Source organism: Vibrio glycogenivorans (assembly GCF_051660965.1).
GTDB lineage: Bacteria > Pseudomonadota > Gammaproteobacteria > Enterobacterales > Vibrionaceae > Vibrio.
The window spans coordinates 57,672-115,342 of sequence record NZ_JBPVIS010000007.1 but is presented as its reverse complement, the minus strand read 5'-3'; the positions used below and the strand labels follow the sequence as shown (position 1 = coordinate 115,342).

At 50.5% G+C, this 57,671-nt stretch carries 50 protein-coding genes and 5 tRNA genes (2 of these 55 cut by a window edge); 22 read left to right on the top strand and 33 right to left on the bottom strand.

Going from position 1 to position 57,671, the window contains the following annotated elements; translation table 11 throughout:
• On the bottom strand, positions 1-806 hold the 5' portion of the coding sequence (locus ACSTTG_RS14965) for a sigma-54-dependent transcriptional regulator (RefSeq protein WP_438459918.1). Its footprint begins 550 nt before the window's first position; 806 of the gene's 1,356 nt are visible here — the first part of the coding sequence; the start codon lies at positions 804-806; its stop codon lies beyond the left edge, outside the window.
• A gap of 20 nt (positions 807-826) precedes the next feature.
• Complete coding sequence (locus ACSTTG_RS14960; protein WP_438475382.1) at positions 827-1,690, bottom strand: MotY family protein; 864 nt, start codon at positions 1,688-1,690, stop codon at positions 827-829.
• 625 nt (positions 1,691-2,315) lie between these two features.
• On the opposite strand from ACSTTG_RS14960, the gene ACSTTG_RS14955 reads away from it, so the two are divergent.
• The 7 genes from ACSTTG_RS14955 to flhA are packed head-to-tail and all read left to right on the top strand — an operon-like array spanning position 2,316 to position 8,652.
• Positions 2,316-3,188, top strand: a complete 873-nt coding sequence (locus ACSTTG_RS14955) for a FliM/FliN family flagellar motor switch protein (protein WP_438459735.1) — start codon at positions 2,316-2,318, stop codon at positions 3,186-3,188.
• Positions 3,189-3,190: 2 nt separating this feature from the next.
• Positions 3,191-3,562: a flagellar motor switch protein FliN gene (gene fliN, locus ACSTTG_RS14950; protein ID WP_438459734.1), complete on the top strand. Its 372-nt coding sequence runs from the start codon at positions 3,191-3,193 to the stop codon at positions 3,560-3,562.
• On the top strand, positions 3,546-4,319 hold the full coding sequence (fliP, locus tag ACSTTG_RS14945) for a flagellar type III secretion system pore protein FliP (RefSeq protein ID WP_438459733.1): 774 nt from the start codon (positions 3,546-3,548) through the stop codon (positions 4,317-4,319). The genes fliN and fliP overlap by 17 nt, the downstream gene beginning before the upstream one ends.
• Before the next feature lie 2 nt (positions 4,320-4,321).
• Positions 4,322-4,588 carry a flagellar biosynthetic protein FliQ gene (locus tag ACSTTG_RS14940; protein ID WP_438459732.1) on the top strand — a complete coding sequence of 89 codons (267 nt, stop codon included), beginning with the start codon at positions 4,322-4,324 and terminating at the stop codon, positions 4,586-4,588.
• Between the two features lie 5 nt (positions 4,589-4,593).
• Positions 4,594-5,367: a flagellar biosynthetic protein FliR gene (gene fliR / locus ACSTTG_RS14935; protein ID WP_438459731.1), complete on the top strand. Its 774-nt coding sequence runs from the start codon at positions 4,594-4,596 to the stop codon at positions 5,365-5,367.
• Positions 5,368-5,369: 2 nt separating this feature from the next.
• Positions 5,370-6,503 carry a flagellar biosynthesis protein FlhB gene (gene flhB / locus ACSTTG_RS14930; protein WP_438475381.1) on the top strand — a complete coding sequence of 378 codons (1,134 nt, stop codon included), beginning with the start codon at positions 5,370-5,372 and terminating at the stop codon, positions 6,501-6,503.
• Positions 6,504-6,558: 55 nt separating this feature from the next.
• Entirely contained in the window at positions 6,559-8,652 is a 2,094-nt protein-coding gene (gene flhA / locus ACSTTG_RS14925; RefSeq protein WP_438475380.1) for a flagellar biosynthesis protein FlhA, read from the top strand.
• A gap of 215 nt (positions 8,653-8,867) precedes the next feature.
• Here the strand turns inward: flhA and epmA are convergent, their stop codons facing one another.
• A complete protein-coding gene (gene epmA, locus ACSTTG_RS14920) occupies positions 8,868-9,845 on the bottom strand; it encodes an elongation factor P--(R)-beta-lysine ligase (RefSeq protein WP_438475379.1) in 978 nt (325 codons plus the stop codon).
• Positions 9,846-10,171: 326 nt separating this feature from the next.
• Between epmA and frdA the strand changes: the two genes are divergently transcribed.
• The 4 genes from frdA to frdD are packed head-to-tail and all read left to right on the top strand — an operon-like array spanning position 10,172 to position 13,530.
• The gene (frdA, locus tag ACSTTG_RS14915) at positions 10,172-11,995 is read left to right on the top strand and encodes a fumarate reductase (quinol) flavoprotein subunit (protein WP_438475378.1); all 1,824 of its coding nucleotides are present in this window, start codon (positions 10,172-10,174) and stop codon (positions 11,993-11,995) included.
• Positions 11,995-12,753: a succinate dehydrogenase/fumarate reductase iron-sulfur subunit gene (locus tag ACSTTG_RS14910; protein ID WP_438475377.1), complete on the top strand. Its 759-nt coding sequence runs from the start codon at positions 11,995-11,997 to the stop codon at positions 12,751-12,753. Before frdA ends, ACSTTG_RS14910 begins: the two co-directional genes overlap by 1 nt.
• A gap of 2 nt (positions 12,754-12,755) precedes the next feature.
• On the top strand, positions 12,756-13,139 hold the full coding sequence (frdC, locus tag ACSTTG_RS14905) for a fumarate reductase subunit FrdC (protein ID WP_438459725.1): 384 nt from the start codon (positions 12,756-12,758) through the stop codon (positions 13,137-13,139).
• 10 nt (positions 13,140-13,149) lie between these two features.
• Positions 13,150-13,530, top strand: a complete 381-nt coding sequence (frdD, locus tag ACSTTG_RS14900) for a fumarate reductase subunit FrdD (protein WP_438459724.1) — start codon at positions 13,150-13,152, stop codon at positions 13,528-13,530.
• Between the two features lie 250 nt (positions 13,531-13,780).
• Here the strand turns inward: frdD and hslU are convergent, their stop codons facing one another.
• The 5 genes from hslU to priA form a co-directional block, all read right to left on the bottom strand.
• Positions 13,781-15,112 carry an ATP-dependent protease ATPase subunit HslU gene (gene hslU / locus ACSTTG_RS14895; RefSeq protein ID WP_438459723.1) on the bottom strand — a complete coding sequence of 444 codons (1,332 nt, stop codon included), beginning with the start codon at positions 15,110-15,112 and terminating at the stop codon, positions 13,781-13,783.
• A gap of 60 nt (positions 15,113-15,172) precedes the next feature.
• The gene (gene hslV / locus ACSTTG_RS14890; RefSeq protein ID WP_438459722.1) at positions 15,173-15,727 is read right to left on the bottom strand and encodes an ATP-dependent protease subunit HslV; all 555 of its coding nucleotides are present in this window, start codon (positions 15,725-15,727) and stop codon (positions 15,173-15,175) included.
• Positions 15,728-16,110: 383 nt separating this feature from the next.
• Complete coding sequence (locus ACSTTG_RS14885; protein WP_438475376.1) at positions 16,111-16,671, bottom strand: SPOR domain-containing protein; 561 nt, start codon at positions 16,669-16,671, stop codon at positions 16,111-16,113.
• 140 nt (positions 16,672-16,811) lie between these two features.
• Positions 16,812-17,879: a DNA-binding transcriptional regulator CytR gene (gene cytR / locus ACSTTG_RS14880; protein WP_438459917.1), complete on the bottom strand. Its 1,068-nt coding sequence runs from the start codon at positions 17,877-17,879 to the stop codon at positions 16,812-16,814.
• A 93-nt stretch (positions 17,880-17,972) separates the two neighbouring features.
• The gene (gene priA, locus ACSTTG_RS14875) at positions 17,973-20,168 is read right to left on the bottom strand and encodes a primosomal protein N' (protein WP_438475375.1); all 2,196 of its coding nucleotides are present in this window, start codon (positions 20,166-20,168) and stop codon (positions 17,973-17,975) included.
• 277 nt (positions 20,169-20,445) lie between these two features.
• On the opposite strand from priA, the gene rpmE reads away from it, so the two are divergent.
• The 3 genes from rpmE to ACSTTG_RS14860 all read left to right on the top strand — a co-directional run bounded on the left by rpmE (position 20,446) and on the right by ACSTTG_RS14860 (position 23,621).
• On the top strand, positions 20,446-20,664 hold the full coding sequence (gene rpmE / locus ACSTTG_RS14870) for a 50S ribosomal protein L31 (protein ID WP_375751702.1): 219 nt from the start codon (positions 20,446-20,448) through the stop codon (positions 20,662-20,664).
• Positions 20,665-21,009: 345 nt separating this feature from the next.
• Positions 21,010-22,293 carry a malic enzyme-like NAD(P)-binding protein gene (locus ACSTTG_RS14865; RefSeq protein ID WP_438459719.1) on the top strand — a complete coding sequence of 428 codons (1,284 nt, stop codon included), beginning with the start codon at positions 21,010-21,012 and terminating at the stop codon, positions 22,291-22,293.
• A 170-nt stretch (positions 22,294-22,463) separates the two neighbouring features.
• The gene (locus tag ACSTTG_RS14860; RefSeq protein WP_438475374.1) at positions 22,464-23,621 is read left to right on the top strand and encodes a conjugal transfer protein TraF; all 1,158 of its coding nucleotides are present in this window, start codon (positions 22,464-22,466) and stop codon (positions 23,619-23,621) included.
• A gap of 55 nt (positions 23,622-23,676) precedes the next feature.
• On the opposite strand, the gene ACSTTG_RS14855 is transcribed toward ACSTTG_RS14860, so the two are convergent.
• The 10 genes from ACSTTG_RS14855 to ACSTTG_RS14810 all read right to left on the bottom strand — a co-directional run bounded on the left by ACSTTG_RS14855 (position 23,677) and on the right by ACSTTG_RS14810 (position 31,950).
• Positions 23,677-24,543, bottom strand: a complete 867-nt coding sequence (locus ACSTTG_RS14855; RefSeq protein ID WP_438459717.1) for an SPOR domain-containing protein — start codon at positions 24,541-24,543, stop codon at positions 23,677-23,679.
• A 140-nt stretch (positions 24,544-24,683) separates the two neighbouring features.
• Positions 24,684-25,622: an ABC transporter permease gene (locus ACSTTG_RS14850; RefSeq protein WP_438459716.1), complete on the bottom strand. Its 939-nt coding sequence runs from the start codon at positions 25,620-25,622 to the stop codon at positions 24,684-24,686.
• A gap of 2 nt (positions 25,623-25,624) precedes the next feature.
• Complete coding sequence (locus tag ACSTTG_RS14845; RefSeq protein WP_438459715.1) at positions 25,625-26,602, bottom strand: ABC transporter permease; 978 nt, start codon at positions 26,600-26,602, stop codon at positions 25,625-25,627.
• A 266-nt stretch (positions 26,603-26,868) separates the two neighbouring features.
• Positions 26,869-28,422: an ABC transporter substrate-binding protein gene (locus ACSTTG_RS14840; protein ID WP_438459714.1), complete on the bottom strand. Its 1,554-nt coding sequence runs from the start codon at positions 28,420-28,422 to the stop codon at positions 26,869-26,871.
• Positions 28,423-28,561: 139 nt separating this feature from the next.
• Positions 28,562-30,277 (bottom strand): dipeptide ABC transporter ATP-binding protein, encoded by a 1,716-nt coding sequence (locus ACSTTG_RS14835; protein WP_438475373.1) that lies wholly within the window; start codon positions 30,275-30,277, stop codon positions 28,562-28,564.
• Positions 30,278-31,357: 1,080 nt separating this feature from the next.
• Positions 31,358-31,434: transfer RNA gene (locus ACSTTG_RS14830), tRNA-Pro, on the bottom strand.
• 56 nt (positions 31,435-31,490) lie between these two features.
• A tRNA-His gene (locus ACSTTG_RS14825) sits at positions 31,491-31,566 on the bottom strand.
• 52 nt (positions 31,567-31,618) lie between these two features.
• Positions 31,619-31,695, bottom strand: a tRNA-Pro gene (locus tag ACSTTG_RS14820).
• 66 nt (positions 31,696-31,761) lie between these two features.
• Positions 31,762-31,837, bottom strand: a tRNA-His gene (locus ACSTTG_RS14815).
• Between the two features lie 36 nt (positions 31,838-31,873).
• Positions 31,874-31,950 (bottom strand) — tRNA-Arg (locus tag ACSTTG_RS14810).
• A 343-nt stretch (positions 31,951-32,293) separates the two neighbouring features.
• Here ACSTTG_RS14810 and ACSTTG_RS14805 point away from each other — a divergent pair.
• On the top strand, positions 32,294-32,689 hold the full coding sequence (locus ACSTTG_RS14805) for a c-type cytochrome (RefSeq protein WP_438459712.1): 396 nt from the start codon (positions 32,294-32,296) through the stop codon (positions 32,687-32,689).
• Positions 32,690-32,753: 64 nt separating this feature from the next.
• Here the strand turns inward: ACSTTG_RS14805 and rep are convergent, their stop codons facing one another.
• The gene (gene rep, locus ACSTTG_RS14800) at positions 32,754-34,772 is read right to left on the bottom strand and encodes a DNA helicase Rep (protein ID WP_438475372.1); all 2,019 of its coding nucleotides are present in this window, start codon (positions 34,770-34,772) and stop codon (positions 32,754-32,756) included.
• A 286-nt stretch (positions 34,773-35,058) separates the two neighbouring features.
• Here rep and ACSTTG_RS14795 point away from each other — a divergent pair, with 286 nt between their 5' ends.
• From ACSTTG_RS14795 to ubiK, 4 genes are all read left to right on the top strand, one after another.
• Complete coding sequence (locus ACSTTG_RS14795) at positions 35,059-35,640, top strand: TetR/AcrR family transcriptional regulator (protein ID WP_438459916.1); 582 nt, start codon at positions 35,059-35,061, stop codon at positions 35,638-35,640.
• An 18-nt stretch (positions 35,641-35,658) separates the two neighbouring features.
• Positions 35,659-36,765 (top strand): efflux RND transporter periplasmic adaptor subunit, encoded by a 1,107-nt coding sequence (locus ACSTTG_RS14790; RefSeq protein WP_438459710.1) that lies wholly within the window; start codon positions 35,659-35,661, stop codon positions 36,763-36,765.
• 11 nt (positions 36,766-36,776) lie between these two features.
• Positions 36,777-39,899: a multidrug efflux RND transporter permease subunit gene (locus ACSTTG_RS14785; RefSeq protein WP_438459709.1), complete on the top strand. Its 3,123-nt coding sequence runs from the start codon at positions 36,777-36,779 to the stop codon at positions 39,897-39,899.
• A gap of 114 nt (positions 39,900-40,013) precedes the next feature.
• The gene (ubiK, locus tag ACSTTG_RS14780; RefSeq protein WP_438459708.1) at positions 40,014-40,265 is read left to right on the top strand and encodes a ubiquinone biosynthesis accessory factor UbiK; all 252 of its coding nucleotides are present in this window, start codon (positions 40,014-40,016) and stop codon (positions 40,263-40,265) included.
• Between the two features lie 219 nt (positions 40,266-40,484).
• Here the strand turns inward: ubiK and ilvC are convergent, their stop codons facing one another.
• A complete protein-coding gene (gene ilvC, locus ACSTTG_RS14775; protein ID WP_438475371.1) occupies positions 40,485-41,969 on the bottom strand; it encodes a ketol-acid reductoisomerase in 1,485 nt (494 codons plus the stop codon).
• Positions 41,970-42,139: 170 nt separating this feature from the next.
• Here ilvC and ilvY point away from each other — a divergent pair, with 170 nt between their 5' ends.
• On the top strand, positions 42,140-43,030 hold the full coding sequence (ilvY, locus tag ACSTTG_RS14770; protein WP_438475370.1) for an HTH-type transcriptional activator IlvY: 891 nt from the start codon (positions 42,140-42,142) through the stop codon (positions 43,028-43,030).
• Positions 43,031-43,109: 79 nt separating this feature from the next.
• On the opposite strand, the gene hemN is transcribed toward ilvY, so the two are convergent.
• The 5 genes from hemN to ACSTTG_RS14745 all read right to left on the bottom strand — a co-directional run bounded on the left by hemN (position 43,110) and on the right by ACSTTG_RS14745 (position 47,695).
• Entirely contained in the window at positions 43,110-44,513 is a 1,404-nt protein-coding gene (gene hemN, locus ACSTTG_RS14765; protein ID WP_438475369.1) for an oxygen-independent coproporphyrinogen III oxidase, read from the bottom strand.
• Between the two features lie 45 nt (positions 44,514-44,558).
• The gene (locus tag ACSTTG_RS14760; protein ID WP_438459704.1) at positions 44,559-45,050 is read right to left on the bottom strand and encodes a DUF2489 domain-containing protein; all 492 of its coding nucleotides are present in this window, start codon (positions 45,048-45,050) and stop codon (positions 44,559-44,561) included.
• 10 nt (positions 45,051-45,060) lie between these two features.
• Entirely contained in the window at positions 45,061-45,639 is a 579-nt protein-coding gene (gene yihI / locus ACSTTG_RS14755; protein WP_438475368.1) for a Der GTPase-activating protein YihI, read from the bottom strand.
• Positions 45,639-46,277, bottom strand: coding sequence for a class I SAM-dependent methyltransferase (locus ACSTTG_RS14750; protein ID WP_438475367.1), 639 nt, complete (start codon positions 46,275-46,277; stop codon positions 45,639-45,641). Before ACSTTG_RS14750 ends, yihI begins: the two co-directional genes overlap by 1 nt.
• A gap of 800 nt (positions 46,278-47,077) precedes the next feature.
• Positions 47,078-47,695, bottom strand: a complete 618-nt coding sequence (locus ACSTTG_RS14745; protein WP_438459701.1) for a c-type cytochrome — start codon at positions 47,693-47,695, stop codon at positions 47,078-47,080.
• A 149-nt stretch (positions 47,696-47,844) separates the two neighbouring features.
• Between ACSTTG_RS14745 and yihA the strand changes: the two genes are divergently transcribed.
• Positions 47,845-48,501, top strand: a complete 657-nt coding sequence (yihA, locus tag ACSTTG_RS14740; RefSeq protein WP_438459700.1) for a ribosome biogenesis GTP-binding protein YihA/YsxC — start codon at positions 47,845-47,847, stop codon at positions 48,499-48,501.
• A gap of 793 nt (positions 48,502-49,294) precedes the next feature.
• Here the strand turns inward: yihA and spfP are convergent.
• The 4 genes from spfP to hemB form a co-directional block, all read right to left on the bottom strand.
• Positions 49,295-49,342: a small protein SpfP gene (spfP, locus tag ACSTTG_RS14735; RefSeq protein ID WP_438356636.1), complete on the bottom strand. Its 48-nt coding sequence runs from the start codon at positions 49,340-49,342 to the stop codon at positions 49,295-49,297.
• A gap of 193 nt (positions 49,343-49,535) precedes the next feature.
• Positions 49,536-52,331: a DNA polymerase I gene (gene polA / locus ACSTTG_RS14730; protein ID WP_438475366.1), complete on the bottom strand. Its 2,796-nt coding sequence runs from the start codon at positions 52,329-52,331 to the stop codon at positions 49,536-49,538.
• A gap of 803 nt (positions 52,332-53,134) precedes the next feature.
• The gene (locus ACSTTG_RS14725) at positions 53,135-53,590 is read right to left on the bottom strand and encodes a GNAT family N-acetyltransferase (protein WP_438475365.1); all 456 of its coding nucleotides are present in this window, start codon (positions 53,588-53,590) and stop codon (positions 53,135-53,137) included.
• Between the two features lie 79 nt (positions 53,591-53,669).
• Positions 53,670-54,668, bottom strand: coding sequence for a porphobilinogen synthase (gene hemB, locus ACSTTG_RS14720; protein WP_497583961.1), 999 nt, complete (start codon positions 54,666-54,668; stop codon positions 53,670-53,672).
• 191 nt (positions 54,669-54,859) lie between these two features.
• On the opposite strand from hemB, the gene ACSTTG_RS14715 reads away from it, so the two are divergent.
• A complete protein-coding gene (locus ACSTTG_RS14715; protein ID WP_438459696.1) occupies positions 54,860-55,621 on the top strand; it encodes a TatD family hydrolase in 762 nt (253 codons plus the stop codon).
• Positions 55,622-55,759: 138 nt separating this feature from the next.
• Here the strand turns inward: ACSTTG_RS14715 and tatC are convergent, their stop codons facing one another.
• The 4 genes from tatC to ubiB form a co-directional block, all read right to left on the bottom strand.
• On the bottom strand, positions 55,760-56,515 hold the full coding sequence (gene tatC / locus ACSTTG_RS14710; protein ID WP_438475364.1) for a twin-arginine translocase subunit TatC: 756 nt from the start codon (positions 56,513-56,515) through the stop codon (positions 55,760-55,762).
• A 63-nt stretch (positions 56,516-56,578) separates the two neighbouring features.
• A complete protein-coding gene (tatB, locus tag ACSTTG_RS14705) occupies positions 56,579-56,992 on the bottom strand; it encodes a Sec-independent protein translocase protein TatB (RefSeq protein WP_438459694.1) in 414 nt (137 codons plus the stop codon).
• Positions 56,993-56,995: 3 nt separating this feature from the next.
• The gene (gene tatA / locus ACSTTG_RS14700; protein ID WP_438459693.1) at positions 56,996-57,235 is read right to left on the bottom strand and encodes a Sec-independent protein translocase subunit TatA; all 240 of its coding nucleotides are present in this window, start codon (positions 57,233-57,235) and stop codon (positions 56,996-56,998) included.
• 32 nt (positions 57,236-57,267) lie between these two features.
• Positions 57,268-57,671 carry the 3' end of a ubiquinone biosynthesis regulatory protein kinase UbiB gene (ubiB, locus tag ACSTTG_RS14695; protein WP_438475363.1) on the bottom strand. It continues 1,264 nt past the right edge of the window, so only the last 404 of its 1,668 coding nucleotides appear in the window; its start codon lies beyond the right edge, outside the window; the stop codon is at positions 57,268-57,270.

Below are 57,671 nucleotides of genomic sequence, written 5' to 3'. Positions count from 1 at the left end.
CGCTGCAAGTCGACGTTGGTTGCGGCAATAATACGAATATCCAGATCGATCGCCTTGTGGCTGCCCAAGCGCTCTACTTGACGCTCTTGCAACACACGCAACAGCTTTGCTTGCACGGCGAGGGGCATTTCGCCTATCTCATCGAGCAGCAAGGTGCCGCCATTGGCCTCTTCAAACTTACCGGCCTGCGCCGAGGTGGCGCCAGTAAAGGCGCCTTTGACATGACCAAATAGCACGGCTTCAAGCATGGATTCCGGGATCGCCGCGCAGTTGATCGCCACAAAAGGCCCCTCGCGACGGAAAGAATGACGATGAACGTACTGAGCCAAAACCTCTTTTCCGGTCCCCGATTCACCCGTGATCAACACGGTGGCATCGGTCTGCGCCGCGCGATGGGCAAGCTGCAAGACTTGTTGACTACGCCAGCTGCTCGCCACCAACTGAGATGAGGATTGGCGCACGGTCGAGACACGCTGGATCAAATCGGTGAGCTGCTGTGGCTGATAGGGCTGCAGTAGATAGTCAGAGGCACCAAGGCGCATCGCCTCACTGGCCAATTGATTATTCACGTAATCAACAATCGCAATCGTGGTCGAGAGAGGGGCAAGATTTTTCGAGCGCTCTATGACCTCAAGCAGTGACATATCACTCAGCTCTGACGAGACGATCAAGATTGAGTCTGGTGCGGCGCTGAGTTTGATCAGCGCATCAAATCCAGACTCAACCCAGTGGAACCCATAGCCCGCTTGCGCTAGTTCTCTGCCTGCTGCCGCCGATTGCTGGGCGCAGGCATGAGCAAAAATCACCTCGGGTCGAGAAGAGAAGCTCACGAGTTGCCTCCCTGTACCAGGCGCACTTGCACGCGGCGATTTTGATGGCGATTCGACTCGTTGACGTTCGGTACCATCGGGTAACGCTGGCCATGTGCTCGCAGCTGGATCTTGTTGCCATCCACACCATGGTGGATCAGCTGATTTCTCACTTGAACTGCTCGCTGGCGTGATAAGTCAAGATTACCCAGAGCATGACCCTGGTTATCGGTATGGCCATCAATCAAGATGTGCGATAGAGAGCTATCGTAATTAATGTAGGTCGCCAAATCTTTTAGCGTTTGAATATCTTGCTCAGCCAGCTCTACCTGATTGGTGGCAAAATGGAATTGGTTGTCTTGCGCCCCGGCAAAGTCCATTGGCAGCAGCTCAGCCATGCAGCGTTTCATGTTTTGCAGGCCAGCCGAGAAATTCACCGCCGGAATATCCCAATGTACAGCATCGCCCGTATGCTCATCGCGCGCTGATACTTGAACCCATGCCCCCTGCTCCATCTGATTAAGCAGTGACTTGATTGCTGTCTCGTCATAGAAACTCAATCCATAGTCACCAGTGACATCACCATCAAGCCATCGATCAACCGACTTCTCGATACGCCAAACCTGCTTGTTGATGCTCAACCATGCCGATTCCACCGCAACGGGTCTTTGGAAGGTCTCAAGCGTAAAAACCGGTGATTGACCTGAGCGAACCAAGATACGCGCCTGACCATCGAATTTAAGCGGTGTTTCCATCTGACAGTGGAAGCTGTCGCCACTGTAGCGCCATTCAATCAGATCAAGGGGCTTTTGCATCGTTTGGGCAAGCAGTTGGCCAGGTATCAACATAACACCAATGACAAATAATTTAGTGAGAGCCATCTCTACTCCTTTAGCCACACAATAAAATCTGAATCCCTTGCAACTGATGCAGCCTAGATGTTCACCGGCTCAAGCGACGCTCTCACGCCGCGAGCAACGACTAAATGCAATGCGGAATCAGGAAAGAAATTTAAATAACAATTCGAACTAGAATAATAAAATCTTGAATATGCTATTTTCTGTAAATAATAAATACCACCACAAATGAGTGACTTATTTTTAGCGATTGGGTAAAGATCACATTCGCCTACTTATTAATCAGAATTATTAATGCACGGTTACAGTTGCGTGTATTTTTCACTCTACTGACAATGTTAACTTTAGGTAAATAACACTTTTCCAAGACGTAAAATGTGCCACCCCTATAAATTAAGACGCTGTATTTTATGAGTTTATTACAAAAATCAACCTGCATGACGCAATTCACGCATTACATAAAAATTAAATATTTACGCCTAAAAAGTCAAAACTGAGATCTTGGTTCACTATGTTTAAAAAACACATATTATTTTTAAGCCATATAAGGCTTAATGTCTGCAAAGTAACGCGCTTATATAATGCTCAATAAGTTCCTAGGTATATAGCGCCTGTAAATTGTCATTATTCCAACTATTTCAGATGCCATATGAAGAGCAATACTACTAACCAGCACACCAGTCCGGTCACCAGTGATAACGATGCCTTTAATATCGATCCAATCACTTTGGGTCGACCATTAAATATTGCTAAAAATAATCTTGCACCAAAGATTAGCCGTGCCGAAAAAGCGCTGACTGTGACGCTCAACGCCATGACCAAACGTAACGATTGTCGAGTACGCCTGTGTCATCTTGGCCTAGAAATGCGTGCGACAGAGGTGTCTTACCAAGCGCCGGTTCATTTTACTCATGAAACGCATGGCGGAGACTGCATGCTTGAGGTGAGCCCTACCTTGCTCACTCGTCTAGCAGATGCGTTCTATGGTGGTACGCCGTGCTTTAATACACCAGCACAAGAGTCTGATGCGCCACTGCTGCTCAATGCCAGTGAACAACGAGTCCAAGCACGCTTGGCAAAAGTTATCTTACAACAGCTCGATACTTCATGGCACGAGAGCACACAGACCGCACCACTGAGCAGCTGCTGTCTCAATGCTCACTTTGAGCTCACCGTCGGTGAAATTGTCGGTGAGCTTAGCCTACAGATGGACGACGAACTCCTTATCGCACTTGGTCAAGCCAGTAACACGGTCAAGTTAGACCCGCAGGAGCTTGCGGAAAGGCGCCATCAACAGCTGTGCCAGATCCCAGTGCAGTTGAATGCCGTGCTGGCTCAGCAGACCATGTCGCTTGAGCAAGTGACGCAGCTGAAAGTTGGCGACATCATCACCTCCGATATCCAAGAAATTGTTGAAGTAAGTGCTGGAGCGCAAAAGCTGTATCGTGCACGCGTTTCCGAGCAAAACAACCATTTGGTCTTGCAGATCACGGACCACCTTAATCCAGCAGAGAATTTTTGATTATGACTGAGCTAAACCTATCACTTGAAGATGATTTGAACTTCGACTCCAACGTCGGTGACCTATTTTCTGAGCCAAGCCCTGTTGCAGCGGCAGCAGAAGCGCCGACAACGGCACCACGCGAGCTGAGCTTCTTCCGCCAGATCCCGGTGTCCGTTACCCTGGAAGTCGCCAGCACCTCTATCTCTCTTGGTGAACTGATGCAAGTCGGGCCTAACTCAGTGATCGAGCTCGACAAGCTAAACGGTGAGCCACTGGATGTGAAGGTCAATGGTCACCTGCTTGGCCACGCCGAAGTGGTTGTGGTCAACGATAAGTATGGCCTGCGCCTAACCAATATCGCAGAAGATGCTCTGAATGAAGTTTCGCTCTAAGCAATTATCCAAGCAGCTCATTATTGGGCTGCTATTGATCACTGGGCTGGGGCTGTTTTCAACCCTGGCCTTTGCTGATCAAGGCATTCCATTTATCACCGTGAACGACGGTGACAGCAGTGAAGAGTACTCGGTCAAGGTTCAGATCTTGATCTTGATGACCGCCCTCTCCTTCCTGCCCGCCATGCTGATGATGATGACCAGCTTCACGCGCATCATTATTGTCTTGGCGATCCTGCGTCAAGCGCTTGGCCTGCAGCAAAGTCCACCGAACCGTATCTTGATTGGTATTGCGTTAACCATGACCATGTTGGTGATGAAGCCAGTTTGGACTCCGATTTACGAGGACGCATACCAGCCCTACGAGGCCGGTGAGATCACCCTGCAACAGGCATTTTCTGTCGCGGAGCAACCACTTCGCCAGTTTATGCTCAGCCAAACCTATGAAACCGCCCTTGAGCAGATGCTGCGTATCGCTAACGAGCCACTCGATATGGCACCGGAGGAGATCAGCTTCGCCGTACTGATGCCAGCCTTTGTGATCAGTGAACTCAAGACCGCGTTTCAGATTGGCTTTATGCTGTTTATTCCGTTCTTAATCATCGACATCGTGGTTGCCAGTGTACTGATGGCCATGGGTATGATGATGCTTTCCCCTTTGATCATCTCCTTGCCATTCAAGCTGATGGTGTTTGTGATGGTTGATGGCTGGGCGATGACGGTTGGCAGCCTGAGTGCCAGCTTTGGAGGGCTCTGACCATGAACCCAGCGATCGCGAACCTTTATGCCGATGCCATTTTTATGATCATTACTATGGTGGTGGTATTGATTGGGCCGAGCCTATTGGTGGGTTTGGTGGTGGCGATTTTCCAGGCCACCACTCAAATCAATGAGCAGACGATGAGCTTCCTACCTCGTCTGCTCACCACACTGTTGATGCTGATCTTCGCCGGGGGCTGGCTGCTGCGTAATATCAGCACCTTTTTTACCGATCTGTTTTACACCATCCCAACCATCGTAAGTTAGGTCGAATGTACGCGGTTAGTTTTGCTGAAATCACGGCGCTGCTCGGTCAGGTATGGTGGCCCTTTTTTCGCTTGTCCGCGGCATTCATCACCATGCCCTTCTATGGTGATGGCTATATCAGCCCAAGAATACGCGTTTTTCTCGCCCTGGTGATCGCCGCCGTTGCCGGGCCTCTATTGCCCGCGATGCCCGAGGTTGACCCGATTTCTATTCAGGCCGTTGCCATCGCTCTGGAGCAGGTGGCTATCGGCGCACTGCTCGGCCTGACTCTCCATTTCTTATTTGCTGCCATGGCGATGGTGGGTCAGATCATGTCGATGCAGATGGGTCTTGGTATGGCGATGATGAATGACCCTGCCAATGGCATCTCCGTTGCCTTGCTGGGTAACTACTTTTTGATGTTCACCACCTTGATGTTCCTGTCTCTTGATGGCCATTTGGTCGCGCTGGATGTGGTGATCCAGAGCTTTGAGCGCTTCCCGGTCGGCGCTGGCATCAGTGAATTGTCACTCACTTACTTTATTGGCCTGTTTGGCTGGATGATGGTCGCCGCCGTGTCGATCGCCTTGCCAACCATCGCCGCTATGCTGACGGTCAACCTGACCTTTGGTGTGATGAACCGTGCCGCGCCGTCGTTGAACGTGTTTGCCCTTGGCTTTCCGATGTCGATGATGCTCGGCCTGTGTGCTGTGTTGCTCTCTCTGTCGGGGCTGCCAAGCATCTATGCCGAATTGGCGCATGACATTCTTGAACAAATGCGCCAGATGGGAGGTAGCTAGCCATGGCTGAGAATCAAAGCAGTCAGGACAAAAGCGAGAAACCCAGTCCCCAGAAACTGCGCAAAGCCAAACAGGAAGGTCAGGCGGCGCGATCGAAAGAATTTGTCGTTGGGGTCTTGTTTATCGCTATCGCCCTATTTCTTTGGGCATATGGCCACTATCTCGGCCAGCAGGCACAAAAGCTGTTTACGATTAACTACCAGCTCTCGTTTCAGGAGCTGCGCCAGCCAGACATCATGACGCGTAAACTCGCCGAGAGTGTCTTGCTGCTGGGTGGTTTGTTTATCCCTATGGCAGCGGTGCTCATACTGGTGACGATTCTAAGCTCCATGATCCCTAGTGGCTGGGTGATGTCACTCAAGCTTATCAAGCCGAAGCTGAGCAAAATCAGTCCAATTGAGGGATTTAAACGCCTGTTTTCGATCAAATCTTTGGTCGAGCTCGCTAAATCAATACTCAAGGTTGTCTTCATTGGTGGCGTGCTGTATTGGCTCCTGAGCAGCAATCTGGCCAACCTGATCGCTGCGCAGCGTGCCCCGCTTGAGCAGGGGATCAGTACCACCTTGGCCCACCTTATTAAGGCTCTGATCTATTTTGGTTTTGTTGTGCTACTCATCGGCCTTATCGATATGCCTTATCAGCTATGGAATCACACCAAGCAGCTGAAGATGACCAAGCAAGAGGTCAAAGAGGAGCACAAGAACAGCGAAGGTAGCCCCGAGATTAAGCAGAAGATCAAGCAGTTGCAGCAGCAGATGTCGCGTCGTCGCATCGACAACTCGGTGCCGACCGCGGATGTGGTGATCACCAACCCGACCCACTACGCCGTGGCAATTAAATACGACCTATCACGTGCAGGGGCACCGTTTGTCGTCGCCAAGGGTGAGGATGAAATGGCGCTGCGCATTCAAGCAGTGGCACGACAACATGATGTCGAGATCCTCAACCTGCCACCATTGACCCGTGCGGTGTACTTTAATACCCGCGTCGACCAAGAGGTACCAGGTCCACTGTTTGTCGCTATCGCGCACGTGCTGACCTATGTGATGCAATTGAAAGAGTACCGACAAGATCGCTCACGAAAACCAACGCCGTTGCCGCCATTAGTGATCCCTAAGGCGCTGCGCCACGATTAACCCATTTGATTAACCCTGACCACTTACACAATCGCCATATCGAGTAGATATCCCTATGAAAGAAAGACTAAATTTAATATTTCCAGCGATTAAAAATAGTTACTTTGGCATCCCGATCCTACTGCTAACCGTGTTGGCAATGGTGATCCTTCCGTTGCCACCAGTACTGCTTGATGCGCTATTTATCTTCAATATCGTACTGTCGGTGATCGTACTGTTGGTCGCGGTTTCCAGTCAGCGACCGCTTGAGTTCAGTGTCTTCCCGACCATCTTGCTTATCGCCACCCTGATGCGCCTGACACTCAACGTCGCCTCGACGCGTGTGGTATTGCTCGAAGGTCACAACGGGGGTGATGCCGCCGGTAAGGTGATTCAAGCGTTTGGTAATGTGGTGATTGGCGGTAACTACTTTGTTGGTATCGTGGTGTTTATCATCCTGATGATCATCAACTTTGTGGTGATTACCAAAGGTGGTGAGCGTATCTCCGAGGTCTCGGCGCGTTTTACCCTTGACTCGCTACCCGGCAAACAGATGGCGATCGATGCCGACCTAAATGCCGGTATCATTGACCAGAACCAGGCCAAAGAGCGCCGTCGTGAAATTGCGCGCGAAGCAGATTTCTATGGCTCGATGGATGGTGCCTCCAAGTTTGTTCGTGGCGATGCGATTGCCGGGATGCTGATCCTAATCATCAACATCCTCGGTGGTGTGACCATAGGTATGGTTCAGCATGACCTAGCCGCAAGCGAAGCCTTCCAGCGCTTTGCCCTGCTTACCATTGGTGACGGCCTGGTTGCGCAGATTCCGTCACTCTTGCTAGCAGTTGCCGCGGCCATCATTGTGACCCGAGTCAGTGACTCCGGTGAGCTCTCAGATGACGTGCAAAAGCAGATGCTGGCTTCTCCGCTGACGCTCGCGACAGCCAGTGGCATCATGCTTATCATCGGTATCGTACCGGGCATGCCACATTTGGCCTTCTTCAGCTTTGCCGCTCTGCTCGCCTTTGCGGCGTGGAAACAGGGGCGCAAACACCTCGACCCAGAGCCCCTTGAGCAGGCTGAGGCCGTGGCTGAGGCCGTGGCTCAAGACGAAGCACCTACGCTTGACTGGCAAGATGTCCCGCATGTTCATCCGCTCTCGCTTGAGCTTGGCTATCGCCTAGTCAACCTCGTTGATAAGAACCAAGGTGAGCCGCTGGCGCTGCGTGTGCGCGGCGTGCGCAAGACGATTACCGAACAAGCAGGTTTCTTGATCCCAGAGATCGCGATTCGCGATAACCTAAAACTAAAGCCAACCCAATACACCATCTCGCTGTATGGTGAGACCCTCGCCAAGGGTGAGATTGACCCCGAGCGCTTGATGGCGTTGGCAACCGGTGAAGTCTATGGTCAGTTAGATGGTGTACTGGCCAAAGACCCAGCGTATCAGCTTGATGCGGTATGGATTGAGCCCAACAATAAGCCGCAGGCACTAAACCTGGGTTACTCGGTTGTCGATGGCGCGACGGTGATTGCTACTCACCTGAGCAAAATCATCAAAGAGCACACCGCGGAGCTGTTTAATCACGATGATGTCGAGCGCGTAATGGAGCGCCTTGCCCAGCACTCGCCAAAACTGGCAGAGAGCCTAGCAACGCAGTTGACCCACCAGCAACAGATGCGCATCTATCGCCAACTGCTGGCGGATCAAGTTCCGGTTAAGGACACGCTCAACATCTCTTCAATCATGCTAGAGAGCAGTGAAGTGACTAAGGACGCGATCCTTATCGCCTCAGATATCCGCTGCGGCCTCAAGCGCACGCTAACCAATCATCTGATTGGCACAGGCAATGATTTTAATATCTTTACCCTCAGCGATAATCTAGAAAAGATGCTGATGACCGCCCTAAACAAGGCCCAACAAGCCGGCAGTGTTGCCCTAGACAGCTTCCCAGTAGAGCCCAACCTACTGGCACAGCTACAACAAAACATGCCCAACATCCGCGAGCAACTAAAACAAAACGGCTTCAAACCAGTTCTATTGGTCGCCCCACAGTTACGCCCTCTCCTATCCCGCTACGCACGCACCTTCGCTAAGGGATTGATTGTTCTGTCTTATAATGAAATCCCTGAAGACAAAAACATCAATGTGCTTGGGCATCTCGGATAAACACAGGGTACGGGGACGTTTCACTACGGGTTTCACTTCGTTCCGAGGTACGAGGAGTCCACAACGCGCAAGGAACTCCTCACTCCCCGTAGGACGATAACCCGTTCTTAAACTCCGCACCCTTTTATTAGGGTGCGAGAAGTCCCCACGCGCGAAGAACTCCTCGCTCCCCGTAGGGCAAAGCCCGTACTCGAACCTCGCCCCTTTATTTATATTTAAGCAATAGGAAACGCAAACGCAGTAACCTCGTCAATATGACTACACCCAAGCGCCAACATAATAAGCCTGTCGATTCCGAGGGCGACGCCGGCGCAGTTGGGTAAGCCGGCCTCTAGGGCGGCGATCAGGTGGTGGTCTATGGGTTGGGGTTTGAGGCCCATTTCGAGTCGTTTTTGGTTGTCTTGTTCAAAGCGGACTAGTTGCTCTTGCGGGTTGTCGAGTTCGTGGAAGCCGTTGGCGAGCTCGATGCCTTTGAAGTACACCTCGAACCGGTCGGCAACGCGCGGATCGGCTGGGTTGATTTTTGCCAGTGCGGCTTGGCTAGCTGGGAAATCGTAAACAAACGCGGGTGCGTTTTGGCCAATCTTGGCCTCAACACCGACACTAAACAGCAGCTGGAGCAAGGTGTCACGGTCTTGCTCTGGCAGTGCGATATCACCAAGACCTAGGGTGACGGCGACCTGTTTCAGCTCATCCATTGAGGCTTCGAGTGGGCATACGCCGAGAACCGAGAGAAAGGCTTGCTGATAAGTCATGCGCTCGGCGGGCGCACTGCGTAACACTTGCTGCAGCAGTTCGTCCATCTCATTCATTAAGGCATGGTGGTCAAAGCCGACCCGGTACCACTCGAGCATGGTGAACTCAGGGTTGTGGTGGCGACCGTTTTCTTCGTTACGAAACGCTTTATTGATCTGATAGATGCATCCACTGCCTGCGGCGAGCAGACGTTTCATGTGAAACTCTGGGCTGGTCATCAGGTACAGGGTTTGTCCATTGGCGTAATCGGGACCGATAAACTCAGTATTAAACGTATGCAGATGGATGTCGGTGACGGTGGCATGGCTCATCGCCGGTGTATCGACCTCCATCACCTCACGCTGGGCGAAAAAATCACGGATCTGGGTAATGATGCGCGCACGCTGTTTGAGCTGGGTAATAGAAGCAGAAGGCTGCCATGCTTGGGGGTTCGACATACGTAATTCTCATGATATTTGACCGCCGTAGTGTACTTGCTCAACGCCCTCGACCCAAGCGTTTCGCCTACTGTTCAACCAATTATCAGCCGGTGAGCCTAGTCACAGTTTCCTGCAAATCTCACTTATCTGGCTGAAATTCCGCCGCAAAAACCTAAGTAAATCAATTTTTCCTTCATCTGGGTCTTTTACACTGGGCTACCACTTTGGGATAGGTGGCATTATTGAGCCTTTCATTGATGATTTTATGCATGGGCTCAGACTAGAAAAAAGAAGATTAGAGCGGTATAAACCGCTGATTTCACTTACACACCTGGAGGATAACTGTGAAAACAATTACCACAGATATCGCAGTAATTGGCGCTGGTGGCGCTGGCCTGAGAACCGCAATCGCTGCGGCTGAAGCAAACCCAGAACTAGAGATTGCTCTGATTTCTAAAGTCTACCCAATGCGCTCTCACACCGTTGCGGCGGAAGGTGGCTCAGCTGCCGTCATCAAAGATGAAGACAGCCTAGATAACCACTTTAACGACACCGTTGGCGGTGGCGATTGGCTGTGTGAACAAGACGTTGTTGAATACTTCGTTGAGAACGCAACCCGCGAAATGATTCAGATGGAACAATGGGGTTGCCCATGGAGCCGTAAAGAAAACGGCGAAGTGAACGTGCGCCGCTTTGGTGGCATGAAGGTTGAGCGTACTTGGTTTGCCGCAGATAAAACCGGCTTCCATATGCTGCACACCCTTTTCCAAACCTCTATTAAGTACAGCAATATTAACCGCTTTGACGAATACTTCGTGGTCGACCTGATTGTTGATGAGGGCGAAGTGCAAGGTTTGGTCGCCATCCACATGTCTGAGGGTGAACTGGTCACCATCAAGGCAAAATCCGTCGTCCTAGCGACTGGCGGCGCGGGCCGCGTTTATCACTGTAACACCAACGGCGGCATCGTGACCGGTGACGGCATGGCAATGGCTTATCGTCACGGCGTGCCACTGCGTGATATGGAATTTGTTCAATACCACCCGACTGGCCTTCCTGGCACCGGCATCCTGATGACTGAGGGTTGTCGTGGTGAAGGCGGCATCATCGTCAATAAAGATGGCTACCGTTACCTACAAGATTACGGCATGGGACCGGAAACTCCGGTTGGCGAGCCAAAAAACAAATACATGGAACTGGGTCCTCGCGACAAGGTTTCACAAGCTTTCTGGCATGAGCAGCAAAAAGGCAACACCATTAAGCACCCTCTTGGTGACGTGGTCCACCTCGACCTGACTCACCTCGGTGAAGAGTACCTGCAAGAGCGTCTGCCGTTTATCTGTGAGCTATCGAAAGCCTACGTTAACGTCGACCCAGCCAAAGAGCCAATCCCAATCCGTCCAACGGTGCACTACACCATGGGTGGTATTGAGACTGATAAGCAGTGTGAGACACGCATTAAGGGCCTATTTGCGGTTGGTGAGTGTGCGTCGGTTGGTCTGCATGGTGCGAACCGTTTGGGCTCAAACTCACTGGCTGAGTTTGTGGTGTTTGGCCGCGTTGCGGGTGAAAATGCGGTTAAGCGTGTGGAAGAGTTTAAGGGTTGGAACCAAGACGCTATCGACAGCCAAGTTAAGGCGGTTGAAGAGCGTATCACTGCACTGCTAAACCAAGAAGGCGACGAGAACTGGGCCGATATCCGTACTGAAATGGGTCACACCATGGAAGCGGGCTGTGGTATCTACCGTCAAGAAGATCTGATGCAGGCAACCATCGAGAAGCTGCAGACGCTGAAACAGCGCTACAAAAACGTCAGCATCAAAGACAAAGGCAAGGTATTCAACACTGACCTACTTTATGCGATTGAGGTTGGCTATGGACTAGAGGTGGCCGAGGCCATGGTTCATTCAGCAATCTTGCGTAAAGAGTCTCGTGGTGCCCACCAGCGCCTAGATGAGGGTTGCACTGAGCGTGATGACGAGCTGTTCCTGAAGCACTCGCTGGCCTTCTACGAGGCCGATGCCGACCCGCGTATCGACTACAGCGATGTCACCATCACTAAGTCTCAACCCAAAGCGCGCCTCTACGGTGAAGCGGCAGAAAAAGCGGCGGCGGAAGAGAAGCAGGCTGCAGAGCAAGCCGAGAATAAGGAAGAGGAGCAAGCCTAATGTCATCTACTCGTATTCAGAAAGTTGAGATCCTGCGCTACGACCCAGAGCGTGACGCAGAACCTTTCTTCCAGACTTTTGAGGTGCCATTTGATGAAACCATGTCTATCTTGGACGCACTGGGCTACATCAAAGACAACCTAGATAAAAACCTGTCGTACCGTTGGTCTTGCCGTATGGCGATCTGTGGCTCATGTGGCCTGATGGTCGATGGCGTGCCTAAGCTGGCGTGTAAGAGCTTCTTACGTGACTACCCGAACGGGGTGAAGATTGAGCCACTGGCCAACTTCCCGATTGAAAAAGACCTGATTGTTGATATGACGCCGTTTATCGAGCGTTTAGAGGCCATCAAGCCTTACATCATCGGCAATGACCGCACGCCAGAAGACGGCGCTAACATCCAAACTCCAGAGCAGATGGCGCGCTACAAGCAGTTCGCTGGCTGTATCAACTGTGGTCTGTGTTATGCCGCGTGTCCTCAGTTTGGTCTAAACCCTGAGTTTGTTGGCCCTGCAGCACTCACACTGGCGCATCGCTACAACCTGGATAGCCGTGATAATGGCGCTGATGAGCGTATGTCGATCATCAATGGTGAAAACGGCGCTTGGGGCTGTACCTTTGTTGGCTACTGCTCTGAAGTCTGTCCGAAGAACGTTGACCCAGCAGCGGCTGTAAACCAAGGTAAAGTCGCCTCATCAATGGACTTTGTTATCGCGATGCTTAAGCCTGATGGCAAGCCTGTCGCAGAGGAAGTGTAATTATGAGTAATCGTAAACCTTACGTGCGCGAGGTAAAGCGTACTTGGTGGAAAAACCACGCCTTCTATCGTTTCTACATGCTGCGTGAAGCGACGGTGCTACCACTGATCCTATTTACCCTGTTTTTGACCTTCGGCCTTGGCGCGTTGGTTAAGGGCCCGGAAGCTTGGCAAACCTGGCTAGCGTTTATGGCTAACCCATTGGTGGTTGGTATTAACCTGGTTGCTCTGGCGGGCAGCCTGCTGCATGCACACACCTTCTTTAGCATGATGCCGCAGGTAATGCCGATCAAACTCAAAGGCAAGCCAGTCGATAAAAAGCTGATTGTGCTAGCACAATGGGCAGCCGTTGCCTTTATCTCACTCATCGTATTGATTATTGTCTAAGGAGTTTATCGTGAGTCATACCAACTTTAAGGTAGATACTGCCCCGAAACGCTCGGACGAGCCAATATGGTGGGGACTGTTTGGCGCCGGCGGTACCTGGTTCGCTATGCTAACCCCAATCACAGTGTTTGTCCTGGGCGTATTAGTCCCACTGGGCATCATTGATGCAGAGGCCCTGAGCTACGATCGCGCGCGCGACTTTGTCGGCTCGTTCATCGGCGGCCTATTCATCATCGCCACCCTGGCCCTGCCCATGTGGCACGCCATGCACCGCCTACACCACGGCATGCACGACCTAAAATTCCACACAGGCGTTGTAGGGAAGATCGCTTGTTATTGGTTTGCTTCGGCGATTACGTTACTCGCTATTATCTTCGTGTTAATGGTTTAATTTTTAGGGGCGAGGTGCGGGTACGCTAGCGCTACGGGGAGCGAGGAGTTTATCGGTAGTGGTGACTTTCTCACTCTCCCTGACCTCCCCGCTTAAACCAATGTAAAAAAGCCAATGGCAATGCCATTGGCTTTTTTATTATGTAAAGCACAGAGCTTGGGTAGGAGACATAGCCAATCACGTCCACCAAACTCCTCGCTCCTCGTAGGGCAAAGCCCGTACCCGAACCCCGCCCCCCTAAAGCGAAGCTTTAGAGAATGAATCGACTCAAATCCTCATCCTCAACCAGCTCACCCAGCTTGGCCTTCACATAAGCTTGGTCGATGACTAGCTCGCTGCCGGCTTTGTCGGTGGCTTCGAATGAGATCTCGTCCATTAGGCGCTCCATGACGGTGTGTAGGCGACGGGCACCGATGTTTTCGGTGGTTTCATTGACCTGCCATGCCGCGTCTGCGATCTGGTTGATGCCGTCTTCGGTGAAGCTCACGTTGACGTCTTCGGTCTTCATTAGTGCTGAGTACTGCTCAGTCAGAGATGCTTTAGGCTCGGTTAGGATGCGCTTAAAGTCATCGCTGGAAAGCGCTTCGAGCTCAACGCGGATTGGCAGACGGCCTTGCAGCTCAGGGATCAGATCCGATGGCTTGGCTACCTGGAAAGCACCCGAGGTGATAAACAGGATATGGTCGGTTTTGACCATGCCGTGCTTGGTGGAGACTGTGCTGCCTTCAATCAGTGGCAACAAGTCACGCTGAACACCCTCACGCGAGACATCTGGGCCTGAGCTTTCGCCACGCTTACAGATCTTGTCAATCTCATCGATAAATACGATGCCGTTGTTCTCTACGTTGCTGATGGCGCTCTCTTTAAGCTCTTCTTGGTTGACCAGCTTGGCCGCTTCTTCTTCAGTCAGCGCCTTGAAAGCGTCCTTGATCTTAAGCTTGCGCTTTTTCTTGGTGTCGCCAGCCAGGTTTTGGAACATACCCTGGAGCTGGTTGGTCATCTCTTCCATGCCAGGAGGCGCCATGATCTCAACGCCCATTTGCGGAGCAGCAACATCAACTTCAATCTCTTTGTCATCGAGCTTGCCTTCACGCAGTTTCTTGCGGAAGATTTGACGTGTATTCGAGTTATCCTCGCTTTGCTCATTCTGACCCCATGCATCACGGGCCGGTGGCAACAGTGCATCGAGAATACGCTCTTCTGCCTGCTCTTCTGCGCGGAACTTGACCTTCTCCATCGCTTGCTGATGGGTCATCTTGATCGCCACATCTGTCAGGTCGCGAATAATGGTTTCCACCTCTTTACCCACATAACCCACCTCAGTGAACTTGGTCGCTTCCACCTTGATAAATGGCGCATTGGCCAGTTTTGCTAGGCGACGAGCGATCTCGGTTTTACCCACACCGGTTGGGCCAATCATCAAGATGTTTTTTGGCGTCACTTCAGCGCGCAAGCTCTCTTCAAGCTGCATACGGCGCCAGCGATTACGCAGGGCAATCGCCACTGAGCGCTTAGCGTTGTCTTGGCCAATAATATGGCGGTTAAGCTCATGTACAATTTCGCGAGGAGTCATTTCAGACATAACAAATCCTTAAATCAGTTAAAGGCCATTTGGCCATTTCACGACACAACTATCTTGGGGTTATTCCGCGCTTGATGGCGCAGCGCCCGCTGGCGTTTCTAGTTCTTCGATAGTGTGATGGTGGTTGGTGAACACACAGATATCACCGGCAATCTTAAGTGCTTTCTCGGCAATCTGTGTTGCGTCTAATTCGGTATTCTCCAAAAGCGCCGTTGCCGCCGCTTGCGCAAAGCTGCCGCCTGAGCCAATCGCAATCAGGTCGTTCTCTGGCTGAACGACGTCACCGTTACCCGTGATGATCAGTGATGCCGTCTCATCGGCGACCGCGAGCAGCGCCTCTAGCTTGCGCAGAGCGCGGTCGCTACGCCAGTCTTTGGCCAACTCAACCGCCGCCTTAGTCAGGTGACCTTGATGCATCTGCAGCTTACTCTCAAAGCGCTCAAACAGCGTGAATGCATCAGCAGTACCACCGGCAAACCCAGCCAGTACTTTGTTGTTATACAGACGGCGAACCTTACGTGCGTTCCCTTTCATTACAGTGTTGCCCAGTGACACTTGCCCATCACCAGCAATGACAACTTTATTATTACGGCGAACAGATACAATCGTAGTCATGATTCAAGCCTCTAATTAGAATTTCACATTGGATATGAAAGTTATATGAGGACCACGAAAGGGGAATTCAAGCCCCCTCTCTTTTTAGGGGCGAGGTGCGGGGACGGGCTGCGCCCTACGAGGAGCGAGGGGTGGGTTACGAAAATTTTGAGGAAAAATAAGAGTGTTGATTGCGCTTTAAGTTGCAAGAATGAGTCTGTATTGCGCGAATGGAAACGAAGTAAAAAAAGCAGAAGGTCAGAAACCACAGAGAGTAGGGAGAGCGAAAAAGCAACCACATTCGATACACTCCTCGCTCCCCGTAGCGCGAGCGTACTCGCACCTCGCACCCTTGCCTTTTCCCGAAGCGCCAGCGTCCTCGCCCCTGCGCCGTAAGGCGCCGCCTACGGCGCCGCTTGCTTCCAAATCGCGCAAGGCTCAATCTTCGCGCGCTCTAGACGGTGCTTATCACGCTCAGCGTCACGCTTCATCTTGTAAGGCCCCAGAACAACACGATACCAGCTGCTGCCTTCTTGATTGACAACTTTGCTCTCGATGCCCTGGAAGGCGATATCCAGCTTGCGTGAGTCAGCCTGCTGTTGAGTCTTGTAGGCGCCGCACTGCATGATGTATGGGATTTCAGACACCTTGAGCTCTTTGGCTTCCACCTTCACCTCGCGGTTTGGTAGGGACTCGACGTAATCCCATTTCTCTTCCGGTTTGGGCGGAAGTTCAGGCTTCGGCTTCGGCTTAGGTTTTGGCTTTACCACGGGCTGTGGCTTGGGTTGCACAGACGCAGGCTTGGCGGGTTCATCGGCGATATGCAGTTGATAGAGGCCATAGCTGAATGTGCCAATCAGCAGGATCGCCAACAGACCACTGCGCCAAGGTTTCTTCGGCGCAGCACCACGTTTGGTTGGGCGTCGCGTGTTTCCGCGACCACGTTTTACATAATCTTTTGCCACAGCAATATAAAAATAATCAGTGGATGACGTTATGCATGGTAAAGCAGAACGTCTGTTGAGAACAACGATTACCGGTTATGGTGATAAAAAAACACCTAACCGGTTATATTCAAAGCGTTATTGACATGAGCGACTGCGGGTTACACCAGTCTTGGTGGCGCGGCGCTATCGCGGATCACTAGCTCAGTATCCAGAAGGCGTGAGCCTGCACGAACATCATTGCCGCGCAGCACTTCCAGCATCATCAACATGGTTTGGCGGCCTATCTCGTAGCGAGGCTGAGCGACAGTGGTCAGCGGTGGATCGCAGTACATGCCAAAATCAATGTTATCGAAGCCAACCACCGAGAGATCCTGGGGCACTCTAAAGCCAAGGCGCTTCGCCTCTTGAATCGCACCAATTGCTTGGGTATCACAATGACAGAAGATCGCCGTCGGCGGTTCAGGGTTAGACAGTAAACGGCGCACACCAGCGACACCACCTTCAAAGTTAAAGTCGCAGTATTCAACGTACTCCGGCTTCATATCCAGTCCAGCTCGGCGCAGCGCTTGCTGATAGCCCTGATGACGGAACTGGCACAGGGCCGAGGTATCGGGACCAGACAGCTGGGCGATTTTCTTGTGCCCAAGCTGGGCGAGATAGTTCACCGCCTCAAAGGCTGAGGTCAGGTTATCGATGTGTACCGTGGGCAGCTCAAGCTCTGGCGCATACTCACAGGCCATGACCATTGGCGGTAAGTTCTTCTGCTCAGACTTGCTCACGTCAAAGGGCAGATCTGAGCCGAGCAGCAACATGCCGTCAGCCTGCTTAGTGAAGACCAAGTTAACAAAGGATGACTCACGCTTTTTTTGCTGACCACTGTCCCCAAGCAGAACCAAATACCCATGCTCCATCGCCGCATCCTCAATACCACGAATGATCTCTGAGAAATATGGGTCACAGATATCGGGAATGATAGCAACAATGGTTTTAGATTCATTGCGACGCAGATTACGTGCTAATGAATTGGGTGAATATCCGGCTTCCATCACCGCATCCTCGACTTTCTCACGAGTGGCGGCGGAGACTTTTTCTGGGTTCATCAGTGCGCGGGACACCGTCGCTGTCGAAACCCCAGCCAGTAAAGCAACATCCTTCATTGTCGCCATAAGGTTTGTCCTCTTGGTTTCATCTCTATTTTTCTCTGTACGATAAACTAGTGTAAGTATTAATAAATTTTATGTTACGGGACAATTAACATTTTTTGCAGGCAAGTAGTGACGACTATCACAACCCGCCAAATCTGCCCAATAACTGACCACCTAACTGAGATCTTGTGGCTCGATATCCAAGCTCCAGCGCACCTTTTTCGCCAAAGGCAGCATCGCAATCGCTGGCTTGGCGCTGGCGAGCAATCGTTGCATTTGCCCACGCGTTTGTGTTTGAAGTAGCAGTTGCCAACGATATTTTCCGGCGCGCTTAGACAGGGGGGCTGGCGTTGGACCCAGCACCACATCACCGCCACTAAACTGAGGATGCGCCTCTAGGGTATGACGAACCTGACGCAAAAACTGCTCTACAAGTGCGTTATCATTTGCTTCTGCCTTAAACAGAGTCAGGAAGCTAAACGGAGGCAACTGAGCCATCTTGCGCTCTTGCAGCGCTGTGTCAGCAAACTGATCGTAACCTTGTTTGAGTAGAGCCTGAAGCAGCGTATGTTCTGGGTGATGCGTTTGCAGGATCACCTCACCCCGCTTACTGGCACGACCTGCGCGCCCTGCCACTTGGATAAACAGCTGTGCTAGACGCTCGGAGGCGCGAAAGTCGCTGCTGTAGAGCGAGCCATCTACATCCAGCAGCGCAACCAGAGTCACGTTAGGAAAATGGTGTCCCTTGGCGAGCATCTGAGTACCAATCAATATCTGATGCTCATTGCGCCGGATTGACTCGAGCGCCTCCTCGAGGCTGCCCTTGCGCCGCGTGCTATCTCGGTCAATGCGAATCGCACTGTAATCTGGGAACAGCTGGTTAAGCTGCGCCTCAAGCTGCTCAGTCCCCACCCCAACGGTCACCAAGTGAGTACTTCCACACCCGTGACACTGGTGAATAACGGGTCTTTGTGAGCCGCAATGGTGACAACGGATCTCACTGCTGTTTTGGTGGTAGGTGTAGTAGGCCTCACAGCGCTGACATTCAGCGATCCAGCCACACTCATGACACATCAGCGCCGGGGAGAAGCCGCGCCGATTAAGAAACAGTAATACCTGATTGCCTGCATCAAGATGCTTGCGCATCTCAGCAATCAAGGGGGCAGACAGCCCGCCTTCAAGATACAACCCCTTGATATCCAGCACCTTATTGGTAGTGGGTTTGGCGTTGCCCGCACGCTGAGTGAGGTGCAGGTGGCTGTATTTGCCGCTGCGTGCATTGTGCAGGGTCTCTAGGGCCGGCGTTGCCGAGCCAAGCACTATCGGGATGCCTTGTTTGTTGGCACGCATGATTGCCACATCTCGAGCATGGTAGCGTAGGCTGTCTTGCTGCTTGTAGGAGCTGTCATGCTCCTCATCGACGATAATAATGCCGAGATCAGCAAACGGTGTGAGCAAGGCAGAGCGGGTACCAATCACGATTCCACATGCGCGATCGCGCGCCGCTAGCCAAGCATTGAGTCGCTCGGTCTCATTGAGTCCCGAGTGAACCACAGAGATCGGCACATCAAACCGCGAGGCGAATCGCTCGATCGTTTGTGGCGTAAGACCGATTTCTGGCACCAACACCAATGCCTGCTGACCGCGCTCAAGCACTGGCTTAATCAGGTTCAGGTAAACCTCGGTTTTTCCTGAGCCCGTCACGCCTTCAAGCAGGAAACAGCCGTAGCTGCCGCGGTTATTGACGCTGGCAATCGCCACCGCCTGCTCCTCATTGAGCTTGGGCTTATCCGCCGTTTTCTCGACCTCACGTCCCCACGGATGGATGGTTGGCAGTCGCGATTTGGCACTTATCCAGCCCTTTTCCTCCAGTGCTTTGACCACACTGGATGAGACGCCTTGCTCTGCAAGCGCCTCGCGTGTCATCCCACCGTGCTCTAGAAGCTGCAGCGCCAGCGCCTGTTTTTTCGCGCGGCTGAAGCCCGCCATTAGCTGAGAGCGGCCCTCTTCGCTAAGGTGCCACTCTACGATGGCCGTGACTTGAGCAGGCTTGCCCTTTTTCAGCGCAGCAGGCATGGCATTGGCAAAGGTGTCACCGAGCGGATACTGATAGTACTGACTGCACCACACCAGCAGCTGATAAAGAGAGTCCGGCCATAAAGGCTCACTATCGAGCACGGCCTTGATCGGTTTGAGCTTGTCAAACTCCGACTCGCTGGCAAAGGCGGTCACAATACCAATCAAGGTTTTCGGTCCAAAAGGCACACTGACGCGCCCGCCAATCACCGGGAAAAGGTGAGCAGGGATCTCATAGTCAAATGACCTATCCAGCGGAACTGGCAAAGATACACGGGCAATGGTTGGACGCATGGACAAATTGATAAGGTTTGCAGAGGCGACATAGTATACCCAATCTAGCCCTGATCCAATCGCTGAGCCGACTATTGAACAAAAAAGTGGCGATTATTTTGTCAAATTGGTTGATCCCAGCCGTTGGTTTCATTACTATATCGCGCCTTAGCAATATGGCTTGAATTTGTACAATGTGCATTGACAGCGGTATCGCTACTAAAACGTTTTTGTTTAATTACGTGTGGTGTCCAGCGTAGAGTTGGATGGCGACACGGCCTAATTTGAGGTTTTCCCTATGAAAGCTGGTATCCACCCAGAATACAAAGCTGTAACAGCAACTTGTTCTTGCGGCAACACTTTTGAGTTCAACTCAACTCTAGCAAAAGATTCAATCCACCTAGACGTGTGTGACAAATGTCACCCATTCTACACTGGTAAGCAACGTATCGTTGATACAGGCGGCCGTGTAGATCGCTTCAACAAGCGTTTCGGTGCTCTTTCTTCTAAGAAGTAATTATTTAGAAGCAAAGCTTGAAAAAGGACGCCCTCGGGTGTCCTTTTTTGTTGCCTGTCAGCCACGTATCAACACCTCATTCCAGCCTTACCCTACCCGCTAGAGCCCCTCTCAGCCAATTTAGTCGTACGCCGACTTGTAATTTATTCCATTATCAGTAGTTTGTACTACAGTGATTTCGTTGTGCACTGCCATTGCTCGGTTTGCATAACACTATCTATATACCCAAGTGACCTCAAGATGCAGACTTCAGAGCCAAGCAAATCTCACTGAAACTGCACCTTGAGATTACTTAGGTATACACTAATTTGTTATTTTAAAAACAAGGATTAAATGCAGACAATTATGTCCGACCATAAAAACGACTCAACGCCCCCAACAGCCGAAGAGCAACTCCGTCAGCAAGCGCTTGACTATCATGCCCAACCTACCCCTGGCAAGATTGCCGTTTCACTGACCAAGCCTGCCGACTCAGCGCAAGACCTTGCACTCGCCTACAGCCCAGGCGTTGCCGAGCCAGTACGTGAAATTGCGGCGAATGCCGACAATGTCTACAAATACACAGCAAAGGGCAATATGGTCGCGGTTATCTCTAATGGCACCGCGATTTTGGGCCTAGGTAACCTAGGTCCTATGGCGTCTAAACCAGTGATGGAAGGTAAGGCGCTGCTATTTAAACGCTTTGCTGGTCTGGATTCGATTGATATTGAGGTCAAGCACCGCACCATCGACGAGTTTGTCGATACCGTGGCCAATATCGCCGATACCTTCGGTGGCATTAACCTCGAAGATATCAAAGCACCGGATTGCTTTGAGATTGAAAAGCGTTTGATTGAGCGCTGTGACGTGCCGGTTTTCCACGATGACCAACACGGTACTGCGATTGTGACCGCAGCAGGTATGCTGAACGCTATCGAGCTGCAAGGTAAGAAGCTCGAAGAATCGACCATCGTCTGCCTTGGCGCCGGTGCTGCCGCTGTGGCGTGTATGGAGCTGCTGATCAAGTGTGGCGCGATGCGTGAAAAGATCTATATGCTCGACCGCAAAGGTGTTATCCATACTCGTCGTGATGACCTGAATGAATACAAGCAATTGTTTGCTAATAACACCGATAAACGCACCCTAGAGGATGTCATTACCGGCGCTGATTTGTTCCTTGGTGTATCTGGCCCGAACCTGCTTTCACCTGACGCGCTGAAACTGATGGCGGATAAGCCAATCGTATTTGCCTGCTCAAACCCAGACCCTGAGATCAAGCCAGAGCTAGCACACCAAGTGCGCGATGACCTAATCATGGGTACCGGTCGCTCTGACTATCCAAACCAGGTCAACAACGTGCTGTGTTTCCCATTTATCTTCCGCGGAGCACTTGATGTACGCGCGAGCGAGATCAACGATGCGATGAAACTGGCAGCGGTTGAAGCGATTCGTCAGCTTGCTAAAGAGCCCGTTCCTGCCGAGGTATTGCAGGCTGCAGGTGCAGACAAGCTTGAGTTTGGCCACGACTACATCATTCCAAAACCAATGGACTCACGCCTACTACCAAGAGTTGCGCGTGCTGTTGCACAAGCTGCAGTTGAGTCTGGTGTAGCACGTATTGAGATGCCAGAGAATTACATGCAAAGCTAAACCAGCCAAAAATCTCACAAAAACCAGTAATTTAGTAACAAATTACTGGTTTTTTTTATTCTATTTCTGTGCGTTTTGTTCCAAAATAGTCACCGCACTAAAAGTACGGAATACGGTAGTGCAATAACAAAAAAATATATAAATCGAATCAATCAGGAATATAGAGACAGATGGAAAAGTTCACTAAACTAGCAGTGTCAGTCGCGCTAGCTCTACCTATGATGGCCAATGCCACGGTAGACACGCGCTCTTTCGCCATGGGCGGCACCGGTGTGGCCTCTGCCACTTACCTCACCAGTAGTATTCATAACCCGGCCCTTGCCTCTCAATACGGTGATAGCGATAACTTCGGCATGATCATCCCCACTCTAAGTGCAAGCGCACACGATAGTAGTGATATGGTGGATACCATTGAGCGTTTTGATGATGCGTATGATGCTTGGGAGAAAGCCATTGATGGTGATATCACTGCTTCACCAGAAGAGTGGCAAAATATTTTGCGCGAACTTGACGGTGAGACTCTCGCTGTCGAGGCGAGCACAGGCATTATCATCGCAATTCCAAACAAATACCTCAGTACCAACTTCTTTGCCTTGGTTAACGCCAATGTGCTAGGTCGTGTTGACCTTGATGAAGGTGATTTCAACGTTGACCCAGACAACCCGCAAGACCACGAACTACTTTCTACCGCTAATGCCTTTGGTGGTGGTACTGTGGATGTCGGTCTCACCTTTGCTCGTGAGCTATCTCTGTTCGACAAGCCTTTCCATTTGGGCGTGTCACCAAAAGCACAAACCATGTTTGCTGTTCACTACCAAGAAAATGTTGATGAAGTCGAAGACGATGATTTCGACTTTGACGACGCAAACTCTGAGACACGCTTTAACCTAGATATTGGTATGGCGTATGAGCTAAGTGATCGCTGGAATCTAGGTTTTAGTGCGCGTAACTTGATTGCTCGTGAGCTTGAAACCAATGGCAACAGTGGTATGCCTGATACCTTCGTACTTAACCCAGAGTACGTTATCGGTACATCATACGACCGCGGTTGGTTTGTCATTGCAGCAGACGTTGATTTGACTGAGAAAGAGTACTTCAAAGGCTTTGACTACAGCACTCAGTTCGCTCGCGTTGGCGCTGAGCTGAACGCTTGGGGCTGGGCACAGGTGCGTGCCGGTTACGCACACTCGATGACCGAGCATGCGGAAGACGTGGTCACTGCCGGTATCGGTCTAAAACCATTTGGTGTGTTTGGTCTTGATATCTCAGGCTCTTACGGCGCAGACCAAAACTACGGCGCATCAGCTCAGTTGATCTTCAACTTCTAACCCTCTGTGTATCGAAGCTGATTACCCTAAAAGGCTCCGCTCGGAGCCTTTTTATTTATTTCACACACATCACATTCAATAGCGACTGGCCAGAAAGCGGATTGGCCCGCCCTGTGGTAAACAGCCCGGTTCGCTCCTCGCCCCAATAGGGTAAATGCACTGGCCACTCGCCGCGGTCTAACACCCGAGAGTCGATCAGTTGTTGCCACTCTCCCACACTCGGCAGGCGCATATTAAGCTGCTGACAAATCTGATTTGCACGCGTGTAGCTCAGGCGCGTCCATGGCTTACCATACTCCATATAGAAAGCGTCACTGCCAAAGCTGAGATCGGGCATATTGTAGCTCACGCCATTGACCACGCTGCTGAGCCGCATGGCTGCATGCGATGCTGGGGCTGGGGACTTGGCGATCATGGGCGGGACTTCTAATTTGATTTTGGGCTTGTCAGTCGCCACGGTATTCACCACAGTATCGCTCACCGCGCCCATCTCGCCATCAGGCTTATACACGGCGCGCACAAATGCCTCGCGATAGCCTTTGATGCGTTTAACCTCACGCAGATCGATATTGGCTTCTAAAAGCGATGCATAAGGCCCTATCAAGCAGCGACTGCCCCGCTCCTCTGGTCTTGCCCAGACATCGGCTTGAATCACCTCATACAGCGGTTTAGCTTGCTCTAGGGTCAATGGCTTAGCGAAGATCCCGCACTGAATCCAGAACATGGAGACCGGTTGGTTGGGCTGCTGTTGCCCCCACAGACCCGCGCCAATGGGACAGGTTGCCTCCAACACCGCAAGCTCAGTGCTTGATGCCTGGGTGGCATCACACAGAAAAGTCTCTGCGGCTTGAGCCGGCTGATTCACGCCCACCACAGCGATGAGCGATACCATTACCTTGCCACCTAAAGAGCCTATATCCATATATCGGTTTCCTTATTGCGCCGCTGTTGACGTCCGATAAGCAAAAAAAGAGCCGCATCAATGCGGCTCGTTAATTGGCTGATTTCCAGAGCCTTAACTCCAGTTTATACGGCTTTTATCCTAGCTGTCCGTAAAAATGATCACCCTTTGTAGATTTTCGGGTTAAACACATCACGCAGCCAGTCGCCAAGAAGGTTGATCACCAACACCAGCGTCACTAGCACCAAGCCTGGGAAGGCGGTGATCCACCAAGCGCCAGAGAAGATATAGCGGAAACCGATGCTGATCAGCGCGCCAAGTGACGGTTGATCAACTGGCAGACCCAGACCGAGGAACGACAGCGCCGCTTCTGACATGATGGCGTTAGCAATCTGGACAGTAGAGATAACCAAGATTGGCGATAGACAGTTTGGCAGAATATGACGGAACATGATGCGTGGTGCTCTAAAGCCCATCACGCGAGCCGCTTCAACATACTCTTTCTTCTTCTCTGCCAGAACTGAGGCGCGAATGGTACGTGCGTACTGCGGCCACTCCGCGATACCGATGATCACCACCAGCATCACCACCGCGTATTGGCTGTAGAACTGACTGCCAAAGCTGGCTTTAAAGATCGCCGAGACAATGATCGCCACCATCATAGTGGAGAACGACAGCTGAATATCGGCAAAGCGCATCAGGAAGTTATCGATGCGACCACCAAAGTAGCCCGCTGACAGGCCAATAATCACGCCCAAAAATAGCTGTAGGCCCACGGCAAGAAAACCGATCGTCAGTGACAGTCTTGAGCCATAAAGGATGGTTGAGAAGATATCTCGCCCTTGGCCATCGGTGCCAAGAATGAACTCTGGGTCGCCCCCATCGAGCCACATTGGTGGCATCTCAGAGTTCATGATATTGATGGTGGCCAGATCATACGGGTCAGCCGTGGCAATCCAAGGCGCAAGCAGGGCGGCAACCAAGAACATCAAGAACACCGCAAAGCTGGTCATCGCGACCTTGTCGCGCACAAAGTAATACAGAAAGTCTGACTGCTTAAATCGCTCCCAACGAGATGGAGCAGATAGTGATTGTTCCATGATTATGCTCCTTTACCGGTAATATCGACAGTTGGGTTGATGATGCCGTACATCAGGTCAACGATGGTGTTGGTCACCACAAAAATCAGGCCAACAAAGATCACGTAGGCGGTGATTAGCGGTGTATCGACGCGGTTGATCGCCTCGAGGAACAACGACCCGGTGCCCGGCCACTGGAACACAGTTTCGGTCAGGATGGTGTAGGCCACCATGGTGCCGATCTGTACGCCACCAACGGTCAGCACTGGCAGCATGGTGTTTTTCAGTGCGTGTTGGTAGTAGATCTTGTTCAGTGCTAGGCCTTTGGCCTTACCAAACTTGATGTACTCTGAGCTCAATACCTCGAGCATCTCTGAGCGCACCAGACGGATAAACAGCGGTAGCATAATTGAGGCCAAAGCAATACTAGGCAGCACGAGGTGGCGCAAGCCATCGAGGTTAAAGAAGCCCGAGTCCCAGCCCAATGGGCTAGTGGTTTGCCCGCGGCCGTAAGATGGCAGCCAGCCGAGTTCAATCGAGAACACATACATCAGCATAATCGCGGTCAAAAACACCGGGATAGAGATACCGATACTACTGCCGGCCATAATCACCTTAGTAAAAAAGCTCTTGGGATTAATCGCGGAATAGACCCCGAGCGGGATCGACAGCGCAACGATGATTAGTGTCGCACCAAATACGAGCTCGAGCGTCGCAACCAGCTTATCGAGGATCACATCCACCGCTGGTCGCTTGAAGAAATAGGAAGTACCTAAATCACCTTGTAGGGCGCTGCCTACAAAGCGTGAATACTTGGTTATGAAGGGATCATTCAGGCCGAGCTCATCACGCATCGCTTGGCGCTCGGCTTCAGAAACCGATTGTCCAACCAACTCGCGCAACGGGTCGCCAAGATTATCTTGAATGGCAAACGCCACCAAACTGATCACAAACATCACTATCAGTGCCTGATACAGGCGCTTGACCAGAAACGAAAACATTCCCTGCCCCTTAACTATCCTTGAGTTTCAGTCAACAACTCCACTCTCCTTGCGCTGCTTTGCTACTTCGCGATGAACTTCATTTTGGTTCATTTGGCGATGAGATTCGCAATAGAAAAACGCGATGAGAGGAGTCAGTGTTCAGTCTTAAAAATGGCACCTAACCCGACTGAACAGAGCTAAGCACCAAAAAGCGTCGCTTAGCTTAGGAAGACCTCCCCCTACCTTGGGGGAGATCTCGGCTAAAGCGAACTTAAACGCCGGACTTATTTGACCACTAGGTCGCCAAAGTATGGGAAGTTCATGCCGTTGACGATTGGACCAATCTCAACGTTGCTGCGTGCTGCCCATGATGGATCTTGCCAGTGTAGAGGGATAAACGCCGCCTCGTTGTACAGGATCTCTTCAACCTTCTTCAGCATCGCGCTGCGTTTTTCTAGGTCCGTTTCCGCGTTGGCATCGTTGACTAGCTGGTCAACTTCAGCATTGCTGTAGTAACCACAGTTGTACTGACCTTTACCCGTTTCAGAGTTACGAGTCATGGTTAGGAACTCAGTGAAGTTAGCTGAATCTTCAGTATCTGGGTGCCAGCCGATCATCAGCATGTCTGCCGCACATTTATCGAATTCAGGCCAGTATTGCGCTTTTGGCAAGGTCTTCAGGTCAACCTTTACGCCAATCTTAGCCAGCATCGCCGCCGAAGCTTGAGCGATCTTGTCATCGTTCACGTAGCGGTTGTTTGGCGCTAGCATGCTCAGGGTAAAGCCGTCTTCGTAGCCCGCTTCTTTAAGCAGTGCTTTTGCCTTCGCAACGTCAAAACGTGGGGTTAGTGCCTCGTTGTAACCTGCGTAGCCAACTGGGCTTTGCTGACCCGCTGCTGTCGCTGCGCCCTTCATAATGCGGTCAACGATACCTTCGTTGTTGATCGCATAAGCAATAGCCTGACGCACGCGCGCGTCTTTCAGAGCAGGGTTGCTGTCTTGGTTCATTTGGAAGGTGATCACGCGAGTACCTGGCATCGAGTACAGGTCAACGCCCGATGCACGCTCGATACGGTTGTAATCGTTCGGTGATACCGGTGCAATCATGTCCACGCCGCCAGAAAGAAGTGCTGCAACGCGAGTTGCGTCTTCTTTGATTGGTACAAGAGTTAGCTTCTCAACGTTACCTTCTGTCTCTGTATCCCAGTAGTCAGCAAAACGTTCGAATTCAATTTGTACGCCTTGCTCGCGAGAGATGATTTGGAACGCGCCCGTGCCAGAAAGGTTAGCTGAAGCAAATGAGTTACCGTGCTTAACGATCTCCGCTTTGTCTTTGCCGTCTGCTGTCTTACCTGTGTAGAACTTGCTGTCCATTGGGAAGATGTAGGTTGCCACGTTTTCGATCAATGGGTAAGTGCCATCCGTTTTCACTTCAACAGTGAACTCGTCAACTTTAGACATTGAAAGTAGTGGCTCAAAGATACCTTTGAAGTCTGGAGAATCTTTCAGGCGGTCAAACGTCCATACCACATCGTCTGCAGTCATGTCGTTGCCAGAGTGGAACTTCACGCCCTTGCGCAGGTTGAAACGCATCGTCTCGTTATCAACACGCTCCCAAGACTCAGCCAAGCGTGGTTCAAATTCCATATCTTGAGTGAAACGAATAAGTGGATCAAACACCATGTGTGACAGCTGAAGTGTGCCGCCTGATAGCTGCTCATGTGGGTCTAGCGATACTGGATCAGCATCGTAAGCGACCTTGATTTCCGCTGCCGCAGCACCGAAGCTCAAGCCTGCGGCCATTAGCGCCACTGCAATTTTGCTCTTCATGGTTTTCATTGCATAACTCCTTATGCGGGAATCTTTTCCCTGATTATTGTGTTTGCGTTTTGTGTCTGGCTCGAATGAGCCAAGTATGTGAACACTCACCTCAAGTCAACGACCCTCGAGGTGAGGCTGTTGTACTGCTACTGTCTTGCTACGCGCTCTTGATCTCTTGTCTTAAGCCAGTAAATTCCGGCATCAGGGAGATCAGGTGCTGACTGTATTCATGCTGTGGAGCATTAAATAGCTGCTCGGTTGGCGCCACCTCAAGTAAGGTGCCCATCTGCATCACGCCGACTCGGTCACACATCTGGCGAATCACCGGCAAGTCATGGCTGATAAACAGCATGGTCAGATTGAGCTCATCTTGCAGATCTTTGAGCAGGTTCAAGATCTGCGCCTGTACTGAGACATCTAGAGCAGACGTTGGCTCATCACAGATAAGCAAGCGCGGGCGGGTCGCCAGTGCCCGAGCGATAGAGATACGCTGACGCTGACCGCCGGAGAATTCGTGCGGGTACTTGACCCCAGCCATACTGCCAAGGCCAACGTGGTCGAGAAGATCGTTGACGATAACGCGAGTTTGCGCCTCATTTTCTGTCAGTTTGTGAAAGCGAATTGGCTCGGCGATGATATCGAAGATCTTCATCCGCGGGTTCATCGAGGTGTATGGGTTCTGGAACACCATCTGCATCTGACGACGCAGTGGGCGACGCTCTTTCTCTGAGCGCAGTGCAGTCAGGTCGACGCCTTCAAAGGTCACTCGACCCGAATTTGGCTGATACAAACCAGCGATGACACGCGCGATGGTGGACTTGCCTGAGCCCGATTCACCGACTAAGCCGAAGGTCTCACCTTCTTTGACCTCAAAACTGACATTGTTTGATGCCTGAACGTATTCACGACGGCTCTCAAACAGGGAGTCTTTAGTGACAAAACGTAGGTTAACATTTTCAACGTTTAGCAGAGGGCCGGTGTATTCACGATGGTCTTGGCTTTGGCCAAGCCAGTGATTCTTCACATCCAGCGGCTCCATCTCTTGCGCTTCTTCGATGTAGCTCACCAAGGGGAAGCGCTCAAGCTTGATGTCTGAGCGCGGCACGGCTGAGATCAGGCTGTGGGTATAAGGGTGCTCTGGCGTGCCAAGCACTTGTCCGGTTGGGCCAATCTCGACCAAGTCGCCACGATACATCACCGCCACGCGATCGGTCACGTTAGACACCACGCCCATGTCGTGCGTGACTAGCATGCAGCCAACGCGTTTTTCGATACACAGCTCGCGGATCAGGTTAAGGATTTGGTCTTGGATTGAAACATCCAGTGCCGTGGTTGGCTCATCAGCGATAATCAGATCCGGCTCACCCGCGAGGGCAATCGCAATCACCACACGCTGGCGCATACCACCAGAGAACTGGTGCGGATACTGTTTCAGACGGTTTTCTGGTTGGGGAATACCCACTTGCTGCATCAATGACAGTGCGCGCTGATACGCCTCATCATCACTGACATCCATATTGGCATGAATGGTCTCTTTGAGCTGATGCTCAACGGTAAACAGTGGATTGAGTGATGTCATTGGGTCTTGGAAAATAAAGCCAATCTTCGAGCCGCGCACTTTGCGCATCTCTTCAGCAGACAGACCCGAGATCTTCTCACCATCAAGGAAGACCTCACCATCGGCGATCGTCCCTGGGGGACTGAGTAGATCGATGACGGCATTACCCACGGTGGACTTACCGGCACCCGACTCGCCAACCACACCAACGATCTCGCCACGTTCAATGGTAAACGACAACGCTTTTACCGCAGCGTGAACACCATGACGCGATGGGTACTCGATGCGAAGATTTTTAACTTCTAAAAGAGACATGTATCAGACCTCTACTGCATTAGACAGTTTTCTGCCTTGTCTGAGATTTGGCGATTGGGCAGCTTAAATAAGCTCAAACACTGGATAATCCCACCAGCACCCATTGCAGGTTCTCCTGCCTACCAAATCCATGTGAATCCATTCTCACCAGAATTATATTCTGGTCATATACAAGGAACACAATGTGGCAAATTATTCACACAAAAGCAACAAAAAAAGGATAAAAAGTCATCTTTTAGCGATTAAAGCAGATTTTATTGCATATTTATATGCAATAAACCAACTAAATATGCGTTAACATTTCCTTATCAATACAGCATATTACTCGATAAGCCCTTGTTTATTCCCGCCCCCCATCTCACTACCAAGCAAGTAACGCACCATGATAGTGCATAATTTTATCACCCAATCTTAGCCTACTAATACATAACAAATACAAAACATGTATCCGTCCAAATATCTTTATGCAGAATTAATGTTGGCCATACATTCATCAACTCAAACTAATCCCCTAGGTCTTATTTCAACTATTAGAGAGAGTGAAATAATATGCACCAACTTAGTGCAATAACTTAATTTTTACTTTGCTCAATAGTTTGCTCAATCACCCCCCCTTGATGCTGGCAGCTTATTCAGAATAATATTTTTGGATGAATTTCTCGTTATTTAGGTAAAACTGAGCATAAATGCATCAATACACTGAGAAAACATGGAGAAAATGTGCGTTATAAAAAGCTGAAACGGGAGTAGATAGGCTCTCAGATAAGTTCAAAAGTTGAAAAGAGGACATCCGAATGCGGGGGTGGCAGATTTTGAAAAGACGAAAAAGTGAAGCTAAAGTGTTTCTTGTCAGCCAAGATGTGAAATAACAGTCGATCATTCTGTTTAGAAGCGAGAATTTTTTTCAACCTTGGTCATTGCTATCAAGTGTTTCACCGCCTCGAGCGAAGCGTACCCGCAGTGCAACGATCTCGACTCTCGCCTCTAAACCCCACATACGCAATACTTATCACGTTCACTAGAATTATCTGGCCTCAGGAACGAAAAAACCCCGCACTAATGTGCGGGGTTTTCGAAAAGTGGTCGGTGAAGAGGGATTCGAACCCCCGACCCTCTGGTCCCAAACCAGATGCGCTACCAAACTGCGCTATTCACCGACTTGTATTTCGCCTTGAGTCAATCAAGACAGGGAGCAAATGCTACCACAAATAAATGGGGTGGCTAACGAGATTCGAACTCGCGACCACCGGAATCACAATCCAGGGCTCTACCAACTGAGCTATAGCCACCATCAATTTGTTTGTCTACCGCTATGAAAAGTATAGCCATAAACTTAAATAGTGGTCGGTGAAGAGGGATTCGAACCCCCGACCCTCTGGTCCCAAACCAGATGCGCTACCAAACTGCGCTATTCACCGACTTGTATTTCGTCTTGGTCAATCAAGACAGGGAGCAGATGCTACCACAATTTTGCGAAAAAAGAATGGGGTGGCTAACGAGATTCGAACTCGCGACCACCGGAATCACAATCCAGGGCTCTACCAACTGAGCTATAGCCACCATAATTTTTTCTACCGATATGTTCCTTTGAGGCAATGGCACGCCCGAAAGGATTCGAACCTTCGACCTTTGGCTCCGGAGGCCAACGCTCTATCCAGCTGAGCTACGGGCGCATGCCCTATCGGCGGAGTGGAATAATACGGATATCACCCTAGGTCGTCTAGTGTTTTTTGTAGTTTTTTTTGCGTTTGATGCCTTTTTCATCAATCAAAGTGTGACAGGTGCCTATTTTGGTCGTAAAAAACAGTGACATCTCGGTTTTGATCGGTTTATTGCAACAAACTATCGGGATATAATTACCGGGTGTTTACAATCATTTAACAGCTGTATGCGCGCTTTCCACTCAAGCCATGCAAGGAAGCAGCTAAATACAATAATAAGGTGGGCTATTGGGCCTGCCTGGAAACGTAAAGTGAGTAACCAACCATGCCTCATCATAGAAAAATGCCTCATAGAATGATTATTGCTGTCTTTGCCGCCCTCGCCTTCTCAACCGGTGCGCTTGCTGCCAAGGTTAGCCAAGCTGACTACGATGCGATTGCGGAGCGCATCAAACCCGTGGGTAATGTTTATGTGGCAGGTAGTGAGCCCGTGGTGGAAGTGGCAGCAGGACCTCGCGACGGCGCGTCCGTCTACACTATGTTCTGTACAGCTTGTCACGGTGTGGGGGTGAGTGGCGCACCTAAGACTGGTGATGCGACCGATTGGTCACCGCGTATTGCGCAGGGTATGGACGTGCTCGCAGACCATGCCATCAACGGCTTTAATGCCATGCCGGCTAAGGGTGCCTGTATGGACTGCTCCGATGATGAGATCATTGCCGCGATTGAGCATATGATCGAAGGCATCTAGCTCGGTATCAAGGATAAAGGCCGTGGCCTTTATCCTCAACATTCTAGATAGTTTTCGTTGAGCGCTACTTTTTATTAAACATCGCTTTTAGATTGGCGATGTGCGCCTGCCCTTTGGCCATTCGCTCTTCCTGCGTTACCGGCTTTTTGACCATCTCCCACTCGACATCATCAAACGGCAGTTCATCTAAGAAGCGGCTTTGGGTCGGCTTGATCAACTCACCATATTGGCGGCGCTCTTTACACATAGTAAAAGTCAGCTCACGTTGCGCACGGGTAATGCCCACGTACATCAGGCGACGCTCCTCTTCGACGTTATCCTCATCAATGCTGGTTTGATGCGGCAAGATGCCCTCTTCAGTTCCCATCAGATAGACATAAGGAAACTCAAGGCCTTTAGAGGCGTGCAGGGTCATCAGTTGCACCGCATCGCTATCATCTTCCTCTTCACCGCGCTCCATCATATCGCGCAGTGTCAGGCGCTGAACCACTTCCTTGAGGTTCTTCTCCTCTTGGTCATAGTTATCGCCCTCTAGATCCGCCACAATCCATGAATATAGATCTGAGACGTTCTTCATGCGCATCTCAGCCGCTTTAGGGCTACTTGAGGTCTCGTAAAGCCAGTCCTCATAGTTAATGTCGCGCACCAGTGAGCGCACTGCTTCAACTGTGTCACCGCGCTCGGCTTGATCGGCGATCTTCACTAGCCATTGGGTAAAGCGGCGTAGATTCTCAAGCCCTCGCCCACTCAGGTGCTGCTCAAGCCCAAGCTCAAAGCTGCACTCAAACAAACTCTTGCCACGCATATTGGCGTAGGTGCCAAGCTTCTCTAACGTCACAGGCCCAACCTCACGACGGGGCGTGTTGACGATGCGCAGGAATGCATTGTCATCATCTGGGTTCACTAGCACGCGCAGATAAGCCATGATGTCTTTGATTTCCGCGCGAGCGAAAAACGAAGTGCCACCCGAAATTTTGTACGGCACGCGGTTTTGCATCAGCGACTTTTCTATCAAACGCGACTGATGGTTACCACGATATAGCACAGAGTAATCACGATAGTCGGTGCGATTAAGGAACTTGTGGGCGATGATCTCACCGGTAATGCGCTCCGCCTCATGCTCTTCATCTTTCGCATTCAGTACTTTAAGCTTTTCACCATCGGGGATCTGCGAGAACAGCGACTTTTCATACACGTGCGGGTTGTTGGCAATCAGGATATTGGCCGCACGTAGAATTCGGCTGGTCGAGCGGTAGTTTTGCTCGAGCTTAATCAGGCGCAGGTTGGGATAGTCTTCGCCCAATAGCACCAAGTTTTGAGGCTTGGCACCACGCCAAGAGTAGATTGACTGGTCATCATCCCCTACCACGGTAAGGCGACCACGCTCACCAACCAGCAACTTAACCAGCTCGTATTGGCTGGTGTTGGTGTCTTGGTACTCATCGACTAACAGGTAGCGAATGCGGCTCTGCCAGCGCTCGCGCACCTCTTGGTTGGTTCTGAGTAGCAGTACGGGTAACGAGATAAGGTCATCAAAATCCAGCGCGTTATAAGCCTTCATCTGCTTATCATAAAGGTCAAAGCAAAACGCAAACATCTGCTGCTGCTCACCCTTAGCCTGCGCCATCGCCTGTTGCGGGGTCAGCATGTCATTTTTCCAGTTTGAGATGGTACTCATTAACTGACGCAGCAAGTCCTTATCGCCATCGATTTGTTTTTCAGTCAGCTCTTTAAGCAGCGCTAGCTGGTCTTGGTCATCAAACAGAGAAAAGCTGGCTTTGAGGCCTAGGTGCTTGTATTCACGCTTGATAAGGTTCAGCCCTAAGGTATGAAAAGTGGACACTATTAAGCCTTTGGACTCGCCTTTGCCTAGCGTCTGCCCCACTCGCTCTTTCATCTCACGCGCCGCTTTATTGGTAAAGGTTACGGCAGCGATATTACGCGCCTTGTAGCCGCACTGCTGAACCAGATAAGCAATCTTGTTGGTGATAACGCGGGTTTTACCCGAGCCTGCGCCCGCAAGAACGAGACAAGGACCGGAGACATACTTCACCGCTTCGTCTTGGCGTGGATTCAATTTCATGGGGTACTCTCTATCTGCTTATAAAGAGGCTAGGTGCCTTTTCGCTCGCCATTCTATACCTAACCTTAGTTGGGATGCGAGATACAATCCCGATATAACTCGATTTCTCGCTGTTATACGAGCGACGCTTCAAGCACACCACCACCACTCCTCACAGTTACACTCACTTACATCCGTTATTCCTTTGTTATCTAAATATAGAAAATTTACGCAACATTTATTATAAGCTTTTGATTGCTTTCTGGTTAACGATCACACAAATTAGTGAATGAACGTTCATTCATGGATTGAATCAATGCCCGATAGTGACAAACGTCAACGGATCCTTAAAGCCGCAGAAGACTTGATCGCCGAGGTTGGCTTTCAAGGCCTCTCAATGAGTCTGCTCGCCCAGCGTGCCGATGTCGCCGCCGGAACCATCTATCGCTACTTTAGTGACAAAAACAATCTCTTGGATGAAGTCCGCCTGGAAGCCATGCGACTGGTCGCGGATGAGGTGCAAAAAGGACTGGATAATGAGCTTGATGTCAAAAGCCGCTACCACTTGGTGTGGCACAACATCTGGCGCCTTGCCGCCTCGAATGCCAGCTCCTATAGCATTCGCCTTCAGTACGAGTCCTTACCTTGTACTGACCAATACCGCCAGCGTCAAAATGAGCTGCAGCTCTTCGCTGGCATTAACCAAATCTTTGACGATGGCAAACAGCAGGGGCTACTCAAACCCCTGGCTAATGAAATCCTTGCCGGACTGAGCTTCGAGGCCAGCGCGACAATCTCGCGCAAGGCCGCCCTAGGACTGTACAACTTGTCTGCCGACGATATCGACGCTGCGTTTGAGGCCAGTTGGGACGCCATAACCCTTCATTAATCTGGAGTTGATAGCAAGATGAAAAAATGGACTGTGCTGATGTTACTGCTGGTAACTGCGATATTTGGCAGCGTGATCGGCTTTAACGAATTTAAGCAGCAAAAAATCGCCGAGTTTATGGCCAATCGACCGGAACCGGAGTTCCCTGTCACTGTGGCGGACGTCGATGCCGTGGACTGGGTTCCGGTGATTGATGCGATAGGCTTTATTGAGCCGAATCAAGGGGTCACTGTTGCAAATGAAACCAGCGGAGTCATTCAACAAATCCTATTTGAATCAGGCACTCAAGTTGCAGAAAACCAACCTCTTGTGCGTCTCGACTCTCAGGTAGAGCAAGCCAACCTCAAGAGTGTTCAGGCGCGCTTACCAGCCGCTAAGGCCAAGTATGAACGCTACCAAGGTCTGTTCAAAAAAGGCTCTGTGTCCAAAGAAGCCTTTGATGAAGCTGAGGCAAGTTTCTTCTCGCTGCAAGCGGATATCGACAGCTTGAAAGCATCAATTGAGCGCCGTGAGATCCGTGCCCCCTTCAGCGGTGTGATGGGGATTCGTCAAGTCTATCTGGGTCAGTACTTACAAACCGGCAGTGATATTGTGCGTCTGGAAGATATCAGCGTAATGCGCCTGCGTTTTACCGTGCCGCAAACGGACATCTCTCGAATTCACCTGGGGCAGAGTGTTGATATCTTTGTTGATGCTTACCCAGATAAAACCTTTTCTGGCTCTATCTCCGCCATCGAGCCGGCGGTCAATGTACAAAGCGGTCTGATCCAGGTTCAGGCAGACATCCCCAACAGCGAGGGTCAACTGCGTTCTGGTATGTTTGCTCGCGCCAACATCTTGCTACCTAAGCTAGAGAACCAGGTAACCCTGCCGCAAACGGCGATTACCTTCACTTTGTATGGGGACAATGTGTATATCGTCAGTGAAGAAAACGATGAGCTACGAGTACAGCAACATGTGGTGAGAGTTGGTGAGCGCATGGCGGATATCGCGCATATCCTCGATGGGGTCAAACCCGGCGATCGCGTCGTGACCTCTGGCCAAGTACGTCTGAGTAATGGCGCCAAGGTGCGTGTGGTTGAGAGTAATGCCATCACCCCACCAGCTCAAACCCCAATGCTGTAAGTGAGGTAGGCATGCGATTTACCGATATATTTATCAAGCGCCCTGTCCTCGCGGTCTCGATCAGTTTCCTGATTGCGCTGCTTGGCCTACAAGCCATGTTCAAGATGCAGGTACGCGAATACCCCGACATGACTAACACGGTTGTGACGGTGACCACCAGTTACTATGGTGCCTCGGCTGATCTGATCCAAGGCTTTATTACCCAACCTCTTGAGCAGGCTATTGCTCAGGCGGACAACATTGACTTTATGACCTCATCCTCGGTGTTAGGCCGTTCAACCATTACGGTGAACATGAAACTCAATACCGATCCTAACGCCGCACTCTCGGATATCTTGGCCAAAACCAATTCCGTGCGTTCGCAACTGCCGGGCGAGTCTGAGGACCCAACGGTGACCATGTCCACCGGTTCAACAACCGCGGTAATGTACGTCGGCTTTACCAGTGATGAGTTGGCATCAAGCCAGATAACCGACTACCTCGAACGAGTCATCAATCCGCAGCTGTTTACGGTCAATGGCGTGTCAAAGGTCGACCTGTATGGCGGGATGAAATATGCCCTTAGGGTTTGGCTGGACCCAAGTAAAATGGCCGCGTTGAATCTTACAGCGCTTGATGTCATGGGCGTTCTCAATGCCAACAACTATCAATCCGCGACAGGACAGGCGATCGGTGAGTTCGTGCTTTATAACGGCAGTGTCGACACTCAGGTATCCAATGTCCGCGAGCTAGAGAACCTAGTCGTCGGCTCTGATAATGGCAATATTATTCGTCTAGCTGATATCGCTAAGGTGTCACTAGAGAAGAGTCACGATATCTACCGCGCCAGCGCTAATGGTCAAGAAGCGGTTGTCGCCGCAATTAATGCAGCACCGAGCGCCAACCCGATCAATATTGCGGCAGACATTATGCAGCTTTTGCCTCAACTCGAGCGCAACCTGCCAAGCAACATCCATATGAATGTGATGTATGACTCAACGATTGCCATCAATGAGTCAATCAATGAGGTTATCAAGACCATCCTCGAGGCTGCCCTGATTGTTTTGGTGGTGATCACTCTCTTCCTTGGTTCATTCCGCGCTGTGGTGATCCCCATCGTCACCATCCCACTTTCCCTCATTGGGGTCGCGGTCGCGATGCAAGCGATGGGGTTCTCTTGGAACCTGATGACCCTTCTGGCAATGGTACTGGCGATTGGGCTAGTGGTGGATGACGCCATCGTTGTTTTGGAGAACGTCGATCGACATATCAAGCTCGGTGAATCACCGTTTCGCGCCGCGATTATTGGTACCCGTGAGATTGCCGTCCCAGTTATTGCCATGACACTGACCTTAGGTGCGGTCTATGCCCCTATTGCGCTAATGGGTGGGATCACCGGCTCGCTGTTTAAAGAGTTTGCCTTAACCCTTGCCGGGGCAGTGTTCGTATCTGGCATAGTGGCCCTGACACTCTCACCAATGATGTGCTCAAAGATGCTTAAGGCCAATGAAAAGCCAAGTAAATTTGAGCAACTCGTACATCGCTTTCTTGATCGCATGACGGAGCGCTACACCAAAATGCTCACTGCTGTCATGCAGCGTCGCCCGGTTGTGATTGCCTTTGCACTGATTGTGTTTGCTACTCTTCCGGCGCTGTTTAGCTACATCCCAAGTGAACTTGCGCCTTCAGAAGACAAAGGCGTGGTAGTGTTAATGGGTACCGCCCCGTCTAACGCGAACCTCGACTTTATGCAAAACACCATGAATGACGTCAATGAGATACTCTCAGACCAACCTGAGGTTTCATTTGCTCAGGTGTTCACTGGTGTGCCCAATTCCAACCAAGCCTTCGGCATCGCTTCTATGGTGCCATGGAGTGAACGTGAGACCAGTCAATCAGAAGTAGCCAACCGAGTGAGTGCGCTGGTTGCCAATGTCCCTGGAATGGCGGTTACCGCCTTCCAAATGCCTGAGCTTCCTGGCGCGGGATCTGGCCTACCTATCCAGTTTGTTATCACCACGCCAAACAGCTTTGAGAGCCTGTTTACCATCGCCAGTGATATCCTCGCCGAGGTCACTACAAGCCCTATGTTTGTCTACAGCGACCTCGACCTCAACTACGACTCTGCAACAATGAAGATCCATATCGACAAGGATAAGGCTGGTGCTTATGGCGTGTCGATGCAGGATATTGGTATCACTCTAAGCACCATGATGGCCGACGGTTACGTCAACCGAATTGACCTCGATGGCCGCTCATACGAGGTGATTCCGCAAGTTGAGCGTAAATGGCGCTTAAACCCTGAGTCGATGAATCAGTACTATGTACGCGCCGCTAACGGCAATGCGGTTCCACTCGGTAGCTTGATCAGTATTGATGTCGTCGCTGAGCCGCGCTCACTGCCGCACTTTAACCAGCTCAACTCCGCCACAATCGGTGCCGTGAATGCACCTGGGGTTGCGATGGGTGAAGCGATTAGCTGGTTTGAACAAATCGCACAAACCAAGCTCCCAACGGGCTACAACCACGACTATATGGGTGAAGCACGCCAGTACGTGAGTGAAGGCAGTGCCCTGTATGCCACATTTGGTTTAGCGCTAGCCATCATCTTCCTCGTGCTTGCGATTCAGTTCGAATCCGTGAGAGACCCACTGGTGATTATGGTCTCCGTGCCACTCGCCATCAGTGGTGCTTTGATTGCTCTCGCTTGGGGAGCGGCATCGATGAACATCTACTCTCAAGTCGGTCTGATCACCTTGGTCGGTCTGATCACCAAACACGGCATCTTGATCTGTGAGGTGGCCAAGGAGGAGCAGCTACACAACAAGCTATCCAAGACAGAAGCGGTCATGGAAGCGGCCAGAGTGCGTCTCAGACCAATTTTGATGACCACCGCGGCGATGATTTCAGGCCTAATCCCCTTGATGTACGCCACAGGAGCTGGCGCTGCGCAGCGCTTTAGTATTGGGGTGGTGATCGTTGCCGGCCTTGCTATCGGTACCCTGTTCACGCTGTTTGTTCTGCCGGTGATCTACAGCTATCTTGCTGAAAGACATAAGCCCCTACCAGTGTTTGTCGAGGATAAAGACCTCGATAAACTCGCCCGCGTCGATGAGTGCCACGCCGCACATCGCCAGCTGGCTGAAAACCGCTAAAATCCGCACCACGCAACAAAAGGCCACCTCAGTGGCCTTTTTTCATACCAAAAAGGCGACAATTTCGTACTGATTACATAGAATGAGGACAAATTGACAGGAGTTATATTCACCATGTTTGATCCAAAAAAACTAGAACAAGTCGCAAAACAAATTCATGACTCTATGCCCCAGCCCGTCAAGGATCTCGGCGCTGACGTAGACCAAAAAGTTCGCCAAGTCATCCAAGGCCAACTCAACAAACTCGACGTCGTCAGCCGCGAAGAGTTCGACGTCCAAACCCAAGTCCTCCTCCGCACCCGCCAAAAACTCACCGAAATGGAGCAGAAGCTAGCGGAATTAGAACAAAAAATCTCACGCGAATAGAATTCGCTATGGGGCGAGGTGCGGGGACGCTTCTCTACGGGGAGCGAGGAGATCGCGCTCGTTTTAAGAGTATCGATCACAGAGCAGTACCACGCACTCCCAACTCCTCGCTCCTCGAAGGGCGAAGCCCGTCCCCGCTCCTCGTACCTGAAAACGAAAAAGCCACCGACAAACGTCGATGGCTTCCTATTCAAAATTAGCCAAATTTAACAGAGAGAGTTAGCCGCCAACCGCGATGTGCTTCATGTCTGTCATGTAGCCGCGTAGCTCTTCGCCGATGTACTCGACTGGGTGGTTACGGATGGCTTCGTTAACTTCGATTAGGCGCTGGTTGTCTACCTGGTTTGAGCTCTCGCCTAGGCCTTTACCAATCACATCTGTGGCTACTGAAGGCATAAACTTCTCGCGTAGTAATGGTGTTGCTACGTTAGCGAATAGGTAGTTACCGTACTCAGCGGTGTCTGAGATAACCACGTTCATCTCGTATAGACGCTTACGTGCAACAGTGTTGGCGATCAGTGGTAGCTCGTGTAGTGACTCGTAGTACGCTGACTCATCGATGATGCCTGATGCCGTCATGGCTTCGAACGCTAGCTCAACACCGGCGCGAACCATTGCGACCATCAAAATACCGTTATCGAAGTACTCTTGCTCTGCGATCTCGATATCGCTTGCTGGGTAGTTTTCAAACGCCGTTTCTGCCGTTTCTTCACGCCAGCCTAGTAGGTTCTTATCGTCGTTTGCCCAGTCCGCCATCATAGTGCGAGAGAATTCACCCTCGATGATGTCATCCATGTGCTTGTTGTACAGTGGACGCATTAGGTCTTTTAGCTCTTCTGAAAGCTCAAACGCGCGGATTTTCGCTGGGTTTGATAGGCGGTCCATCATGTGCGTGATGCCACCGAACTTAAGTGCTTCAGTGATGGTTTCCCAACCAAACTGCAGCAGTTTACCTGCGTAGCTTGGATCAACACCGTCAGCAATCATCTTCTCGTAGCACACGATAGAGCCCGCTTGTAGCATGCCACATAGGATAGTCTGCTCACCCATTAGGTCAGACTTCACCTCTGCAACAAATGAAGATTCTAGACAGCCCGCACGGTGGCCACCCGTTGCTGCCGCCCAAGCTTTAGCGATATCCCAGCCCTCACCTTGTGGATCGTTCTCTGGGTGAACCGCGATAAGCGTTGGTACACCGAAGCCACGCTTGTACTCTTCACGAACTTCCGTACCAGGACACTTAGGCGCTACCATGACAACGGTTAGGTCAGAACGAATTTGCATGCCCTCTTCAACGATGTTGAAGCCGTGTGAGTAACCTAGCGCTGCGCCCTGCTTCATTAGTGGCATGACGGTCTCAACAACGTTGGTGTGCTGTTTGTCTGGCGTTAGGTTTACCACTAGGTCAGCTTGAGGGATCAGGGTTTCGTAAGCACCCACCTCAAAACCGTTCTCTTTAGCATTCTTGTAAGATTGACGCTGCTCATCGATAGCTGCCTGACGTAGTGCGTATGACACGTCTAGACCTGAATCACGCATGTTGAGGCCTTGGTTCAGACCCTGTGCACCACAGCCGACGATCACGACTTTCTTACCTTTTAGGTAGTCCGCTTCAGTGGCAAACTCATCGCGGTCCATAAAACGACAGCGACCTAATTGGTCTAATTGTTGGCGTAGGTTTAGGGTGTTGAAATAGTTAGCCATGAGGGCCTCTCCTTACAGTGAATTCGTCCGTCTATCTTGATTGCGGTCAGCATGTGTGCTGAATGAGTTCATACTAAAGCAGGCACTCAATTGCTTAAAGTGATATATTCACAACTTATCGTTGCAACTTATGCAACGTACTTTTTTCGCAAGGATTGCCGACTTTCAGTATGAATATCAAATCACTACAACTGTTTATCCACTTGTGTGATAGCCAAAGCTTCAGCCGCACCGCCGCGGCCATGCACATCAGCCCTTCGGCCCTCAGTCGCCAAATCCAAAAGCTTGAGCAAGAGGCCGGTCAACGTCTATTGGTGCGTGATAATCGCAGCGTTGAACTCACTCCAGCCGGCAAGAACCTGCTCCCCGCGGCGATGCGTATCGTCGCTGAGTGGCAGCAATTTCACACCATGAGCAATCACTCTGAGCAGGTGCTGCGCGGAGAAATTCGCCTATTTTGCTCAGTGACAGCCAGCTATAGCCATCTGCCAGAGCTGTTATCCGTGTTTCGCCACCAGCATCCCTTCATTGAATTCAAACTCTCCACTGGCGACCCGGCGCAGGCGATTGATAAGGTGTTAAACGACGAGGCGGATATCGCGATCTCAGCTCAACCCGATCAACTGCCTGCCCGCCTTGCTTTCGAGACGATCAGTGAGATTCCACTCTCGGTGATTGCCCCTGCCGGCATCCATAGTTTTGCCGATGCCCTAAGTGGCAATACGCCAGACTGGACCAAGGTGCCCTTTATCCTTCCTGAAGCCGGAACGGCGCGTGAGCGGGCTAATGCTTGGTTTAAGGCGATGAAGATAAAGCCCAATATCTACGCACAGGTATCGGGGCATGAGGCGATCGTCAGTATGGTCGCCTTAGGATGTGGTGTGGGGATTGCTCCAGATGTGGTGATCAACAACAGTCCGGTTAAAGATAAGATCACTCGATTGAGCACCGCGCCGATTGAGCCATTTAAGTTGGGGGTGGTGTGCAAAGCTGCTCAGCAGGACAACCCGCTGATCAAGGCGCTGTGGCAGGTTGCCGAAAGCACCTATATTCAACCCTAAGTCTATTCAGACTTAAATAGTTCCAGCCCTTAACGCAAAAGTGCAAGCCGAGGCTTGCACTTGATATTCCATTGCGATGCTAAATCACGCGCGAGAACTGCTGTTGGCGCGCCTTATCACGCAAGTACTTGTCAAAGCACATGCAGATATTGCGGATCAGAAGTCGTCCACGCAAAGTCACATCGATAGAGCGCGGATTATTCTCCACCAACTCATCATCGATAAACGTCTGTAGTAGCTCGAGGTCTTGCTTGAAGTAAGCATTGAACCGCACGCCGAAGGTGCGCTCAATCTCTGCCTTATCGAGCTTAAAGTTACAGATAAGCTGCTTGATCACCTCGCGGCGAATGATGTCATCACTATCGAGCACCACCCCACGCCAAATCGCATGACGCTGCATCTCGACCTGCTCACGATAGGTTTTGAGGTCTTTCTGGTTTTGCGCGTAGGTATCACCCACCATCGAGATGGCCGACACACCAAAACCAACTAGGTCACACTCACCTTGAGTAGTGTAGCCCTGGAAATTACGATGCAGCTTGCCTGCGCGCTGGGCCACGGCCAACTCATCGTCTGGCAGAGCAAAGTGATCCATACCGATAAACTGATAGCCTGCACCAGTTAAAGTGGCAATCGTGTCTTGTAAGATGGCCATCTTTTCTTGTGCGACGGGCAGGTCTTCATCTTTAATCTTGCGCTGCGCGGCAAACAGTTGCGGCATATGGGCGTAGTTAAACACCGATAGGCGCCCTGGTTGCATCTCTAACACCTGAGCAAGCGTCTCGGCAAAAGAAGCCTGAGTTTGCTTTGGCAGGCCATAGATTAAATCGAGGTTAGTAGAGCGAAAGCCTAACTGCTTAGCGCGCGCCACCATCTCAATAATAAATTGCTCATCCTGCTCGCGGTTCACCAGTTGCTGAACCTGCTTATTGAAATCCTGCACACCGATACTCAGGCGATTAAAGCCCTCGGCACGCAAGTGGTCGAGCATGGTGAGTTCAATCTCACGCGGGTCGACTTCAATACTGATTTCAGCTTCGGCAGCAAAATTAAACTCGCTGCGCACAATCGCCATAATACGGCTGATCTGACTTTCGCTAAGGAAGGTCGGTGTGCCACCGCCAAAGTGCAGTTGAGTAACACGACGCCCTTGCAGCAGCGAAGCACGTGTGCGGATCTCAAGCTCGAGGATATCAAGATACTCATCAGCCTTATGGCTATGACGAGTAATGACCTTATTGCAGCCGCAGTAATAACACAGCTTATGACAAAACGGGATGTGGATGTACAGCGACAGAGGACGATCAGGGTACTGGGTACACGCCATATCGTAATCTGACACGGTAAACATCTCATGAAACTCCAACGCCGTTGGATATGAGGTGTAACGAGGCCCTGAATAGTTGTATTTATCCAGTACCGCTTGATCCCAAACTATCTGTTGCTGGTCTGTGACCTGCTGAGATTTTACTTCATGAGACATGATTCTAATTCCGCTTTATCACTGTGTAGGCTAAATCACACAACCCTAGTGCACTGTTTGAATACTGATTTGGTTATTCAATGGCGCAATTTGCTGTTTCAGCCGCTTAAGTTCCTCGATTATGTCTTGCGTGAGTCTGGCCTCTGCTTTTTGCCGAGCCAGGTTTTGCTTCATTCGCTCACGTTTTTCAAGTGCTTGGCGATCGTCACCGCGAGCCATATCTTTGACCACATGATACAGCTCTGCAATGGCTGGATAGGTCGCGTCAAAGTCAACTCGCTGTTCGCCCTGAACATAATCCATAATGCAGTAGACACGGATGCTGATCTCAGACAGATCGCACTGCCCTTCAATACCTGCCGCGCATAGCGTACTAACATTATCGAAAATGTTGGCGTTGCGTTTATCAAGCGCCAATTTCTTGTGGTGCTGTTGCAACTCCGTTTGCTTTTTAAGTTGCAGCAGAAGGTAACCAGCGTAACCCGCCAAGCCAAGAATAATCAAGCTGCCAAGGGTTGCTAACAAGGTTACATTCATAGCGACTTTCCTATCCTTTGAAATCGTTCAGATCGAGACCTTCAAACTGAGACAGAAGCTCATCATCGCTGCTTGAGCGTTTCGCCGCCTTAACAGGCTTTTGCTCTTCTGCCTCTTGCTCGATATCAAGTTCGTCTTCTTCTGAATCATCTTCTTCTAACTGATCGTAGATGCCAAGCTGCTTCATCAGCACTTCCATACGATCCAGTTTCTGATCAACAAACTTCTGCAAACCCGCACCAAGCTTTTCACCGTTCTCCAAACGCTCAAGCAGCACAAGCAATTGTGCGTCGTTCTCGATCGCTGCCAACTCTTGCTGAGCCGACACCTTACGCTCGGATTTAGTTAGCTTCTTCGGCGCTTCCACAATGAGTGGGATTTTCTTCTTGCTGCCAAGGCGTGGGTCACGCTTTTGACCAGTACCAAGCGCCTTCTCAGCTTTTGCCTCTGAGTTACGGGTACCCGTTTTTAGGCCCTTACGCTTTTTCAATCTTTTACGCTCACGGCCTTCAACATCAGACTGTGTACGGTTGCGAACCACGATAACGTCAAGGTTACCGCCAGATCTTGCTTTTTTTGCACGACTCATTACTGGGTCTTCCTGAGTAAAATTACATCTTTACCAACAAATTCAAGTTCGAGCCTATCCCGCTCTGCCAAGTACTTAAACGTGGCACGACTAAAAAAGACCACGTGAGTCGGGTCATTCTTATAGTGCCACGAAGCAAACGCCTCTGCGTCGATCACTAGCTTGGTCATAATACCAATCCAGCCCCCTGGCTTAACCAGATTCAACCATTGTTGCCATACTTCACCCGGCTGGTAAAGGTGTTCAATCACCTCAGTCGCCGTCATAAAGTCATAGGCAGTACTCAATACGTCACTGTTTGGCTGATAATAGATATCATACAGTGACATAGAGTGTCCCGCTTCTTGCATCATCAAGTGTAGTGTTGGACCGGGTCCACAGCCAAAATCAAGGCCTGATGAAGCGGGTTGTATACGTTCGAGTATGGGGTCTGCCATGCGTGAAAGAAAGGCACGATACCCCATATCTAGCGGATTATTCTCATGAAGATCGTAATGTGACTTCTCTGTCTCAGCATCGAGTCGTTGTTGCTCAGGCACAAAAACCAGCTGACAGCGCTGACACTGCAAATAGCTGCGGCGCTTGTCTTGATGAAAGTGCTGTGTATCAGAGTGATAACACAAAGGACATAGATGCATAACGTGATCCTCAAATAAGGATGCGAAACATACCAGAAATAGAAAAAAAGCGATAGGTCACCCTATCGCTTTCTGACTGCCTTAGCGGCTAAAATTTGTTGCACCTAGTAATGTGCCCCAATATTCCTTTTGTTTTTCGTGCTTTCCCTGCCAATTTTATGGTTTTTCATCATCCTGATGAGTTTTCACGTTCCCTGATAACGTCCTGTCACTGGGCAAGTCCATTGCCTGCTCCATACCACTGTCTTTTCCTTAGACGTTAATTAACCATCCCTGTTACAGCCATCATCCTGACGACCACACACTCCATGCTCAATCATCCGAGCTCCCTGCTCGCGTCCTTGGTGGCTCTCCGAGCCCGTTTTCCTTTATCAGCTTCCTGCCGATGGATTCACTTTAACTCAGTAGCACATCTCAACAAGCTCAAAATCGCTATTTTGCAAGTTAATTTAGGGCTGAATTTTTAGTTCAATTATCGATCAATCACTTACAAAAAATAAAACGTCAACCGCCATATCGACTATGGCGAATCTCGCACAAACCTACAGGCAAAGTTGACGTGTCGCTAAAAATCCCAAGTACCTGTTAGGTTGTATTGGATCACAGAATATCTGGGTGCGAGGTAACAGGTACGAGGAGCGGGGACGCTTCGCTTCGGGGAGCGAGGAGATAACACTCGGCTCAAAGATTGTCGATCACAGAGCTGCACAACGAGCTCATACAACTCGCACCTCGGAACGAAGTGTAACCCGCTCCCCGCCCCCCTAAAAAAAGCGCCCTTTAGGCGCTTTTTAGTCGTTCTAGTGCAAACCACCAACATACTTGGACAGGATATCGATGTCCTCGTCAGTTAGCTTGCGTGCTATATCGCGCATCATGGCATTCATATCGTTAGCACGATTGCCATCGCGGAACATCTCTAGCTGCGCTTTGATGTATTCTGGGTACTGACCAGAGATCTTAGGAAAGCCTGACAAACTGGTGCCATTACCGCGCGGGCCGTGACACGCGATACATGCCGTCACACCACGTTCCATATCACCAGCTGTATACAGCACTTTACCCTGCTCAACCACATCTTCAGGCGTTGTGGCATGTGCAATCGGTACTGAGGCGTAATAAGCGGCTAAATCCGCCATATCCTCTTCGCTAAGGGGCATAGCCATGCCACTCATGACCGGGTCATAACGCCCCTGCTTGCCCTGACTGGACATCCCCAGCTTGAACTCTTTTAATTGCTTTTCAATGTACTTTGCGTGCTGACCTGCTAGAGTTGGATAAATGGCCAAGGGGCTGTTGCCGTCCGCTCCATGACATGCTGCACACGTGAGAGATTTTGCCTTACCTGCTTCGATATTACCGGCTGCCCATGTGGAACAACTGGCGATAAGGCTTACGATTAGCGCTAATTTCTTCATGACATTCCATTATAATTATCAAGCTTCCAGTACCACGCTGCAGTGCTTCTCATGGTACACTATTGCGATCTTGTGCTTAGCACAGTTATTTTACACAATTTCACAAAAAAGTAATCAATCGACTACAAAAAGTCGAGATGGAGTTAACAGTGAGCGTAAAAATTCATTATCAAAACACCCACTTCATCACGAGTGCGCCAGACATTCGCCACTTACCTGAAGATGAAGGTATCGAGATCGCGTTTGCTGGACGCTCTAATGCGGGTAAGTCAAGCTCACTGAACCGCCTGACCAACCAGCGTAACCTAGCAAAAACCAGTAAAACGCCGGGGCGTACTCAGCTGATCAACCTTTTCAAGGTGACTGAGGGCTGCCACATTGTCGACTTGCCTGGGTATGGTTTCGCTCAAGTCCCGCTTGAGATGAAGAAGAAGTGGCAAAAGTCACTGGGTGAATACCTGCAAAAACGTCAATGCCTGAAAGGTTTGGTGGTGTTGATGGACATCCGTCACCCAATGAAAGACCTAGACCAACAACTCATCTACTGGGCAGTCGACAGCGGCATCCCAGTCCAAGTGTTGCTCACCAAGGCTGACAAACTTAAGCAAGGCGCCCGCAAAGCCCAGGTACTAAAGATCCGTGAAGCGGCGATGGCCTTCGGCGGTGATGTACGCGTCGATGCATTCTCATCCCTAAAAGGACTTGGCGTCGACATCCTACGCAACAAACTAGACGAATGGTTCGCTCCCGCACTACTTCAAGCAGAAGAAGCTGAAGAACCAGAGCAAGACGACACACCTGAATAACGTTCCCTGGCGGGAAGAGGCGAGAGACGAGATCGCTTCGCTGCGAGAAGCGAGGATTTACCACAGGTTAAACCCCTCGCCTCTCAAATAGCAGCCTTTCGTCTCCGCCCATCTTATTGTTACCTACAAAACGACTCACATCCCACGCGCTCAAATCCCCTCGCTACCCGTAGGGCGACAGCCCGTACCCGCACCTCGCCCCCTCTAAGTACAAACCGAAGCACACACCACGCGCTCAAACCCCCTCGCTACCCGTAGGGCGACAGCCCGTACCCGCACCTCGAACCTTGCCCCTCGCAGGGCGCTAGCCCGATCCCGTTTCTCGCTTCTCGCCTCTTTTTTGAGAAGCAAAAAATAAAAAACCCCACTGATAACAGTGGGGTAACGGGAGAGAAGTCGATAGGTAGTTATTGTTGTGTCTCTAGGATTCCTGATTAGTGACAGAGAATCAACTTCGACGCGCTCGATGCACTCAAGAATAAAAACGTTTTAGAACAAACACTTAATTAATATTCGATAACATTTAGGCTTGATTAGTTAATAAAAATAACAAAAGTGTGACTGTCATTCAGGCACAAATTGCTAATTTGATTACAAAAAAAGCTGCTCAACAAAATGACGGATTAGCGAGATCGACTGGTTTAAAAAGACGAACAGAGAAGCCCAAGGTTGGCCATAGAACGGCAAAATGCTGTGGGAGAGATAGTTATTAAGATACTGATAGTTATAGGCTTAAATTTTTGCTTGCCCCAATAAAAAACGCCCCAGCTAAAAACTAGCTGGGGCGGCTGAATCAGCCTAATCCAATAACGTGAAACAAAAGGTCTGAAAGATAGAACATCTTACCTCTGTACCCTACGCAGATAAATGTACATCAAACGGTTGGAAATTTAAACAGTTTTTGTAGTTTTTTTTCATTAAAGTTTTATTAACTTACAATACACACTTATCTAGGCAGAGTTAGTTGACGACAAAAAAAAGCCAGCACTTGTGCGCTGGCTCATACTTATTGATCAACTTTAACTAAATTTTGTCTAGTGAGCCTGATCCCAGTTGTCACCGTGATCTGAGTCTGCGACCAATGGAACTTCAAGTTGTGCTGCAGATTCCATCAATTCCTGTACTTTACTTTCAATTTCGCCAAGGTGGCTTTCTTCAACTTCCAGTACCAGTTCATCGTGTACCTGCATCAGAAGCTTCACACGCCCCGCCCCATGCTGCTCTATCCACTCATCGACCAACAACATGGCCTTTTTAATGATGTCCGCTGCGGTGCCCTGCATCGGCGCGTTGATGGCTGCACGTTCTGCTGCTTTACGACGCATGCCATTGCGCGATTTAATCTCCGGTAGGTGGAGACGACGACCAAAGATAGTCTCAACATAGCCCTGCTCAGACGCGGCGCTGCGAGTGTCTTCCATATACTGCATCACACCTGGGTAGCGCTCGAAGTAGGTATCCATGTAAGACTGTGCTTCACCACGCGGAATACCGAGCTGTTTAGCCAAGCCAAACGCGCTCATACCATAGATAAGGCCGAAGTTGACCGCTTTCGCGCGGCGGCGCTGCTCACTGCTCACCTGCTCAATATCAACGCCCAAGATCTCTGCCGCGGTTGCCGCGTGGATGTCCTTGCCTTCTCTAAAGGCAGCCAATAGCGCTTTGTCACCCGACAGGTGCGCCATAATACGCAGCTCAATCTGTGAGTAGTCGACCGCGAGGATTTTGTAGCCATGCGGTGCGACGAACGCTTGACGGATACGACGCCCCTCCTGGTTACGAATTGGGATGTTTTGCAGGTTAGGATCGGTGGAAGAAAGGCGTCCGGTCGCCGTCACCGCTTGGTGATACGAGGTGTGTACGCGCCCTGTTTCCGGATTGATCATCTTCGGCAGCTTATCAGTATAGGTCGATTTAAGCTTCGCTAGGCCACGATATTCAAGGATCAACTTTGGCAATGGATAATCCAGCGCCAGCTCTTGCAGCACCTCTTCATTGGTCGATGGCGCGCCCGATGGCGTCTTCTTCACTACTGGCAGGCCCATTTTCTCAAATAGGATCGCTTGCAGCTGTTTTGGCGAGTTCATATTGAACTTTTGCTCTGCGATCTCATACGCTTGCTGCTCTAGCTCATCCAAGCGCGCTGCTATCTCCTGCGATTGTGCACCCAGCAGCATGTCATCGATCAACACCCCTGTGCGCTCCATACGCGATAGAACTGGCACCAAAGGCACCTCTAGATCTTGATAGATGGTCTTGAGTTTTTCGTCTTGATCAAGATTCGCGCTAAGGCGATTGTGCAAGCGCAGAGTAACATCCGCGTCTTCTGCCGCGTATGGTGAGGCCTGCTCGAGATCAATTTGGTTAAAGGTCAGTTGGTTTTTGCCTTTACCAGCGATCTGCTCAAACGAGATGCAGCTGTGCTGCAAGAAGCGCAGCGCCAAGCTATCCATATCGTGCTTGCCACCAACGCTGTTGTAAACATAAGACGCGAGCATCGTGTCGTGCTTGATGCCACGCATCTCGATGCCGTAGCGTGCCAACACACTCGCATCGTATTTTAGGTTCTGTCCGACTTTCGCCTGCGTGTCATCTTCTAGGATTGGCTTGAGCTGAGCCAGTACCCAATCACGATCAAGCTGCTCAGGGGCATCAAGATAGTCGTGCGCGACTGGAACATAGGCTGCGACGCCCTCTTCAGTGGCGAATGACAAGCCAACCAGATTGGCGACCATATAGTCGAGACTGTCGGTTTCAGTATCAAAGGCAAACACATCACTTTGTTTAAGCTTCTCTAGCCAACGATTAAATCCGTCTTGATCCAAGATAGTTTCATACTGGCTACGATCGATGGTTACCGCACTGGTGTCGATTTCGCTTTGGCTTGCGGCTGACGGGCTTGCAGATGAGGTTGCTGCTGAACCATCCGCTTCCACCACGCCATTACCGCCCTCAAGTAACTCATTGAGCCAAGACTTAAACACCAACTGACCGAAGAGTTTGATCAACTCGTCTTTGTTTGGGGTTTGCTTCACCAGTGATTCTGGTGTCTCTTCCAGTTCAACGTCGAGTTTGATCGTCGCCAACTCATAAGAGAGCATGGCGTTATCTTTGTTGTCCACCAACTTTTTAGCCATGGTTTTCGAGCCACGAAAGCCAAGCGGCGCAATATCATCAAGCTGTTGGTAAAGCTGACTCAAGCCGCCAATCCCTTGTAGCAACGCGGTGGCCGTCTTGTCACCGACTCCTGGCACGCCTGGGATGTTATCGACCTTATCGCCCATCAAAGCGAGGTAGTCGATGATAAGCTCTGGTGGAATGCCGAACTTCTCGACCACGCCCTCGCGATCTAATACTACATTGGTCATGGTGTTGATCAGGGTGACATTATCGTCCACCAATTGCGCCATATCTTTATCACCGGTACTGATCAGGACTGGCATTCCAGCCTGAGATGCCTGATGAGCAAGAGTGCCGATCACATCATCAGCCTCAACGCCCGGGATAGAGATCAATGGCAAACCCATCGCGCGGATCACCTGATGCAAAGGCTCTATCTGGCAGCGCAGATCGTCAGGCATTGGTGGTCGATTTGCCTTGTACTCCGAATACATCTCGTCACGGAAGGTCTTGCCCTTGGCATCAAATACCACCGCAATACGCTCAGAGGCAAACTGGCGCATCATGCTGCGCAGCATATTCACCACGCCGTAAACAGCATTGGTTGGGATATCACCATTACTCATGGTGCCAGGGTAAGCATGAAATGCACGGTAGAGATAAGAAGAACCATCGATAAGAATCAACGGATTATCAGGAATACGAGCCATAATTTGAAGTATCCAAAGATAAGCGAAAAGGAATCTGCCTAGAATGCCACGGGAGCGGTTTGGTTTCTATGCTCTCACGGTGGAATAAATCCTTATTTTCCCTTGACAGCCACACACGCCACCTGTGGATAACTCTGTTTATATAATTTCTTACCCGAGCATGATTTATTCACACTCGAAGTAAAAAAAACACACAAACCTCTGTTTTAAAGAGAATTAAACCAAGATCAGCGTAGACCAAGATGATCCAAAACAGATCATTGATTGTGGAAAAAAGTGTTTGTTGGCCATTTTTGCTTGACTTAAAGTGGATCCACCCGTGAACAAGCACCCGACTAAAACATAGCCAATGGATCGTCAATTTGTGTAGAATTTTTATCTGAAAAACAAAGAAGCGAGAGTCGAGAGTCGAGAGTCGAGAGTCGAGAGTCGAGAAAACTTCTCAACCTTGATCACTGCAGTCAAGTGTTCCACCACCTCGAGCGAAGCGTTCTCGCAGTGAAACGATCTCGCCTCTCGATTCTGCTCTTCCTGAAGGATAAAAAAAGCGACTCATGATGAGTCGCTTAGCGAAAAGAGGGAGCGCGATCGTTGTAACGTACTGCCACGAACCCGAAAGCTATAAAATTACACTGGAAGCAATGTGAGCAATGTCGTGCCATACAAACCTTGTTACCCGCGAGATAAATTTGATGCGAAAGAAGCGCCTTTCCACCTGACTACTTCTAATAACAGTGTTTGCACCGACACCTAAACAATAATAGTTATCATTTACGAATGCAAGCTCTATTTGAGAATTAATCTCAATTAGCTTGAACTGGCTCACTTTGGATCTGTTTACAAAAATGAATTCGCGACTCGGCCAAGGGATCAACGCGCTCGAAGTCTTCTATTTGATAGCCATTGCGGATCAGCAGACGCAGCATACTTGGAAACTGATTACGCGACTTAACCTTGAGCTGATGATAGCCCTGCTCACCCACCCAACGCTCCTGCCAGTCCATTAGAATTTGCGCGACACCGCGCTTTCTTGCCAGTGGCGAAACGCCGCCAAACCAGCTATAAAAAGTAACGGCATCAAGTTGATAGCCGATCTTAAAGCCCAACAGGTCGCCATTTTCCTCGGCTACCAGTATCAGTGCTTTTTTGTCATCCAGCCGCGCAGAAAGAGTATCGACCGTCTCTTTGCGTGCAAACTCAGTGATGCTCGCCACAATCTGTTCGACTTCTTGCAGCGAGCCCTCTCGTACTGTGATCATCTTTTTACCTCAGCCAATAAAAAAGGTTGGCACCTTACACAGTTGGCGCCAACCTGACAACTCTATGCTGAGCTCAAGGCTACTTTAACGCTGTTGACGCCTGCGCGTTCTCTTCCGCCAACCACTCGGCAACTTGCTTAGCAAAGTAAGTCAGCACACCATCTGCCCCGGCACGCTTAAAGCATAGCAGCGACTCAAGCACGGTTTCACGCTCAGACAGCCAGCCATTTTCAATCGCCGCTTTGTGCATCGCATACTCACCTGAAACTTGATAAGCAAAGGTCGGCACCTGCAGTTCACTTTTCACTCTACGCACTACATCCAAGTATGGCATACCCGGCTTCACCATCACCATATCCGCACCCTCGTTGATGTCCATCGCCACCTCTTGCAGTGCTTCATCGCTATTGGCGGGATCCATTTGGTAGTTTTTCTTGTTACCACCTTTAAGGTTTGATGCCGAGCCGACAGCATCACGAAACGGACCGTAATAGCTTGATGCGTACTTGGCTGAATAGGCCATGATCTGGGTATTCACATAACCCGCCTCTTCCAGCGCAGCGCGGATCTCACCAATGCGTCCATCCATCATATCGGAAGGAGCAACCACATCGGCCCCTGCCTCTGCATGGGATAAAGCTTGTTTGATTAGCACCTCGGTCGTAGCATCATTGAGGACATAACCTTCCTCATCAATGATCCCGTCTTGACCGTGCGTTGTGAATGGATCGAGCGCCACATCGGTGATCACCCCGATCTCAGGCACATGCTCTTTTAGCTCTCGCACCGCGCGCTGCACTAGGCCTTCTGGGTTAAAAGACTCCGCAGCACACAAGCTCTTGGCATCTTGATTGACCACCGGAAAGAGAGCGATAGCAGGAACGCCTAGTTGAGCCAGGTACTGCGCCTCTTCCAGCATCAAATCAATCGATAATCGCTCAATACCAGGCATCGACTCCACCGGCTCGCGGCGGTCTTTACCCATTAAGATAAACATTGGATAAATCAGATCACTGGCTGAGAGTTGGTTTTCCGCCATTAAGCGGCGGCTAAAATCGTGTTTGCGCATGCGACGCATACGGCGAAGGGGGAACTGACCTAATACTGCTGCTGACACAGGCTTCTCCTTGGCTGGATTTGTTATTTTACCTGTTTGAATCATATCACCGTAGTCGAGGCGCGCTAGCCATTACCGCACAAAATCAGCGCTTGCTTTGTAAATGTGCAGGAGTACCCTAGGGCTACAGCCGATTTACCAAGAGAAGCATCATGATAGATACCCATGCTCACATCTATGCTAGCGAGTTTGACCAAGATCGCGACGAAGTCGTTCAGCGTGCCCTAAGCCAAGGCATTCACCACATCCTGCTGCCGAATATTGATCTCGACTCTATCGAGCCTATGCTCACCACTGAGGCGCGCTACCCCGAGGTGTGTCGCTCGATGATGGGATTGCACCCTTGCTATGTTGATGGCGACGTTGAAGCGACTCTCGAGACCATCAAGGCATGGTTTGACCGTCATTCCTTTATTGCCGTGGGTGAGATTGGTATCGATCTTTATTGGGACAAGACCTATCGCCAAGAGCAAGAATGGGCATTTGCCACTCAGCTTGATTGGGCAAAAGAGCGTAACCTTCCAGTGGTGATCCACACTCGCGACTCGATAGAAGAAACCCTGAACCTACTCGAAACGGCTCAAGATGGTCGCTTACGAGGCGTGTTCCACTGCTTTGGCGGCAGTGTTGAGCAAGCGCAAGCGATTAATCAGCTCGGCTTCCATTTAGGTCTTGGTGGTGTTTCGACTTTCAAGAATGGTGGCATGGATAAGGTGATCCCACACCTTGATATGGACAAGGTGATTCTAGAAACCGACTGCCCCTACCTTGCGCCTGTCCCTCATCGTGGCAAGCGTAATGAGCCCGCCTACACTAGCCTAGTGGCTGAGCGTATCGCTGACCTGCGTGGACTGAGCCTCAGTGAGGTGGATGAGATGACGACCTTTAATGCCAAACAACTTTTCCAACTCTAAGAGAGTGTCGAGGGGCGAGATTCGAGGAGCGAGACGTCTTTCTCGCGAGGTAAGTTACTCGTTTATCTGAAAATCACACTATCTGGAATAGAAAAGACCAAGCTTTCGCTTGGTCTTTTTTGTTTGGCTAGAGAGTATTTAATCCTCTTGCTCTTCTTGTTCGTCTTGGTCTGGTTTGCGGACGTAGAACCTTGCGACGAGCAAGCCGACCTCAAACAGCAGACACATAGGGATGGCCAGCAGGGTTTGTGAGATCATATCCGGTGGCGTGAGCATCATGCCGACCACAAATGCGGCGACCACAATATAAGGTCGTTTTTGGCCAAGGCTCTCTGGTGTGGTTGCCCCAGTCCAGCATAACAGCACGATCGCGACTGGTACCTCAAAGGCAATACCGAAGGCTAAAAATAGCGCGAGCACAAAATCGAGATAGCTCGAGATGTCAGTGGCAAATTCAACCCCGCCCAGCGAGATCGCGGTGAAGAAGCCAAACACCAGCGGGAACACCACGTAGTAAGCAAACGCGACACCGCAATAGAACAGCAGTGAACTGGAGAATAACAGCGGCATCACCAGCTTACGCTCATGCTTATACAAGCCTGGTGCGACAAACGCCCACACCTGATAAAGAATAAACGGCACCGCGATAAATACCGCGGTGATAAGAGTTAATTTTAGTGGGGTGAAAAACGGCGATGCAACGTCGGTCGCGATCATCGTTGCCCCTTCGGGAAGACGCTCAACTAATGGCGCTGAGATAAACTCATAAATTGTGTTGGAAAAGTAAATCAAGCCAAGGAAAATCACCAACACCGCGGCCATGGCACGCAGCAGTCGGTCTCGCAACTCAAGCAGATGCGAGATCAATGGCTGAGTCTGCTCTACAGAAGACATATCCATCCTCTTGGGAGAAATAAAGACAACAAGAGCTGCTCAAACGGCAGCTCTATGGGAACATCACTCATCTTTAGAGCGGGTCGACTGGCCAGTTGCACTATCAACTTGCGTTGACATCTCTGCTGGCTGAGCCTTAGCTTGCTCTACGGGCTGAGTTTTTTCAGACGCGGACGACGTCTTATCCTCATAAGGACGCTGAACCTCTTGCGCAGTTTGTTTGAGCTCATCAATCGAAGACTTGAGCTCAGGCGACAGGTCTTTCATCCCCATCTGCTCTGCTTTCTTGAGATTCTCTTGCAGCTCTTGAACCTTAAGTTCATGAGACAGCTCGTCCTTAACGCTGTTTGCCATCGCTTTTGCACCGGAGATAAAGCGAGAAACGCTGCGGATGGCATGCGGGAGACGCTCAGGCCCTATGACCACTAGCCCCACCAAAGAGATTAATATCAGTTCCCAGAAACCAATATCAAACACGGATTATGCCTGCTCTTTGTCTTTTTTCGTTTCAACAGAAGCGTCCGTTTTCTGCTGCTCAAGGTTTTTCTGCTCGAAGTCGGCGTCTTTGCTGTCTGCTTTGTCGTCCTCACTCATCGCATTCTTGAAGCCTTTCACCGCACTACCAAGATCGCCGCCAATGTTGCGAAGCTTCTTGGTTCCAAACAGTAATACTACAATAACGGCAACGATTAGAAGTTGCCAAACACTGATACCACCCATTTTCTCGTTCCTCGGGTTATGTTGAGAATATGCTATTTGCGACGGTAAGCTCGCCAGCTCATTAGCCAAGCGATACAGCCCAATGCCGCTCCTAGTAACGATAATCCATCATAATGATGGTGATTTATAAGTATCGCTGAACACACCATAAGTGTGGCACCGATACCAAATAAAAACTGCCCGGTTGCCTGATTACGCTTCGACTCCCTATAGCCATGATAGAGCTTTTCCATGCGTTGATTCATCGACTTACCTTGCTTGAGGCTATCGTACAGCAGCTCTGGTAGCTCGGGTAGTTTTTCTGCCCAATAGGGTGCGCGGTCTCTCACTGCATTGACTACCGCCTTCGGGCCAATCTGATTCATCATCCATTCTTCCAGGAATGGCTTGGCCGTATCCCATAGATCGAGCTGCGGATAAAGCTGCCTGCCTAGAC

Coding starts and splice junctions, on each gene's coding strand:
- ACSTTG_RS14960 (WP_438475382.1), bottom strand. CDS start 1,690: ATGGCTCTCACTAAATTATTTGTCATTGGTGTTATGTTGATACCTGGC.
- ACSTTG_RS14955 (WP_438459735.1), top strand. CDS start 2,316: ATGAAGAGCAATACTACTAACCAGCACACCAGTCCGGTCACCAGTGAT.
- fliN (WP_438459734.1), top strand. CDS start 3,191: ATGACTGAGCTAAACCTATCACTTGAAGATGATTTGAACTTCGACTCC.
- fliP (WP_438459733.1), top strand. CDS start 3,546: ATGAAGTTTCGCTCTAAGCAATTATCCAAGCAGCTCATTATTGGGCTG.
- ACSTTG_RS14940 (WP_438459732.1), top strand. CDS start 4,322: ATGAACCCAGCGATCGCGAACCTTTATGCCGATGCCATTTTTATGATC.
- fliR (WP_438459731.1), top strand. CDS start 4,594: ATGTACGCGGTTAGTTTTGCTGAAATCACGGCGCTGCTCGGTCAGGTA.
- flhB (WP_438475381.1), top strand. CDS start 5,370: ATGGCTGAGAATCAAAGCAGTCAGGACAAAAGCGAGAAACCCAGTCCC.
- flhA (WP_438475380.1), top strand. CDS start 6,559: ATGAAAGAAAGACTAAATTTAATATTTCCAGCGATTAAAAATAGTTAC.
- epmA (WP_438475379.1), bottom strand. CDS start 9,845: ATGTCGAACCCCCAAGCATGGCAGCCTTCTGCTTCTATTACCCAGCTC.
- ACSTTG_RS14910 (WP_438475377.1), top strand. CDS start 11,995: ATGTCATCTACTCGTATTCAGAAAGTTGAGATCCTGCGCTACGACCCA.
- frdC (WP_438459725.1), top strand. CDS start 12,756: ATGAGTAATCGTAAACCTTACGTGCGCGAGGTAAAGCGTACTTGGTGG.
- hslU (WP_438459723.1), bottom strand. CDS start 15,112: ATGTCTGAAATGACTCCTCGCGAAATTGTACATGAGCTTAACCGCCAT.
- hslV (WP_438459722.1), bottom strand. CDS start 15,727: ATGACTACGATTGTATCTGTTCGCCGTAATAATAAAGTTGTCATTGCT.
- priA (WP_438475375.1), bottom strand. CDS start 20,168: ATGCGTCCAACCATTGCCCGTGTATCTTTGCCAGTTCCGCTGGATAGG.
- rpmE (WP_375751702.1), top strand. CDS start 20,446: ATGAAAGCTGGTATCCACCCAGAATACAAAGCTGTAACAGCAACTTGT.
- ACSTTG_RS14865 (WP_438459719.1), top strand. CDS start 21,010: ATGTCCGACCATAAAAACGACTCAACGCCCCCAACAGCCGAAGAGCAA.
- ACSTTG_RS14860 (WP_438475374.1), top strand. CDS start 22,464: ATGGAAAAGTTCACTAAACTAGCAGTGTCAGTCGCGCTAGCTCTACCT.
- ACSTTG_RS14855 (WP_438459717.1), bottom strand. CDS start 24,543: ATGGATATAGGCTCTTTAGGTGGCAAGGTAATGGTATCGCTCATCGCT.
- ACSTTG_RS14850 (WP_438459716.1), bottom strand. CDS start 25,622: ATGGAACAATCACTATCTGCTCCATCTCGTTGGGAGCGATTTAAGCAG.
- ACSTTG_RS14845 (WP_438459715.1), bottom strand. CDS start 26,602: ATGTTTTCGTTTCTGGTCAAGCGCCTGTATCAGGCACTGATAGTGATG.
- ACSTTG_RS14840 (WP_438459714.1), bottom strand. CDS start 28,422: ATGAAAACCATGAAGAGCAAAATTGCAGTGGCGCTAATGGCCGCAGGC.
- ACSTTG_RS14835 (WP_438475373.1), bottom strand. CDS start 30,277: ATGTCTCTTTTAGAAGTTAAAAATCTTCGCATCGAGTACCCATCGCGT.
- ACSTTG_RS14805 (WP_438459712.1), top strand. CDS start 32,294: ATGATTATTGCTGTCTTTGCCGCCCTCGCCTTCTCAACCGGTGCGCTT.
- rep (WP_438475372.1), bottom strand. CDS start 34,772: ATGAAATTGAATCCACGCCAAGACGAAGCGGTGAAGTATGTCTCCGGT.
- ACSTTG_RS14790 (WP_438459710.1), top strand. CDS start 35,659: ATGAAAAAATGGACTGTGCTGATGTTACTGCTGGTAACTGCGATATTT.
- ACSTTG_RS14785 (WP_438459709.1), top strand. CDS start 36,777: ATGCGATTTACCGATATATTTATCAAGCGCCCTGTCCTCGCGGTCTCG.
- ubiK (WP_438459708.1), top strand. CDS start 40,014: ATGTTTGATCCAAAAAAACTAGAACAAGTCGCAAAACAAATTCATGAC.
- ilvC (WP_438475371.1), bottom strand. CDS start 41,969: ATGGCTAACTATTTCAACACCCTAAACCTACGCCAACAATTAGACCAA.
- ilvY (WP_438475370.1), top strand. CDS start 42,140: ATGAATATCAAATCACTACAACTGTTTATCCACTTGTGTGATAGCCAA.
- hemN (WP_438475369.1), bottom strand. CDS start 44,513: ATGTCTCATGAAGTAAAATCTCAGCAGGTCACAGACCAGCAACAGATA.
- ACSTTG_RS14760 (WP_438459704.1), bottom strand. CDS start 45,050: ATGAATGTAACCTTGTTAGCAACCCTTGGCAGCTTGATTATTCTTGGC.
- yihI (WP_438475368.1), bottom strand. CDS start 45,639: ATGAGTCGTGCAAAAAAAGCAAGATCTGGCGGTAACCTTGACGTTATC.
- ACSTTG_RS14750 (WP_438475367.1), bottom strand. CDS start 46,277: ATGCATCTATGTCCTTTGTGTTATCACTCTGATACACAGCACTTTCAT.
- ACSTTG_RS14745 (WP_438459701.1), bottom strand. CDS start 47,695: ATGAAGAAATTAGCGCTAATCGTAAGCCTTATCGCCAGTTGTTCCACA.
- polA (WP_438475366.1), bottom strand. CDS start 52,331: ATGGCTCGTATTCCTGATAATCCGTTGATTCTTATCGATGGTTCTTCT.
- ACSTTG_RS14725 (WP_438475365.1), bottom strand. CDS start 53,590: ATGATCACAGTACGAGAGGGCTCGCTGCAAGAAGTCGAACAGATTGTG.
- hemB (WP_497583961.1), bottom strand. CDS start 54,668: ATGCGTCGCATGCGCAAACACGATTTTAGCCGCCGCTTAATGGCGGAA.
- ACSTTG_RS14715 (WP_438459696.1), top strand. CDS start 54,860: ATGATAGATACCCATGCTCACATCTATGCTAGCGAGTTTGACCAAGAT.
- tatC (WP_438475364.1), bottom strand. CDS start 56,515: ATGTCTTCTGTAGAGCAGACTCAGCCATTGATCTCGCATCTGCTTGAG.
- tatA (WP_438459693.1), bottom strand. CDS start 57,235: ATGGGTGGTATCAGTGTTTGGCAACTTCTAATCGTTGCCGTTATTGTA.